Raw genomic sequence first — 54,769 nt, forward strand, 5'->3', positions numbered from 1 at the left:
GGACAGGTAGAACGCGGAGACGGCCATACGCAACCTCCATGGGGCCCCATGCCCGGTTCCACGCTACGCCTGGCCGATGGGGGCAGGCAAGCTTTCCGCTTCCCCACGTCGCCCGAAGCGAGCCGCTTGTCTGGCCGTCGTCCCGTGCCGTAGTCGCGCGCGACGGTGGAGTCGGCCACGCTCGATTCGAGCGAACCGAAGGCTGACAGCAAAAAAAAACGCCGCCCGAGGGCGGCGTTTTCACGACGGTAAGCGACACCGATCGGTCAATCGTTCTGGACGAAGCCGATCTTATCCATATCAGCATTCTTCGCGTGAGCGAGCACCTTGGCCAGGATGCCGTAATCGGCGTCCGGGCTGGTATCGATCTCGAGCATGGGCTGGTTGGTCGGGTCGCGCTGGACTTCGACTTCCATCATGTTCTGGATCGCGGTGATCGGCTGCGGCGCGTCATTCCAATACACCTGGCCCGAGGCGTCGATCCGCAGCCTGATCGGCGGCGGCGGCTCTCGCGTCTGCGGCGGTGGGTTCAGCGACTTCTGCGGAAGGTTTACTTCGATCGGGTACGTCAGAGGAGGCGCCGTGACCATGAAGATGATCAACAACACCAACATCACGTCCACCAAGGGCGTGACGTTCATGTCCGCCATCGGACCGCCACCGGATTTCGATGCAAATGCCATACCTGGATCTCCGGATTAGCGAGGTTCTTTAAGCGCCATGAAGCCGACCTTGCGCATGCCCTGGGCCTGCGCAATCTGCACCACTTCGGACACGATGCGGTACTTGGTCGTCTTGTCGCCGCGGACGTTGATCTGCGGCTGCGGCGTCTTCTGCGCTTCGATCGACAGACGGCTCTCGAGCAGATCCCTGGTGACCGGCTCATCGTTCCAATAGAGGTTTCCGTTGTCTTCCACCGAGATGTTGATCGGCGGGGTCGGCGGAGCCTCGTTGTTACGCTTGTCCAGATTGGCTTCTGGAAGATCGACCTGGACCTTATGCGACATCAGCGGTGCGGTGATCATGAAAATGATCAGTAGCACCAGCATCACGTCGACGAGCGGCGTGACATTGATCTCGGCCATCGGGCCGCCGCTATCGTTGCCTGTACTGAAGGCCATGTACGAACTCCAAACCTACTGCGAGAGGGCGTCGGTTATTGCTTAGCGCTTGCTGACAACTTCGCCGACGCGCGAGCCGGTAGCGAAGAAGTCATGCAGGTCGTGAGCGAACGTATCGAACTTGTTGTTCGTAACGCGGTTCAGACGGGTGAAGAAGTTGTATGCCAGCACCGCCGGGATTGCGACGAACAGGCCGATGGCGGTCATGATCAGTGCTTCACCGACCGGGCCGGCAACGGCGTCGATCGAAGCCTGGCCGGTGGCGCTGATGCGGATCAGGGCGTGGTAGATGCCCCAGACGGTACCGAGCAGACCGACGAACGGAGCGGTCGAACCGACGGTGGCGAGCACGGTCAGGCCGGCTTCCAGCTTCGAGGACTCGCGGGTCACACCCTGACGCAGGGCGCGGTCAACGAACTCGGAGCGGTTGAGCGACTCGACCAGGCGCGAACCTTCGTGGCGCTGGTGGTGGGCTGCTGCCTGGGCAGCATCGAGAGCGATCTTCGAGAACGGCTCGAAGCGACCCTGCTCTTCCATGAAGCGGATGGCGTCCTGTGCGTTCGGGGTCTCCCAGAACGTGCTGACCACGCGATCAGAACTGGCGCGCAGGCGCAGGTTCTTCACGAAGTTCACCACGATCCAGTAGATCGAGAGGATCGACATGATGGCGAGGGTGAGGAATACGACCCAGCCGACCAGGTCGAAGTTCTGCAACAGATGCGCGAAGCTCATCTGCTGGAGTGCCTCGGCGTTGGAGCCTCCGGCGGTCGCAGCGGTGGTGGTTTCCTGCAGCATGACGCTTACCTTTGAATGTCGTGGAAAGGAAAGAGGTATTACGGATTGCCTACAACGTGTCCCGTGACCCCGATCAGGTCGGCGGGACGAAATCTACCGGGACGCGGACGCGGCTGGTGACGCCAACGCCGTTTTGCATCTCGGGGTTGAACTTCCACTTCCGGGCGGCGTCCATTGCAGCGCGGTCGAGGTTTCGGTTACGGCTCGACTTCTCGACCGCGACGTCCAGGACATTGCCCTGGCCGTCAATGGTGATGATCAACGTTACCGTGCCACCAACGCCCTGGCGGGCTTCGGTCGGCGGGTACTTGGGCGGGTTGAGCCGCTTCGAGGACGGGTCGACGCTGGAGCCAATCGTCGTTGCCGGTGCGGGCGGCGACGGGGGGCTCGGCGGCGGCGCGGCCACGTCAACCGGGCTCGGATCGTCGACCAGCACCGGCGGTTCATCCGGCGGAGGCGGCAACGGAGTCGGCTGCGGCGGCGTCAGCTTCGGCGGCGGCTTGAGCTCCTTCGGGGGCTCAGGCGGCGGCGGCGGCGGCGGCGGGGGCGGCGGCGGCGGCTTGATCAGGTTGACGAACGTGACGTCTTCCTCTTGCTGCTGCTGGGCCGGAGGGGCCATAGGAGCGAGCAAAAGCAGCAGGGCCGCGACATGGAATGCGATCGCAATGGTTACACCGGCGATACGCGCCCAGTTCAAACCTTCGCGGTCGTCATCTTTTCTTGCGTGGATTTCGAGGTCTTGCGTCATGCGCCGTAGCTCGGGAGGTATTTCCGGACGCCAGGGCGCCTCGGGCCGTCAGTTACGATTCCCGCGACTACTTCGAGTCGCGGGAACCTCCTAGCATATACCAAATTGCGCTCATTGGACCAAGTGCAATTGGATGATTTCGCGTTGCCGAATCTAGTCGGCTCTCAACTCGTTACTTGCCAGGCAACGCGATGATCTTCTTGGCGTCCTCGGGCTTCTTCACGCCCTTTGCGACAGCCTGCTTGGCGGCTTCCTTTGCCTCGGGGATGCGGTCTTCCTGCCAGAGCACGCGGGCGAGGTTCAGGTACGCCTCGCCGTCTGGCGCCAGGGGAGCGGCCTTCTTGTAGGCGTCGATCGCCGGGCCGGCCTGATCCGAGAAATAATACGCCTGTGCGAGAGCCAGGTACGTCTGGTAGTCGGGCTTGATCACGCCCTTCTGCAGGCCGTCGTTGATGACCCCGATGGCCTCCTTCTCCTTGCCATCCATGTTCAAGTAGGTGGCGTAGAGCTGGCGGTATTCCTTGTCCTCGGTCAGCTGGCCGCTGGCGCGGAGCTTCTCGAGCACGGCGGCGGACTTGTCCAGCATGTCGTTCTGCTGGTAGACGGCGGCCAGGTTCAGCTGGGCGCGCTTGTCGCCCGGGTTCTTGGCAGCCAGGCCCTCGGCGATCTTGGCCGCTTCGCCGGCCTGGCCGGACTCGGCGTAGGTCGCCATCAGCAGCTGCTGCCACTCGGGCTTGGGCGTGGGGCTGAGGTCGATGGCCTGCTTGATGACCGGAGCGGCCTCGGCGAAGCGGTCGAGACGATACAGGGCGTTGCCCTTGATGATCAGGTGCTCGGGCTTCTGGCTCTTGGTCTCGGCCAGGAACTGGTCGATGGTCTTGAGCGATTCGGCGTACTGGTCTTCCTGCAGCTGCAACTGGGCGAGCATCAGCATCGCGCCGAAGTGGCCGTTGTTGTCCAGTCCGTTGGAAGCGATCGCCTGCTTGAGGTAGTTCATCGCGCCCGGGGTGTCGTCGCCGTCATAGGCGGCCTGGGCGGCGATCTGCGAGGCGAACGCCTTGTCGTATGCGTTGGCTTCCGGCAGCGCGATGATCTGGTCGGCGATGGCGCGGGCTTCCGGGCCCTTGTCGTCGTCGTAGGCCTTCATCATCTTCTGCAGCTGCGGGGTGGCCTTCTTCGAAGCCTTGGTGTCGCCGGCCACACGGGTGGCCTGCGGGTATTCGTTGGTGACCTTGGCCGTGCCCTGCTTGCCTTCTTCCTTCTTGGCGCGGCGCTCGGCCGCACGCTCGTTGGCGGTCTGCGCGTTGACCTGGCTGACCGCACCAAACATCAGGACGGCGCTGACAGCGGCGGCCAGGACGCGTTGGTTACGGCGGGAGAACTTGTTCATCGATCACCTCAAATCTGCGGCCGCACGTAATCGGGCGGGACGGTGGCAAGGCCAAGGGGGTGTGAAGCTATCAGAAACGTGACAGCCAGCGATACGGGGTTTTCGGTCTTAATTCACGTTCCCTGCACATCGTCATCCGCACTTGGGCGTATGGCCGGAGGCGCGGGCCTGCTCGTAGACGGGCATCAGGGTGCCTGCACGGGCGCTCAATTCGCCGATTCGCGAAGAAGGATCCGGGTGCGTGGACAGCCACGTCGGTGCGCGTTCGCCGCCCGCGGCGGCCATGTTCTGCCACAGATTCACCGCCTGGCGCGGGTCAAAGCCGGCCTTGGCGGCGAGTTCCTGGCCGACCACGTCGGCTTCCGATTCCTGGGTGCGCGAGTTGGGCAGCAGGTAGAACGTCTGCGCCGCGGCGCCACCAATCTGGCCTGCGGCATTGGCCGCGCCGGAACCGTAGGCCGAGCCCAGGATCGCACTGCCGATGCCCAGCAGAGTCGAGGTGCCCTGCTGCTTGGTGATGCGCTCGTCGTGGTGGCGCGAGACGACGTGGCCGATTTCGTGGCCGATCACCGCGGCGAGCTGGTCCTGGTTCTTGGCGACGGTGAAGATGCCGGTGTTCACGCCGACCTTGCCGCCGGGCAGGGCGAAGGCGTTGGCCGAGCTGTCCTCGAACACCGCGACTTCCCAGTTCGCCTGCCAGCCCTGAGGCAGTTCGCGCGTGATGTCGTTGACCACGCAGCGCACGTAGGCGTTCATCTTCGCGTCGTTGCTGACCTTCTGCTTGGACTTCGCCTCGGCGAAGGCCTGGGCTCCCATCTGATCGAGCTGTTGCTGCGAGACAGCGCCGACATACTGCTTGCGCCCCGTGGGCGAAGTGGAGGTGGCGCAGGCAGTGACAACGGTGGCAATGGCCACGGCGAGCAGAAGGTGCTTCATCGTCGGGAATCCCGCTTCAGGTTGATGACGCGTTGTAACGTCCGCCGGATTAACACTTCGTCAATACGGCGGGCGGAGGGCTGAGTCCTGTGGAAGGGGTTCAGCCCGAACGGCGGAAGTCGCGAAATCGGGGCTCAAGCCCCTCACGCGCCGGTCACACGTCGAGGTTGGCGACCTTCAATGCGTTGTCCTCGATGAAGATGCGGCGCGGTTCGACGACGTCTCCCATCAGCGTGCTGAAGATCTGGTCGGCCGCCACCGCGTCCTCGATCCTTACTTGCAGCAGGCGGCGGGTTTCCGGGTTGACCGTGGTTTCCCACAGCTGCTCGGGATTCATTTCACCCAGGCCCTTGAAGCGCTGGATCTGGCGGCCCTTCTTGGCCTCCTCGAGCAACCAGGCCTGGACCTGGGCGAAGGTGGTGATCGGCTGCGCGCGGCTGCCGCGCACGATCTGCGCACCTTCGCGGATGAGACCGTGCAGTTGCGTCGCGGCTTCGCGCACGGCGCGAAGTTCGCCGCCTTCGAACGCGGCCAGCGGCAACACCTGGGTCATTTCCTCGCCCATGTGCAGGCGCTTGACCAGCAGTGCCGCCTGGCGCTCGCCGCCACCTTCGTGCAACTCGAGCTTGTAGCGCGGCTTGCCGAGGCCACCGAGGTTGAGGCGCGATTCGACGCGGTCGAATTCGGCGCGCAGAGCGTCGTGGTCACCGATGTGGGCGATGTCGAGCGGGATCGAATCGATCAGCGCTTCGACCACGCTCGGGTCGTAGCGATGTGCGTTGCGCTGGATCGCTTCGCGCGCGCCGGCATAGGCCAGCAGCAGCTTCTCGAGCGCGGCGCCTTCGATCGCCGGTTCACCGACGGCCGGGCGCAGCGATGCACCTTCGACCGCGTTGTTGGCCAGGTAGGCGTCGAGCGCGGCATCGTCCTTGAGGTAGAGCTCGTTCTTGCCCTGCTTGATCTTGTACAGCGGCGGCAGGCCGATGTAGATGTGGCCGCGCTCGATCAGCTCCGGCATCTGCCGGTAGAAGAACGTCAGCAGCAGCGTGCGGATGTGGCTGCCGTCGACGTCGGCGTCGGTCATCAGGATGATGCGGTGGTAGCGCAGCTTGTCCGGGTTGTACTCGTCCTTGCCGATGCCGGTGCCCAGCGCCGTGATCAGCGTGCCGACTTCGGCCGAACCGAGCATGCGGTCGAAGCGCGCGCGCTCGACGTTGAGGATCTTGCCCTTGAGCGGGAGGATCGCCTGGGTCTTGCGGTTGCGGCCCTGCTTGGCCGAGCCGCCTGCCGAGTCACCCTCGACGATGAACAGTTCGCTGAGCGCCGGATCCTTCTCCTGGCAGTCGGCGAGCTTGCCGGGCAGGCCGGCGATATCGAGTGCACCCTTGCGGCGGGTCAGGTCGCGCGCCTTGCGCGCGGCTTCGCGGGCACGGGCGGCGTCGACGATCTTGCCGGTGATGGCGCGGGCTTCGTGGGGGTGTTCCTGCAGGAACTCCTCCAAACGTGCACCGAACGTGCTCTCAACGACCGGCCTGACCTCCGAACTGACCAGTTTCTCCTTGGTCTGCGAGGAGAAGCTGGGGTCGGGGACCTTTACCGACAGCACGGCGATCATGCCTTCGCGCATGTCGTCGCCGGTCAGGGCGATCTTGGCCTGCTTGGCGATGCCGCTGTGTTCGATGTAGTTCGACAGCGTGCGCGTGAGCGCGGCACGGAAGCCGATCAGGTGGGTACCGCCATCCTTCTGCGGGATGTTGTTGGTGAAGCAGAACATCGTTTCCTGGTAGGAGTCGGTCCACTGCAGGGCGACGTCCACCGTGATGCCGTTCATTTCGCCCGACACCGAGATCACGTTCGGGTGCAGCGGGGTCTTCAGCTGCGCCAGGTGCTCGACGAAGGAGGCGATGCCGCCGGCGTACTCGAAGACGTCGCGCTTGCCTTCGCCGCGCTCGTCGATGAGCGTGATCTTGACGCCGGAATTGAGGAACGACAGTTCGCGCAGGCGGCGCGCCAGGATGTCGTAGTGGAATTCGATGTCGGTGAATATCTCGCGCGCCGGCAGGAAGCGCAGCGTGGTGCCGCGCTTCTGCGATTCTTCGAGCTGCTTGAGCTGGTAGCTCGGCTCGCCCAGCTGGTATTCCTGCTGGTAGTGGTGGCCGTCGCGCCAGATGTCGAGCCACAGGTGCTCGGACAGGGCGTTGACCACCGATACGCCAACGCCGTGCAGGCCGCCGGAAACCTTGTAGCTGTTGTCGTCGAACTTGCCGCCGGCGTGCAGCACGGTGAGGATCACCTCAGCCGCGGAGACGCCTTCTTCCTTGTGGATGTCCACCGGGATGCCGCGGCCGTTGTCGGACACCGAGCAGGAGCCGTCGTTGTGCAGGGTCACGGTGACTTCGTTCGCGTGGCCGGCGAGGGCCTCGTCGATCGAGTTGTCGACCACTTCGAACACCATGTGGTGCAGGCCCGTGCCGTCGTGCACGTCGCCGATGTACATGCCCGGACGCTTGCGCACAGCCTCGAGACCACGCAGGACGGTGATCTTGCTGGAGTCGTAGGTCTGGGAAGGTACGGCGGTGACGGTCGGGTCTTGCGAGGGGTCGTGCTCGATATGGGTCATGCGGCAACAGGCTCCGTCGACGCGTTATCCGGCGGGGCCGGGGGCGTCAAGACACATTAGCTATTCAACGCGAGAGTATAACAGCCGGGCCCTTTGAAGGTTGACTGGGAGCTTGAGCGCGGGTATTGGCGGCCTGCGCTCCTGGGTTTAAAGACACGGTCTGCGGGACGGCGTTGGCCGGCGGAGCGGGGATTCGTTGCGCGGTCTTCGTAGGGGCCTGAGGACGCACGTCATCCCGGCGAACGCCGGGACCCAGGCCCGCACCCTCTCCGGCGCCCCACCGTCATCCCCGCGCAGGCGGGGATCCAAGGACGTTGCTCGGGACGATCAACCGCTAATCAACCCATGTTCCACGTGGAACCGTCGAACAAGGGCCGTTGCATCCAATCCACTGGGTGCTTCGGTACCGGTAATGAAAACCTGCGCCCCGCTAGACTGGAGCCGTGCCAGCACCCGCCCCTGGTGCTGCCGGTCCAGCTCAGACGCCAGATCATCCAACGCAACCACAGGCCACTCCCCACGCGCGGCGGCATGGTGCTCCGCCTGCGCTAGCAGCGCCGACAGGGCAGTCAGCTTGGCCTGACCGCGTGAGAGCGCCTCACGGCCGGGAATCGAGCCGAAGACGATGCGCCAGTCCGCCCTGTGCGGTCCTACGGAGCTGTAGCCGGCGGCGAGATCGCGTTCCCGGGCCAGTAGCAGGGCGTCTGCCAGCGGAAGTTCGTCGCGACGCCAGCCAGGGACGTAATCGAGGCGGCTCGGACCCAAGGCAGGGGCCAGTTCGGAAAGCAGGGCCGCGAACCTCGGCTGGAGTTGTTCCAGGTACTGCTCCCGGCGCCGACTCAGTGGTTCTCCGGCCTCCGCGAGCTCGTGATCCCAGGCGTCCAGCTGACCATCTCGTGCCCGCGCCTTGAGTAGAGCGTTTCTTTGCTTCAGCGCCCGGGCGTAGCGCCGCCAGAGCGGAAGGAAATCCTGTTCCACGTGGAACAAACCCCAATCGAGGTACCGCCGCCGGGATTCGCCGCCGCCGGTGATCAGAGCATGGCTGCCGGGTTCGAAGCTGACGACCGCCAGCGCGGCGCACAGGTCCCCCAACTGGGCGACGTTGCTGCCGTCCAGGCGCCCGGTCCAGTCCTGACCGCTGTGCCTCATGCCCGCCTTACGCGTGCGCCCCGGGGTTGCAGCAGCCGTCTGGTTGTCAGCACCAGCTGCCAGACGCTCCTGCCACTCGACGAAGACCTCCAGGGCCTGGTCCCCGTCCCGGATCAGTCCGTCGCGGACGCGTCCCCGGAAACTGCGGCCGTAGGCCATCAGGTGCAGGGCTTCGAGCACGCTGGTCTTGCCCGCGCCGTTGTCGCCGGTGATCAGGTTGAGGCCTGGGGATGGATCGAGGCGGAGCTCGACGAACCGGCGCAGGTTGCGCAGTTCAAGGCGGGTGACGTGCATTGGGGCCAGTTTACCGGTCCGCCTTGGCGGGGGTAAGGACGGTACTGGTCGTGAGGTGTTCCACGTGGAACAGGCTATCTGTTGCAAGCCGGAGCAAAGAGCACGTCCTTGGGTTCCCGCCTGCGCGGGAATGACGGGCGAGGAACATCGGGAATGACGGATCTGAAACAAAAAGCCCGGCACTTGGCCGGGCTTCCTGGTGTTGCGGGCTGCGCGAATCAGAGACGCAGCGGCATCACGACGTGGCGGCAGCGGTCGTTTGCGGCTTCGCGAACGAGTGCGGACGAGTTGGCGTCGCGCAGGGCGATGACGACATGCTCGTCCTTCAACGCGGACAGTGCGTCGAGCAGGTAGTTCACGTTGAAGCCCACGGCGAGGTCGTCGACCTTGGTGTCGGCCTCGACTTCTTCCTGCGCTTCTTCCTGCTCCGGATTGTGCGCGCTGATCTTCAACTGGCCCGGGGAAACTTCCAGGCGCACGCCACGGTACTTCTCGTTCGACAGGATCGCCGCACGCTGCAGCGAGGCGCGCAGCACTTCGCGGTCGATGCGGATCTCGCGGTCGGCACCGATCGGAATGACTGCCTCGTAATCCGGGAATCGGCCGTCGATCAGCTTGCTGGTAAAGGTCACGTCGTCGCGCTTCACGCGCAGGTGGCCGCGGCCCATTTCCAGTTCGAGTTCGCGATCACCGCCTTCGAGCAGGCGCTGCAGTTCCTGCACGCCCTTGCGCGGCACGATGATCTGGCGCTTGGTCTGGGCGCCGTTCTCGAGCGGCGATTCGCACAGTGCGAGGCGGTGGCCGTCGGTGGCCACGCAGCGCAGGCTGGCTTCGCGCAGGTCGAACAACAGGCCGTTGAGGTAGTAGCGAACGTCCTGCTGCGCCATCGCGAACGCCGTGCGCTCGATCAGTTCCTTCAGCGCTGCTTCCGGAACGCGTACGCGCTCGGTGGCTTCGACTTCGTCGATCGACGGGAAGTCGTTCGCCGGCAGGCTCGCCAAGGTGAAGCGCGAACGTCCGGCTTGCACCGTGATCTTCTCCGCCGACTGCGAAATGGTGACCTTGCTGCCGTCGGGCAGGGCGCGAACGATTTCGAACAGCTTTCGCGCCGGGATCGTGGTTTCGCCGTCCTGGGCGTCATCGACCAGGACACGCGACACCATCTCCACTTCGAGGTCGGTACCGGTCAGCGACAGCTGTCCGTCCTTGACCTGGACCAGGAGGTTGGCCAGAACCGGAAGGGTCTGGCGGCGCTCGACAACGTTGACGACCTGAGCGAGCGGCTTGAGAAAGACTTCGCGTTGAAGGCTGAAACGCATGCGGACCCCGTCCCCGTGCCATTACTAAAGATGTGGAATAAATCAAAAGCATGGTGGTGGTGGAGTCGCCGAAAATCCGGGAAAACCGCACCAAGCATTTGATTTACAAGGAATTTGTTGCCTTCGAAACTTCGGTAGAACCAACCCTGTAAGTCCCGGACAAGCTGTGGACAACTCTAACGCACCGGTGAAGGGTGTGAATTGTCCACAACTTGTGCCCGCAACATACACGGCTTACCCGCAGGCATTGAGGATAAGTATGTCTCGCCCGGCGCAGCTTTGCGCTGTCGCCTCAAACGGACTTACTCACTGAGCTTGCGGATCAGCTTGTCCCAGTCTTCCTGCAGCTTGCCGTCGGTTTCCTTCAGCGTGCGGATCTGCCGGCAGGCATGCAGCACGGTGGTGTGGTCGCGACCGGCAAAGGCATCGCCGATCTCCGGCAGGCTGTGCTCGGTCAGTTCCTTGGCCAGGGCCATCGCCATCTGCCGCGGACGTGCCAGCGAGCGCGTACGGCGCTTGGACAGCAGGTCCTTCATCTGCAGGCCGTAGTAGTCGGCCACGGTCTTCTGGATGTTGGGGATGCCGATCGCCTGCTGCTGCGCGCGCAGCAGGTCGCGCAGGGTTTCCTGGGCGAACTCGACGGTGATCGCGCGGCCGGTGAAGTTGGCGCGTGCGGCCAGGGTGTTGAGGGCGCCCTCGAGGTCGCGCACGTTGCTGCGCATCTTCTTGGCGAGCAGGAAGGCGACTTCCTCGGGAATGTTGGCGCCGCGCTCGCGCGCCTTCGACAGCACGATCTGCGCGCGCGTCTCGAAGTCCGGCGGCTCGATCGCCACGCTCAGGCCCCAGGCCAGGCGAGACTTCAGGCGCGGCTCCAGGCCTTCGACTTCGCGCGGGTAGCGGTCGCAGGTCAGGATGATCTGCTGCTTGCCGTCGAAGAGCTGGTTGAAGGTGTGGAAGAACTCTTCCTGGGTGCGGTCCTTGCCGGCGAAGAACTGGATGTCGTCGATCAGCAGCGCGTCGACCTGCTGGAACTGGCGCTTGAACGCATCCATGGTCTTGTCCTGCAGCGACTTCATCATCGCGCTGAAGAACTGCTCGCTGCGCAGGTACAGCACGCGCATGTTCGGGTTGGCGCTGCGCATGGCATTGCCGGCGGCGAACATCAGGTGGGTCTTGCCCAGGCCGGTGCCGCCGTACAGCAGCAACGGGTTGTGGGCGCGGTCGCCGGGCTTGAGCGAGGCCTGCCAGGCAGCGGCGCGACCGAGCTGGTTGCTGCGGCCCTCGACGAAGTTGTCGAAGGTGTAGTGGTTGTCGAGGTGGCCGTTGAACGGCTCCGACGGCACGTTCCGCGCCACCGGAATCGGTTCGTTCTGGGGCACGTGCGGCGCCGCGCGCGGCAGCGATCCGACCTCCAGGCTTACCTCGCCGCTGCCGACGAAGTAGGTCAGCAGCTCGCGGATACGCGACAGGTAGCGCTCGCGGACGTGTTCGACCACGAACGCATTGGGTGCGTACAGCACGGTGACATCGTCACGCTGGGCAGCCTGCAACGGCTTGAGCCAGGTGTGGACATCTTCGGCCGGCAGTTCGGCTTCAAGGCGTTCGAGGCAGCGGGGCCAGGCTTCCATCAGGTCGGGCGTCTTCTTCTGTTGCGGTCTGCGGGCCTGTGGCCACGGACAAAAAGCGGCCCGCCGCGCGATGAGCGCATCGCGGCGAACGGGGCGGGGGGTGGAGTCCAGACTATCACCGGGAATCGGCGCGGAACAGGACTTGTCCACAGGCAAATTAACAGGTAGTCCACAGGCGTGGCTGATCCCGACTCCGTCGGTCTCGCCCCCAAAGTTTGCGCTGCACGTGTTTTCCACACCCCATTCGCGCTATCGCGCGAATCGCCCCTGACTCAGGGGCTTGGCCAGTGCTTTTGGGCGTTTGAAGCTGCTGTCGTAGAGGCCCGCCCTGCAGGCCGTGGTTTGGCGGGTTGACCTGTGGTTCGCGGACCCGCTAGAATCGCCGGTCCTATTTGACGTTTTCGCAGAGCCGGATCATGGCCACCAAGCGCACCTATCAGCCCAGCAACCTCAAGCGCAAGCGCGACCACGGCTTCCGTGCCCGCATGGCGACTGCCGACGGCCGCAAGATTCTTGCCCGTCGTCGCGCCAAGGGCCGCAAGCGTCTCTGCGCCTAAGCGTCGCTGCCGCCGCATCTCGCGGCGGCCGACCGGCACTCGCCGGTAGTCCCTAGATGATATCGGCCCGCTTCCCGCGCACGGCGCGGGTACGCGCGCGTTCCGACTTCGATCGCATCTTCCAGCATGGCCGGCGCGTAGCGCTGCCCGTGCTGGCTTTGCATTGGCAGGCCAGCGAGATCCCTCCGCGCCTGGGCCTTGCCGTATCGCGCAAGGTCGATCCCAACGCGGTCGGCCGCAACCGCATCAAGCGCGTCCTGCGCGATACCTTCCGCAAGATCCGTGGCGAACTGGCCGCGGGCGACTACGTCGTGGTCGCCCGTCCAGCCGCGGCACGCAGCACCGGTCCGGAACTCGCCGCGGCCCTGCGTGGTCTGTTGCAGCGCTGCGGCGCCTTGCCTGCCGCATCGACCCCGACTTCATTGCCCCCAACATCCGTGGACGGCACAATGCCGGCCGCTTCCCCTTCCGCCCCAATGCCTGACTCCGGTCAAGGCTGAGCCCGCCTGTCGCCCATGAACCAGACCCGTGTTTTTCTGATCTTCGCCTGGCTGATGGTGGCGACCCTGCTGTGGATGGAGTGGGGCAAGGAAAAGGCCATGCCGGCCGAAGCCGCGCAAACCTCGACTGCGACCGCGACCAGCGCCGCCGCCAACGGCTCCGTGCCGGGCGCGCCGTCGGCCCCGGCCGCACCGGGCGCCGTGCCCAGCGCGCCGAGCATGGCCGCTGCGGCCTCGCCGGCCACGGCGGGCGCAGCCTCGGTGCCGACCGCTACCGTCACCACCGACGTGCTCAAGGTCGTGCTCGATGGCGGCGAACTGCGCCAGGCCGACCTGCTGAAGTATCCGAGCACGGCCGACCGCGACAGCGCGCCGGTGCGCGTATTCGCGCAGGATCCGGCCAACTACTTCGTCGCGCAAAGCGGTTGGGTGCAGAGCGGTTCGGCCAATGGCCAGAATGCGCCGACGCACCAGGCCGGCTTCATGCCCGAGGGCGGCAAGACCGACTACACCCTGGCCGACGGCGCCTCGAGTGTCGACGTTCCCTTCGTCTGGACCGGCGCCAACGGCGTGACCATTCGTCGCACCTACACCTTCAGCCGCGGCGACTATGTGGTGAAGGTGCACGATGAAGTGATCAACGCCGGCAGCGCGCCGTGGCAGGGCTTCGTCTACCGCCAGCTCAGCCGCGTTCCGCGCGCACTGGTGAAGAAGGGCCCGATGAGCGCCGAGCAGTACAGCTTCCAGGGCGCGGCGTGGTACTCGAGCACCGACAAGTACGAGAAGCGCAAGTACGACGACTTCGTCGACGACGGCCCGATGCAGAAGGAAGTCACCGGCGGCTGGATCGGCATGCTGCAGCACCACTTCTTCTCGGCCTGGATCCCGGGCGCCAACGACAAGAGCACCTTCTCGCTGGCGACCACGCAGGGCACCGGTGGCACCCAGTACGTGGTGCGCGAGGTCGGCCCGGGCGTCAACGTCGCCCCGGGTGCCACGGCCAGCACCGATGCGCGCCTGTGGGTTGGCCCGAAGCTGGTCAAGGCAATCGAAGCGCAGAACGTTCCCAACCTCGACCGCGCGGTCGACTTCAGCAGCTTCAGCATCATGGCGACGATCGCCGGCTGGCTGTTCTGGGTGCTGGAGAAGATCTACGGCCTGGTCGGCAACTGGGGTTGGGCGATCGTCGGCCTGGTTCTGCTGATCAAGCTGGCGATGTACCCGCTCTCCGCGGCGCAGTACAAGTCGATGGCCAAGATGCGCAAGTTCCAGCCGCGCATGGCGCAGCTCAAGGAGCGCTACGGCGACGACAAGCAGAAGCTGCAGATGGCGATGATGGAGCTGTACAAGAAGGAGAAGATCAACCCGGTCGGCGGCTGCCTGCCGATCCTGCTGCAGATGCCGGTGTTCCTGGCGCTGTACTGGATGCTGTCGGAATCGGTCGAGCTGCGCCACGCACCGTGGATCGGCTGGATCACCGACCTGACCGCGCGCGATCCCTACTTCGTGTTGCCGCTGATCAACGTCGCGGTGATGTGGTTCACGCAGAAGCTCAACCCGACCGTCGGCATGGATCCGATGCAGGCGAAGATGATGCAGTTCATGCCGCTGGTATTCGGCGTGATGTTCGCCTTCTTCCCGGCCGGCCTGGTGCTGTACTGGGTGACCAACGGCGCACTCGGCCTGCTGCAGCAGTGGTGGATGGTCAAGCGCTACAGCGAGGAGCCGGCCAAGGCCTGAGCCTTGCGGCAGTGAATCCACGAAGCCCGCCGCAAGGCGGGCTTTGTGTTGTGGGGCCGGGTGTTTGTGGGGCCGGGTTCTCTGCGACCATATCGCCATGACCACGCCCAGCCGCGACACCATCGCCGCGATCGCCACCGCCCCGGGCGCGGGCGGCGTCGGCATCGTGCGTCTGTCCGGTCCGCGCTCGCGTGCCATTGCACAGGTTCTGTGCGCGCGCACGCTCAAGCCGCGCCATGCCCACCACGTACGTTTCGCCGCCGAGGATGGCGCCGTCATCGACGATGGCATCGCCCTCTACTTCGCCGCTCCTGCCAGCTACACCGGCGAGGACGTGGTCGAGCTGCAGGCACACGGCAGCCCCGCGGTGCTGCAGGAGCTGGTGACGCGTTGCGTTGCGCTGGGTGCGCGACGCGCGCGACCGGGTGAGTTCAGCGAGCGCGCCTTCCTCGAAGGTCGCCTCGACCTGGCCCAGGCCGAAGCGGTCGCCGACCTGATCGCCGCCGCCGATGTCCGTGCAGCACGCGCCGCGCGGCGCGCACTTGACGGTGAGTTCTCGCGCCGCGTCGACGCGCTGGCGGACGAGCTGCTGGCCATCCGCGTGCATGTGGAAGCGGCGATCGATTTCGCCGACGAACCCATCGACACCCTGGGCGGCGCCCAGCTTCGCGCGCGGTTGGCGGACACTGCCTCGGCCCTGGACGAACTGCTCGCCGCAGCCGAACGCGGCCGCCGCCTGCGCGACGGCCTGCATGCGGTGATCGTCGGCCCGCCCAATGCCGGCAAGAGCTCGTTGCTCAACGTGCTCGCCGGCAGTGACCGCGCCATCGTCACCGACATCGCCGGCACGACCCGCGACCTGCTGCACGAAACCATCCGCATCGATGGCGTCGAGCTGACCCTGGTCGACACCGCCGGCCTGCGCGAGGGGGGCGACGTCATCGAGCGCGAGGGCATGCGCCGCGCCCGCGGCGAACTCGGCCGCGCCGACCTGGCCATCGTCGTGCTCGATGCACGCGATCCGCAGGCCGGCCGCCTTGCCGTCGTCGACGCGATCGCCGGCGTACCCCAGCGGCTGTGGCTGCACAACAAGGCCGACCTGCTGGACGAGCCCATCGCGGTGGTCGACCCGGACACCTTGCCGGTGTCGGCTCGGACCGGTCTCGGCGTGGAAGCGCTGCATGCCCGGCTGCGGCTGCTCGCCCAGGGCAATGGAGCCGCCGCTGGCGAAGGCGCCTTCACCGCCCGCGCCCGGCATGTCGACGCCCTGGTCGAGGCGCGCAGGGAACTGGCCGATGCCCGCATCCACCTCGACCGCGAGGCGCTGGATCTTGCCGCCGAAGCGCTGCGCCTTGGCCACGACCAGCTCGGTGAGATCACCGGACGCGTCCGCGCCGATGACCTGCTGGGTCATATCTTCTCGAGCTTCTGCATCGGCAAGTGATCGCGGGCGGCCGCCGAGGGACCAGGCTGAACAGGCTGCGGCCGCCAGTGGAATTCAGTAACAGGGCGGGCAGATGGTAGGCTGCTGCCGCCACCGCTTGACAAACACGGCCCGCTCACGCGATTAAGAGCCGTGTGCTCGTGACGGCGCACTTCAGGGGAGCTTTGCCAATATGACCGTCGTAAATCCGCAAGCCCGGCGTTCCAGCCGGCTGTCCGCCGTAAAGCAGCTGTCCGTCGTGCTGGCCATCGCCTGCGCGCTGGTCGCCTGCCAGAAAGAAGAGCCAGCGCCGGAGAGCGCGGCTGCACCAGCAACCACCGCAGCCGCACCCGCGGTGACGGCCGACACCGCAGTGTCTGCCAAGGTAACGGCCATGACGGCCGACCAGTTGCGCGAGGCGGCCCGCAAGGCCTATGCCGAGAACCGCCTGTACGCTCCGGCCGAGGACAACGCGGTCGAGTACTACCTGGCCCTGCGTGACAAGGCACCCGGCGACGCCGCCGTGTCGAGCGCGCTGACCGACCTGCTGCCGATGACGGTCATCGCCATCGAGCAGAGCGTCAACCGCGAAGACTTCACCGAAGCGCAGCGCCTGTCGGCCCTTCTCGAGAAGGCCGACGCGCAGCACCCGGCGCTGGCCCGCCTCAAGACCAGCATTGCCGCCCAGCAGGAAGCCGTGGGCAAGCGTGCCGCCCAGCAGCAGCTGACCGCCGAGGAAGAGACCAAGCGCAAGGCCGAGCTCGAAATCAAGCGTGTCGAGGACCAGAAGAAGCAGCAGGAAGAAGCTGCCAAGCTCCTGGCCCAGCAGAACAAGGCCGCTGCCGACAAGGCTGCCGCGGACAAGATCGCCGCCGACAAGGCCGCTGCTGACAAGGCCGCTGCCGATGAACGTGCTGCCGAGCAGCGCGCCGCGGTGGCGCGCCAGACCGCTGCGGCTCCGGCCAGTGCCAATGCCAGCGATCTGCGTCCGCTGTCGATGCCGCCGCCGCGTTATCCGCCGGAGGCACTGCGTGCCGGCACCTCGGGTGAGGTGCAGGTCGAGTTCACCGTCGGCACCGATGGTTCGGTCACCGCCGCTCGCGTGGTGCGTTCCAACCCGGCGCGCATCTTCGATCGCGAAGCGGTCAACGCCGTACGCAAGTGGCGCTTCCAGCCGGTCGATTCTCCGGTGACCACGCGCCGCACGATCGGCTTCAATCCGCAGAGCTGATCAGGCCAGCATCGCGGGGACGGTTGGGGAACCGGACTCGCGAATGCAAGGCAGCAACAGGAAAGCCCGGCGTGAGCCGGGCTTTTTCTTTGGTTGCGGTTCCAGCTTCCGTCTGCGGAATGGCGCCGTCCGCCGGGCCGGGGATTGCTCCGCCCCTCCAGACGCCATCCTGGCTTTAGTCGGGGCGCGGGACATCCATGTCCCGCTGCTCCGCAATCCCCGACCCGGCGGACGACGCTTCGGCAATTCATTGCGTGGTCTCCGGCGCCCCTCTCCCCAACCCCTCTCCCACAAGGGGAGAGGGGCTCAACAGCGCGAGTGGGTTTGGAACAACCAATTCCTTTCGCGGGCGTCCGGGACCGAGCTCACCGAGCAGACGTGCGAATGAGCTAGGGCACGGACACCGTCCAGGGCCGGTACAGCCCGAGTCCGACCGTCGCAGCTGCATCACGCGCGCACTGCGCTCCCGCTAACAGCTCAAGTCAATAAAACAGTGGCAGCTTCCGGAAGGAGGGGGTGGGGTGTATTTCGCGAACAATAAACGGAGCGAAGCGGAGGTTCGCGGAATACACCCCACCTCCTCCACCCACTGACCACGCACGCAAAAGAAAACGGACCGCAATGCGGCCCGTTCCCTTAACCAAACAACAGAAAACAAATCACCCAGAGATAGCCAGGCGCTCCTGGTGATAGCGCCGCACCGCCGCGAACCACAGCAGCGCCGCTACGCCGAATCCGGCCGCCAGGTAGATCGCCCACACCTGCGGGTCGATCGACTCACCACGGATCACTTTCAGCAGCATCTGGTTCTGCGCAAGGAACGGCACCGTGAACTGCCACATCTGCGTCTTGATCGGATTCACCGCCAAGGCAATCGTCGGGATCATCGGAAGCAGCATCAACCACGTCATGTGGCTCTGCGCCTCCTTCATGCTCTTGGCCGTCGCCGACAACAGTGTCAGCAACGTCGTGCCGATGAACAGCATCGGCAGCAGCACCAGCAGCATCTTGCCGATCGCGGCGAAACTGACATCGAGCATCTTCCCGACGCTGGTGCCGACCTGCGCGCTGAACTTGAAGGCGAGCAACGTCAGCAACAGCGACAGCAAACCAAGCGCACACGCCGCGGCGATCTTGCCGCTCACGATCGCACCGCGACGCGCCGGAGTCGCCAGCAACGGTTCGAGCGACTGACGCTCACGTTCGCCCGCGGTCGCATCCATGATCAGATATGCACCGCCGAGGAACGACATCAGGATCAGCAGGTACGGCATGATCGACGACAGCACGATGCCGCGCTTCGCATCCTCGGTGGCAAGATCGCGACTGCCGACGTTGAGCGCGCGCGTGATCGAAGGATCGATGCCGCGGGCAAGCAGGCGCAGCGCACCGACCTGGTCGCCGTACGCCGTCAGCGCCGCACGCAACCGTGCACCGGGAATGTCGCTGTCGCGACGCGTGCTGTCGCGAACGATCTCGACCAGCGCCGGCTGTCCTTCGTGCCAGTTGCGTGCGAAGCCGACGCTGATGCGCATGGCGACGTCGATGTCCTGGCGCGCGATCGCCGCATCCAGGTCGGCCGGAGCCGGCTTTGCCTGGATGCCCTGAGTGGCCAGGAACGCCACCAGGTTCGGTGCGCGCTCGATGCCGACGGTCGGCACTTCGAGCACCTTGTCGAGCTGGGTCTTGGCGCGGCTCTCGGCGAGCGTGCCGATGCCGATCATCAGCAGCGGGTACAGCAGCGGTCCCATCAACAGCGCGAGCGCCAACGTGCGGCGATCACGCGAGATGTCGCGCAGTTCCTTGCGCATCACCGACCACAACGTCGCGATGCTGCTGCTGCGAGGAGCCCGCTTCTGGTCAGTGATCGTTGGTTGGATCGAACTCATGCGTGCAGGCCCTCTTCCGAACCGATCGCCTTGACGAAGGCATCCTCGAGATTGGCTTCGCCGGTCTGCTCACGCAGTTCGTCGGCGCTGCCGCTGGCGACCACCTGGCCCTTGGCGATGATGACGATGCGATCACACAGCGCGGCGACCTCCTGCATGATGTGGCTGGAGAAGATCACGCAGCGGCCCTCGGCACGAAGCTGCTGGAGGAAGGTGCGCATGGCGCGCGTGGTCATCACGTCCAGGCCGTTGGTCGGCTCGTCCAGGATCACGTTGCGCGGATCGTGCACGAGCGCGCGCGCGATCGCGGTCTTGGTGCGCTGGCCCTGCGAGAAGCCCTCGGTCTGGCGATCGAGGATGTCGTGCATCTGCAATGCGTCGGCCAGTGTCTGCGTGCGTTGCGCGATGGCCTGCGCGGACATGCCGTGCAGCTCGCCGAAGTAGGCGATGTTCTCGCGCGCGGTCAGGCGCTTGTACACGCCGCGTGCATCGGGCAACACGCCCAGTGCGCGCCGCACGGCCTCCGGGTCGCGCGCGGCATCGACGCCGTCGACCATCACCTGGCCGGCGTCCGGCTTCATCAGTGTGTAGAGCATGCGCAGCGTGGTGGTCTTGCCGGCGCCGTTGGGGCCGAGCAGGCCGGTGATCTGGCCATCGTGTGCTTCGAAGTTGACGCCATCGACGGCGCGCACGGTGCCGGTCTTGGTCTTGAAGCTCTTGTGCAGGTCGTTGGCGATGATCATGGTTCCCACCCGTTGAAGCCGGTGAACGGCGGCACGTAGCCGATCGTGTCCAGGCACTTGGCGTCGAGCTTTCGCGCGTCGGTCGATTCGATGAACTGGCCGACCAGCTTGGGCAGGCAGCCGACGCCGCCAACGTTGTGGCCCTGTCCGCGCAGGACGAGATGACGACCGTTGGGCAGGCCCTTGAGCACCTGTTCGCCATAAGACGGCGGCGTGACCGGATCGATCTCGCCCGACAGCAACAGCGCCGGCACCTTGGACTTCAGCGGCTCGTTGAACCCGGCCGGACGAGATCCGTGTGGCCAGCTTCTGCATGCGGCGAAGAACGCCGTCGCCACATCGGCGCCGAGAACAGTCCCGGCATCGTTCGGGTCCGGCTGGTAGCGATCGGCATCCTCGGCACAGATCACCGACCACTGCATGGTCCGCGACATCTGCCCGCCGACTTCACGCGTCATCATCTGCGACAGCGCCATCAGTGGTGCATAGCGACCGCGATCGGCCTCGTCGATCACCACCGGCAGCAGCGATGCCATCTGCGGCATGTAGGAGAACAGGTGGGTCAGGCCGACGACGGTGTCGGCGGTGAGCGTGTCCTTCTTGACCTCCGCGCTGGCGGGATCGCGGTACTCGACCTCCACCGGTGCGGCTGCAAGACGCGTCTTCAGCGCATGCAGCTGCGTGCGCAGGTCCTGCGGGAAGCGCTTGCGGCAGCTCTCCAGCTTCTGGCACTGCGCGACCTGCAGGCCGAGCGCGCGCTCGAACGTGCGGGCGAACTCGCCGCCGACGACCAGCGTGTTGGGGGCGACACCATCTAGCACGATCGAGCGCGTGTGCTGCGGATACCGCGCCGCGTACTGCTGCGCTACGCGCGTGCCGTACGAGACGCCGACCAGGTTGATGCGATCGACACCGAGTGCGGCACGCACCGCGTCGAGATCGGCGATGGCCTGGGTGGTGGTGTAGAAGCGCGGGTCGGCCTTGTCGGCCAGGGCCTGCGCGCAGCGTCCCGCGTAGTCGGCGATCGCGCTGGCATCGGTCTCGTCGGCATCGGGCAGTGCAAGCTCGCGGCCGTTGCCGTCGCGGCAATCGAGCGAGCTGAACTTGCCGGTGCCACGCTGGTCGATCAGGACGATGTCACGCTGCTTGCGCACATCGCGCAGCGCCATGTCGATCTGCGCGGCGTACTCGGTCGCGGCCTGGCCGGGGCCACCGGCGAGGAAGAACACCGGGTCACCGGTGCCGCCGGACTGATCGTTGGCAGGCAACCACGCAATGTTCAGCGGGATCCTCCGGCCCTTTGGTGAAGCCGGATTCTCTGCGATCTCGAACTTCGCGCATTGCGCGTCGATGCTCGACGGCGACAGCGGCGCCGACAGCGTGCATGGCTCGAACGCGATCGAGCCGAACATCCGCTTGCCGGCATCCTTCGCCGAGGCAGGGTCGGCGACCTTCGAATCGCAGCCCGTCAGCAGCAGGCCCAGCAACAACGGGACCGCCGCCAGCGCGGAAGTCCTTCCCCAGATACTGCACGTGCGCATGATGACCTCTCGTCCATAAGGCAAAGCGCCTTCAAGGATGCCAGAGGAGAGGCGTGGGAAGAACGAAACCCGATGCGGGCGGCGTCAGCCGGAGCTACCGCCCGTGGCAGCCTTACTTGCTGCTGACGTACTTCTCGCGGCGGATCTGCGGCACCGGCAGGCCGTGGACCTTGAGCGCCTCGAAGCAGGCGTCGACCATGTTCGGATTGCCGCACAGGTAGGCAATGTCGTCGCCGGCGCTGGGTGCGAACTCGTCCAGGTACTGCTGCACGTAGCCGTGGCGGACGTCGGCATGGGCCTGCGCCGAACCCGGCTCGGGCAACTCGCGCGAGAAGCACGGGACGAAGCGGAAGTTCTGCGGATGCTTTGCGGCGAACTCGCGGAACTCGTCGCCGTAAAGCAGTTCCACCGGCGTGCGCGCGCCGAACAGCAGCACGACCTGGATGTCGCGCTCGCGGATCAGCGCGTCGAGCTGCGGCAGCATGGCCCGATAGGGGGTCACGCCGGTGCCGGTGCCGATCAGCAGGTAGCGCTTGTTGGCGTCGGCCGGCATCAGGCAGAAGCGGCCGAACGGGCCGCTGGCGTCGACCCGGCCGTCGCTCTCCAGGCCTTCGAACAGGGCGGTCGCGGCGCCGCCGGCGACATAGCTCACCGCGATCTCGACCGCCTCGCCAGGCCCCAGGGCGTGGTCGTGGATGGTCGCCAGCGAATAGCTTCGCTTGGTAGCGGTGCCGTCGGCGTAGGTGAAGTGGACCTGGATGAACTGGCCCGGGATGAAGTCCAGCGGCTGGCCATCGTCGCGGACGAAGGTGTAGTGGCCGACCGTGGGGGCCAGCATCCGGCGCGAGACGAGCTTGAGAGGGAAATGCTGGATGGCCACGACAATACCGATGGAAGTTGCAACAGACTGTAGCCGGAGCGCCGGCACGAGGCCGCCTATACTACCGGTTATCGCTGCGCGGCTTGCCGCGAAGGCGCGCTCCACAACAGGCCTCCCAGATGACCCCGGCTTCGAACCTCTCCACCGCGGCTGCCGCCGCGTCCGCGGCGCCCAGCACGGCCGCCGCCGCCCCCGCACTGTCCGTGCGCGACCTGCGCAAGACCTACGACAACCGTGTCGAGGCGCTCAAGGGCGTGTCCCTGGACGTGGTCCCGGGCGATTTCTTCGCCCTGCTCGGCCCCAACGGCGCCGGCAAGAGCACCCTGATCGGCATCGTCAGCTCGCTGGTCAACCTCAGCGCCGGCTCGGTGTCGATCTTCGGCGTCGACCTGGCGCGGCACCGCGACGCCGCCATGCGCCTGATCGGCCTGGTGCCGCAGGAGCTGAACTTCAACATGTTCGAGAAGCCGCTCGACATCCTGGTCAACTACGCCGGCTTCTACGGCGTGCCGCGCGAGGTGGCGCTGGCCCGCGCCGAAGTCGAGCTCAAGCGCGCGCACCTGTGGGAAAAGGCCAACATGATGAGCCGTACGCTGTCGGGCGGCATGAAGCGCCGGCTGATGATCGCGCGGGCGATGATGACCCAGCCGCGCCTGCTGATCCTCGACGAGCCCACTGCCGGCGTCGACATCGAGATCCGCCGTGGCATGTGGAAGACGCTCAAGGAGATCAATGCCGCCGGCACGACGATCATCCTGACCACGCATTACCTGGAAGAAGCCGAGAGCCTGTGCCGCAACCTGGCCATCATCGATCGCGGCCGCATCGTCGAGCAGGGTCCGATGAAGGCGCTGCTGGCCAAGCTCGACGTCGAGGGCTTCCTGCTCGACATCGACGGCCAGCTGCCGGCGACGCTGCCGCTGATCGAAGGCACGACGCTGCTGGCGGCGGACGACCACACGCTCGATATCGAGATGCCGCGCGCGATGGACCTCAACCGCGTCTTCGCCGTGCTCGGCGACGCCGGGATCCGCGTGCGCTCGATGCGCACCAAGTCCAACCGCCTGGAAGAACTGTTCGTGCGCCTGACCGGCGAGAACGCGCAGGACAGCACCGCGCAGGCGCCGCCGGAACAAGTGGCTTGACGCTCTTGCCTGCTCCCGCCCGGAGCACACACCACAAAGAATTGCAGGACCAAGCATGAACACCGCCGTCGCCAAGGAACTCACCGACCACCAGCGCAACCTGGTGGCGCTGGGCACGATCGTCCGTCGCGAGATCAACCGCATCCTGCGCATCTGGGGCCAGACCCTGGTGCCGCCGGCGATCACGATGACCCTGTACTTCCTGATCTTCGGCGGCCTGATCGGTTCGCGCGTGGGCGAGATGGACGGAATCAAGTACATGGACTTCATCGTCCCCGGGCTGGTGATGATGAGCGTGATCCAGAACAGCTACGGCAACATCTCGTCCTCGTTCTTCGGCGCCAAGTTCGGCCGCCACGTCGAGGAGTTGCTGGTCAGCCCGATGCCGAACTGGGTGATCCTCGGCGGCTACGTCGCGGGCGCCGTGCTGCGCGGCCTGATGGTCGGCGCGATCGTGCTGGTGATCGCGATGTTCTTCACCAAGGTGCGCATCCCGCATCCGCTGGTCACCTTCACCACCGTGCTGCTGGGCGCGACGATCTTCTCGCTGGCCGGTTTCGTCAACGCGGTGTACGCCAAGAAGTTCGACGACATCGCGATCGTGCCGACCTTCATCCTGACACCGCTGACGTACCTGGGCGGCGTGTTCTATTCGGTCAAGCTGCTGCCGCCGTGGGCCGAGGCGATGACCCATGCCAACCCGATCTTCTACATGGTCAACGCGTTCCGCTACGGACTGCTTGGTGCCAGCGACGTGCCGGTGTGGGTGGCCTACACGCTGATGATGGCCTTCGTCGTGGCGCTGGCATCGCTCGGACTGTGGCTGCTCAAGCGCGGCGTCGGCCTGCGCAGCTGAGGGCTCTGCCATGCGCGTGCTTGTCCTCGGCGCCGGCGGAACCGGCGGTTACTTCGGCGGCCGCCTGGCGCAATCGGGCGCGGACATCACCTTCCTGGTGCGACCGGCACGCGCAACGCAACTTCATGCGGATGGCCTGGCGTTGCGCAGCCCGCTCGGCGATGCCGACATCCAGGTCGCGCATGTCACGGCTGACGCCCTTCCAGCGCTGGCGCGCGAGCGCCCGTTCGACCTGGTGTTGCTGAGCTGCAAGGCCTACGACCTCGACAGCGCGATGTCGTCGTCGGCGCCGGCCGTTGGCGCCGACACCGCGATCCTGCCGATCCTCAACGGCCTCGCCCATTACCCGCTGCTAGACGCCAGGTTCGGTGCGCAGCGCGTGCTCGGCGGCCTGTGCTTCATCAGCGCGATGAAGGGTGCCAACGGTGAAGTGCTGCACCTTGGTCGCCCGGCATCGATCACCTTCGGAGAGCGCGACGGCGACCCCGACAGCGAGCGCACGGCCGCGTTCGCCCGCCTGTGCGCGGATGCCGGCATCGACCACGTGCGCTCGCAGCGCATCGCCGCCGACCAGTGGGCCAAGTACACGTTCCTGTCGACGTTGGCCGCGGCCACGTGCCTGATGCGCGCCTCCGTCGGCGGCATCGTCGCCGCTGAAGGTGGAGAGGCCTTCATGCGCGCGCTCTACGACGAATGCCTCGCCGTCGCGATGGCCGAAGGCGAGCCGATCGCGGAGTCGGCACAACAATCGGCGCTGACGACGCTGACCCAGGCCGACTCGCCATTGAAGGCCTCGATGCTGCGTGACCTGGAAGCGGGCCAGCCAGTGGAAGCGATGCAGATCGTCGGTGACATGCTGCACCGCGCGCACGCCGCCGGGCAGTCGGCGCCGCTGCTCGCGGCAGCATGGTGCCACTTGCAGGCGTACGAAGCCGGGCGCTAGTCGCAAGCCACGCCGGCGCCATCGGCGTGGCACACGTCCGGCCAGCCATGCTCGCGCCAGTACGCAGCGATCCCGCTGCGCTGCAGGTAGCGCTGGAACGCCGGATCCTGGCGCAACGCGCGCGATTCGGGCTGCCAGAACACCCATTGGTACGAGGCATATCCGGCCTGCTGCACGGCGTCGAGGCCGTCGATGTCACGCGCGTAGTCGCGCACCGGCAGCAGCAGTCGGGTGAAGTCGTACGGCACCTGGCCATGCAGCGGATGCCGTTCCGAGAGCTCGATCGCCGGCGGTACCGCAGGCCATAGCGTCGGGTCACGCAACGCAGCGACGGCGGCCAGTTCCGATGCGCGCCAGGGCAGGTCGGTGGGCAACGCCTCGACGAGCCGTTGCGCGGTGGCGTAGTCGCGGCGCCATACCGCGTTGAAGTAGCTCGCGGTCGCGGCGCGATCGGGCGGGGCCAGCGCGAGGTGCTCGCTAGCCTCGTCGTGGCGGCCCAGCGTATCGAGCAGCCGGCCTCGCCAGAAATGCAGGTCCTGGTCGAAAGGCGCCAGCTTCAGGGCCTCGTCGGTCTCGCGCAGCGCCTGCTGGACGTACCCGAGCGTGGCCAGGCGGTAGGCGTGCCAGCCTCGGCACCAGGTATCGGAAGGTGCCAGCTTGATTGCGAGCTGCGACAGCCGCATGCACTCGCTCCACTGCTGAACCCGGCAGGCCTTCGCCGCGATGACCGCGTGTGCCTCGGGCTGCCGGGGGTCAAGTTGCAGCGCCCTTGTCGCCACCTGCTCGGCTTCGGCGCGGAGCTCATCGCGACCGGGACGCGCCGACAGCGAGCGTCCCCACAGGATCACCGCCAGTCCGCCCTGCGCCCGCGCATAGTCGGGATGCTCGCGGGTCAGTTCGCGCAGTGCGGCTTCCGACGCCTCGGAGCGATCCTCGCCGACGCGCGGCGACGCATTGCGCGCCAGCAGGTAGCGCCGGTACAGCGCGGGATCCTCGCCGGGCCCCGACGATATCGCCGACAGGCCCAGCTGCAGCTCCAGCGCGTTGGCGATCGCGTAGGCGATGCTGCGCTGGACAACGAAGATGTCACGGAATTCGCGGTCGAAGCTCTGCGACCAGACGGTGCGATTGCCGTTGGCCTCGACCAGATGCAGGCTGATGCGCAGTCGCTCGCCGTCCTGGCGCACGCTGCCCTCGAGCAGATGCGTCGCCTTCAGCTGCCTGGCGACCTCGGTCATCGGCAATGCGCCATCGCGGAACTTGAACGACGCGGTGTGCGAGATCACGCGCAGGCCGTCGATGTGGGCCAGCAGCCCGATCATCTCTTCGCTCAGGCCATCGGCGAAGGCCTGGCCTCGCGGGTCCTCGCCGACCGCGCGCATCGGCAGCACGGCCAGTACCGGCGATGCCACGGCCGTGCCCGTGGGACGTGGCCATAACCAGGCGGCCAGGGCCAACGCGACGAGCACGCTCGCCGCGACGGCGTATCGCAGCCAGGGTCGCGGGTGTGGCGCTGTCCGCGTCGGCGCCGCCGGCGTGGCAGCCACGTCACCGTCGGCGCCATTGGCCGGGATTTCCACGCCGCTCGCCGCCGCCTGAACCGGGGCTTCCGCCTCGCCACTTTCCACCTGCGCCGGCAGGTCGAAGCGATAGCCATAGCCGTGCACGGTGTGCAGGTAGCGCGAGCTGTGGGCGTCCTCGCCCAGGGCGTGCCGGACCAGGGTGATGACACGGTTGAGCACGCCGGGAGTGACGTGACGGTGGCCCCAGACCGCGTCGAGGATCTCGTCGCGGCAGAAGACCTGGCCCGGCGAGCCCGCCAGCAGCTCGAGCACGGCGAAGGCCTTGGGCTCGAGCGGTTGCGGCTCGCCCGCGCGCAGCAGGCGCCGGCCTGGCAGGTCCAGGACGATGTCGTCGAAGCGGAGCACTGGGGGAACAGGTCGGGTCATCGCGGCACGTGGAAAACACCCATTTACGGATACGCGGGCCGGTCGTGCACACGGCCTAAGCTTTCCCCAAGGTTTGGCCGCGGGCCCAACACAAGCCTGCGCTTGCCCTCAGCCCGTCCTCAAGACCTGCGGCGGGCACGGCGCGAGTCTGGTCGCGCCGGAATCGACCGGCGTCGCCCGGAGATTCACATGAACACCCGTCTCGCCACGCTGCTGCTGGCCGTCGTCGCATCCTCCGTTGCAGCCCAGTCAGCCGCAGCCCAGTCGACCCCGGACCCGATGGTCCCGACGATCACCATCGACTGCCAGCGCCCGCTGCTGCCCAGTCAGAAGGACATCGCGCGCCTGACCGGCGTCGACAACCTCGGCCAGGCCTATACCGTGCGCACCCGCCTGATGATCGACACCCAGCGCGCCTGCCAGCGCAATGCCGGCATCGTCCAGCTGGTGCTGGCAAACCCGCGGGCCACCAGGCGCCTGGCCAGCCGCTGAGCGACCTCAGCCGGGCAGGCGGAAGAACGCGCGCGCCGTGGCGGTGCTGTTGGCCGCGGCGGTGGCGACGTCCTCGCCGCGATCGCGGGCCAGTTCTTCGACGATATGGGCCAGGTACATCGGCTCGTTGCGACGGTGCGGCGGTGCCGGCCGGATCGTGCGCGGCAGCAGGTACGGCGCGTCGGTCTCGATCATCAGGCGGTTGGCCGGGATCGACTTCACCAGCTCGCGCAGGTGCTGGCCGCGGCGCTCGTCGCAGAGCCAGCCGGTGATGCCGATGTGCCAGTCGCGGTCGAGGTAGTCGAACAGTTCCTCTCGCGTGCCGGTAAAGCAATGCACGACCGCCGGGCCGATGCGGCCGTCGAAGTTGTTCATCATCGCCATGAAGTCGGCGTGCGCATCGCGCTGGTGCAGGAACAGTGGCTTGGCCACGCCGTCGACGGCGTGGTCGACGGCGATCTGCAGCTGTTGCTCGAAAGCCCGGCGCTGCGCAGGTCGCGGCGAGAAATCACGGAAGTAGTCGAGCCCGCACTCGCCCACGGCGACCACTTCGGCGTGCGAGTGCAGTTCGCGCAGCTCCGCATCGCATTCGCTGGTGTACTCGCTGGCGTGGTGGGGGTGCACGCCGGCGGTGGCGAACAGCTCACCGGGATGCTGCTTGGCCAGTTTCAGCGCCAGCGGCGAATGCTCGCGGCTGGCGCCGGTGATCACCATCTGCGCCACCCCGGCTTCGCGCGCACGTGCGAGCACGGCATCGCGGTCGTGGTCGAACGAGTCATGGGTGAGGTTGGCGCCGATGTCGACCAGTTGCATGTCTGAAGGGGCGTTGCGGGGCGGGGCAGTTTAGCAATGCGCACGGGGTGGGGCAGGAGTGTCAAGCGGGAATGTGGAGCGGGAAGGGGGAAGGGGGAACGAAAGGCGACTGGCATTGGCGCCACGTCGCACCAGAAGCCACGCCGGCACAGACGCTGCCGACGCACTCCCTCAACCACGCATTCCCCCTTCCGGCTCCACATTCACGCTCTATCCTTGTGCAGTGAACGAAAAAGCCACTCCAGCACCCACCTTCCCGATCGACGAGCTGCTGCCGCGCATCCGCGACAGCCTGGCCTCGCATCCGCGCCTGGTCCTTGAGGCGCCCCCAGGTGCCGGCAAGACCACGCAGGTGCCGCCGGCGCTGCTCGATGCGCCGTGGCTGGCCGGCCAGAAGATCGTGATGCTGGAGCCGCGCCGCGTGGCCGCGCGTGCCGCCGCCGGTTTCATGGCCCGCCAGCGCGGCGAGCCGGTGGGTGAAACGGTCGGCTACCGCATCCGCTTCGAGAACAAGGTGTCGGCGCGCACGCGCATAGAAGTGGTCACCGAAGGCATCCTGACGAGGATGCTGCAGGACGATCCGATGCTCGAAGGCATCGGCGCGCTGCTGTTCGACGAATTCCACGAGCGCCACCTCGCCGCCGACCTCGGCCTGGCATTGGCGCTGGACGTGCAGTCCGGCCTGCGCGAGGACCTGCGCATCGTGGTGATGTCGGCCACGCTCGATGGCGAACGGCTGGCCGCCTTCCTCGACGCGCCGCGACTGAGCAGCGCCGGACGCAGCTATCCGGTTACCGTCGCGCACTTCCCGGCGCGACGCGAGGAGGCACTCGAGCACCAGGCGCGCCGCGCCGTCGAACAGGCGCTGACGCAGCATCCCGGTGACGTGCTGGTGTTCCTGCCCGGGCAGCGCGAGATCGCCAGGGTGCAGGCGGCGCTGGAGGCGTGTGCGTCGTCGGCGAGCGCCGATGTGCTGACCCTGCACGGCGAGCTCCCGGTGGAGCAGCAGTCGCGCGTGCTCCAGCCCGATCCGGACGGGCACCGTCGCGTCGTGCTCGCCACCAATGTGGCCGAATCCAGCGTGACGCTGCCCGCAGTGCGCGTGGTGATCGACAGCGGCCAGGCGCGCGAACCCCGATACGACCCCAACAGCGGCTTCGCCCGGCTCGACGTGGTCACCATCGCCCAGGCCTCCGCCGACCAGCGCGCCGGCCGCGCCGGTCGCGTCGCCGAAGGCTGGGCGTACCGGCTGTGGCCCGAGTCGCAGCGCCTCGAGCCGCAGCGCCGGGCAGAAATCGGGCAGGTCGAACTGGCCGGCCTGGCGCTGGAGCTGGCGGCGTGGGGCGATGCCAACCTGCGCTTCGTCGATGCGCCGCCGGGTGGTGCGCTGGCGGCTGCGCGCGAACTGCTGCAACGCCTGGGTGCGCTCGACGGCGCCGCGATCACGCCGCTGGGCCGGCGCATGCTCGCACTGGGTACGCACCCGCGCCTGGCAGCGATGCTGCTGGCACCAACGCAGGCAAGCGAGCGCGCGCTGGCCTGCGACCTGGCCGCGCTGATCGAGGCGCGTGATCCTTTGCGCTCGCGCAGCGACGCGGTGGCCGAACGCTGGCAGGCGCTGGCGGCATTCCGCGCCGGTCGCGTCGGCGGCGACGCCTCGCGCTCGGCGCTTGCCGCGATCGACCAGGCTGCGAAGCAATGGCGCCGGCGCCTGCGAGTCGATGCATCGCCGCCGGCTTCCGCGCCGCCGCATCTGCTCGGCGATCTGCTGCTGCATGCGTTCCCTGATCGAATTGCGCGCCAGCATCCGAGCGATCCTTACCGTTATCAGCTGGCCAACGGCCGCAGCGCCAAACTGTTCGATGACAGCGCGCTGTATGGCGAGCCATGGATCGCGATCAGCGAGCTGCGCGATGACCCGCGCGATGCGCGTGTGATGCGCGCAGCACCGCTCGACGAGCAACGCCTGCGCAATGAATTCCCCAAGCGCTTCGTCAGCGAGGACCGCGTCGTCTGGGACAGCGCATTGCGCGGAATAGCCGCCGTACGCGAGCAACGCTTCGACCGGATCGTCATCGACAGCCGGCCGCTGGCGAAGCCCGACCCGTCGCGCTACGCCGATGCGCTGGTCGACGCCGTGCGCCAGCTCGGCCTGCAGGCGCTGCCGTGGACGCCGTCGGTGTCGCAATGGCGCGCACGCGTGCGCTGCCTGCGCGCCTGGCTGCCCGAACTCCAACTGCCCGACCTGTCGGACGATGCGCTGATGGCGACGGTGGAGCAGTGGCTCAAGCCCGTGCTCAGCGGCAAGACCCGTCTGGATGCGCTGTCGGAGCAGGAACTGGGCGAGGCGCTGCGATCGCAGCTCGACTGGTCGCTGCGGCAGAAGATCGACGCGCTGGCGCCGACGCGGATGGCGGTGCCGTCGGGCATGGAGCGATCGATCGAGTACGCCTTTGACGATGCCGCCGACACGCCGGTGGCGCCGGTGCTGGCAGTGAAGCTGCAGGAACTGTTCGGCCTGGCCGACACGCCGCGCATCGCCGAAGGCCGCGTGCCGCTGACGCTGCACCTGCTCTCGCCGGGCGGCAAGCCGCTGCAGATCACCCAGGACCTGCGCGGCTTCTGGGACCGCACGTATCCGGAAGTGAAGAAGGAAATGAAAGGTCGCTACCCGCGCCATCCCTGGCCCGACGACCCGTGGACCGCGGCCGCCACCCACCGCGCCAAGCCCCGCGGCACGTGATCTGTGGGAGCGAGCTTGCTCGCGACTTGCCGGGCAGAGGCTGCACACTGTTCGCGAGCAAGCTCGCTCCTACAGCCAGACCGCATTCCAGTAGGGGTAGTCGCGGACGCGGGTGACCAGTCCTGCGCGAACCGGATTGGCGACGATGTACCTGGCACAGCCCACGAGGCTATCTTCGTGACGCAGTGCGCGATCGTGGTACCCCGCCTGCCAGACGCGACCGCGCCGAGCTGTTGCTTCGTTTGTTGCGCGTGCGGTGACGGACTTGACGCGTTGCATCACTGACGACAGCGCCCGGGACTGTCCCAACTGCACCAATGCGTGCCAGTGGTCGGGCATCAATACCCAGGCAAGGTTGACCGCATCGTTCCAGATGTCCGCGCTATGCAGCATGCGGCTCACGTCCTGGGCAGCACGGGTGTTACAGAAGCGTCGCTCGCGGCGCTGGCAGGCAACGGTTACCAGATAGATCTGCCCGCAGAGCGACGTCCGGCCCTTTCGCAAGGCACGGCTTCCCGGATTCGAAAGGATCTGCATCGGCTGATCGTGCCGCCGCGCCGCGCCGATCCGAATCAGGCATCTGAGGCTGCAAGCGTAGGAGCGAGCTTGCTCGCGATCTCGTGCGTATCGGCCACCCGGAGGCCTTTCGCGAGCAAGCTCGCTCCTACGTGGCGATGCGGGCGCGGGCTACACTGGCGGCATGACGTCACCGCTCGACGATCCGGGGTTCCTGCCCTTCAAGCTCGACCTGGTCGGGCGGCGCGTGCTGTGGCTGCGCCTGGATGCGGCGCAGCGACGCGAAGCGGCGTTCCTCGACGATCGCGCGCTGCCGGCCAACGCCGAGGGCGGCTGGATGCCGCTCGATGCCGTGCTCGCCCGCGACGGCGATGCCAGCAAGCCGGCCGATGCGATTTTCCATATCGGCCATTGCGGCTCGACGCTGCTCAGCCGCCTGCTCGACAGCTGGCCGCAGGTGCAGGGACTGCGCGAGCCGTTGCCGTTGCGCACGCTGGCCGAGGCCTGGCCCGGGCTGCAGACACCGCAGTCGCGCCTGTCCGCCGCGCAGGCATCGCAGTTGCTGCAAATCCTGTGGTCGCGCTGGTCGCAAGCGCTGCCGCCGCAGACCCGCAGCGTGGTCAAGGCGACCAGCAGCTGCAACGGCCTGATCGCCCCGCTGCTTGCACTGCATCCGACCATGCACGCAGTGCTGCTCGACATGCCACTGCGTCCTTACCTGGCCACGCTGCTCAAGTCGCCGGCGTCGGTGCTGGACGCGGCCAATGCCGCCGGTGAGCGCCTGCACGACCTGAACGCACGCGGCTACGCCGATGGAATAGAACTGCATGCACTGAGCCTGCCGCAGCAATGCGCGATGGGCTGGCTGGCCGAGCGGATCCGCTTCGACGCCATCGCCAACGGTGACGATGCGGCGCGCGTGATGCGCGTGGATTTCGACGCGCTGCTGCTGCAACCGCGCGAGCAGCTGCAACGCGTGGCCGAACACCTTGCCATCGATCCGCAAGGTGTCGACCAGGCGATGGGCTCACCGGCCTGGGGTCGATACTCGAAGGCGCAGGCGCACGATTACAGCCGTGACGATCGTGCCCACGACCTGGCGCTGGCGATGCAGCGGCACGGCGCCGAAATCGCCGAAGGCGAGGCGTGGGTGGAAGCGCTGCTGCTGCAGCATCCGCAACTGCGCGACGTTGCCGTCGCCTAACCGGTCAGGTGTCGGCCCACATCCGGAACAGATTCGTCCGCAGCGATTCCAGCAGCACCTGCAGGCGCTGGCGATCGCCACCGCTGGCGGCCAGTGCGCGTGCTTCCTCCAGCTGCACCAGCAGTTCGCGCTGGCCGCTGTCGGCGACCCAGCTCTGCAGCCAGGTGATCGCTGCCAGGCGCACGCCGCGCGTGACCGGCGTGACGCGATGGATGGTGGTGGACGGATACAGGATCGCGCTGCCGGGCTCGAGCTTGTAGGACAGCTCCTGTGCGCCGAGCTGGATGGTCAGTTCGCCGCCGTCGTAGTCGCCCGGCTCATTGAGGAACACCGTGCACGACAGGTCGCTGCGCATCGGCGGCGTCGACGGGAACAATGCCTCGTCGACATGCCAGCCGTAGTTCATGCCCGGCTCGTAGCGCACGACCGTGGTGCGCGCCATCGTCCGCGGCTGCGCGAACACGCGCAGCTCCGGATAACGCATCAGTGCATCGCGGGCGATCTGGGCGATGCGGGCGTTGGCCGGGTCTTCCTGCGGCGCCTGCAAATTCTGCTTCACCGACGAGTCGGGATTGGTGACGCGGCCGTCGCCGAAGCGCACCTGCGGCAACAACTCGCGCACCGCCTGCAGTTCGGCGGCGGAGAGCACGTTGGGCAACACTCGGATCATGGCGGACCGCGCTGGTGCGAATGAGGCAAAGGCCATGATCGGCATTCAGCCACGAGCCGGCAACCACGCGTTCCGCTCACGCCGCTTCAACGAACCGGCGTGGACACTGCACCCCTGTCACCGTTTCCCCGGGTTATCCACGATGAGCAAGCTCTCCGACCTGCCCGAACGCGCCCTGGAACTGGCTTCCGCGGTCAGCGACAACATCCGCCATGCCGTGCCCGGCGTCACCCACCAGGCGGGCAAGTGGCTCGAAACCGGTGCCAAGCTGGGCGTGGTCAAGAGCGGGGTGACGGTGGCGGGCAAGTTCGCGCGCCGCAACCCGGTGCTGATCGCCGCTGCCGTCGCCGGCGCCGGCCTGCTCTGGTATGCGGCCAAGCGGCGCGCCCGCCAGGCCGAGAATGGCGAGGCGATCGAAGGTTCCTCGCGCCGGGTCGAGGCGCAGCGCACGACGAAGCGGCCTGCCGCGCGCCGCACCCGCCGCGTCGAAAGCCCGTAGCAGCGAGCCTGCTCGCGATCCATTGCCGGGCATTACCTGTTGGAGGTCGCGAGCAAACTCGCTCCTACAAGGTGATCGGTGCGGCTTCCGGCAACTCGATGATGAAGCGCGAGCCGCCGTGGCGGCGCGGCTCGTACCAGAGCTGGCCGCCGGCATTGGCGATGATGCGCTTGGCCAGCGACAGGCCCAGGCCGTTGGACAGGCCATCGGCATCGGTGCCTTCGTGCAGCCGCACGAACGGTTTGAAGAGCTCGCGCTGGCGGTCGGCCGGAATGCCCGGGCCGCGGTCGGCGACGATCAGCTGCCAGTAGCCCGGCGCGCCGCTGCGCGCGGTCAGCAGCAGCTCGCAGTCGGGCGCGTATTTCATCGCATTGGTCACCAGGTTCTCGCTGACCTGGCGCAGCACGCGCGGGTGGATCGCGACCTCGGCGCGGCCGGCCGGCGGTCGCAGGTCGATGCGGATGCCGCGGGCTTCCAGCTGGATCTCGTAGCGCTGCAGCAGCCATTCCAGCGTCTCGCCGACATCGGCGCGCTCGGCGGGAAACTCCTGCTTGAGCCGCCCGGCCTGGCTTTCCAGGTAATGGCGGATATAGCCCAGGGCGTCGTCGGCGCTCTCGTGGATCATCTGCAGGTAGCGCGGCACCCGTTCGGGCTTGCACACGCCACTGCGTAGCAGCTCGCCGGCGAACAGCACGCTGCTGAGGGGATTCTTCAGGTCGTGGGCGACCAGGTTGACCAGTTCCTCGCGCTCGCGGGCGACGCGCTCGAGGCGGTCGCGGGTCAGCTTCAGGCCGACGTGGGCGTTGACCCGGGCCAGCAGCTCCTCGGGAAGGAAGGGCTTGGTGACGTAATCGACCACGCCGGCGTCGAAGGCGCGCAGCAGCAGGTCGCGGTCGTGGGCGGCGGTGACGAAGACCACCGGCACCTGCAACGGGCCCAGATCGTGCAGCGAAGCCAGCACGTCGAAGCCGTCCATGCCGGGCATCATCATGTCGAGCAGGATCAGGTCGGGCGGCGTTTCGACGTAGCGCTGAAGCGCTTCCTCGCCGCTGCCAGCCGTGATCACCTCGTAGCCCTGACGGACGAGGAGGGTTCCGACCACGCGCAGGTTCACGTTCTGGTCGTCAACGACCAGGATACGTCCCGATGTGTTCGGGCCTGCGTTGCTTGTTGCCATGGCCATGCGTCCGTGTCCCCGTGGCGGCGACGTCCCCTCTCGCGCCGCGGCAGCATCGGCCCAGACGTTAGCAGAAACCCGCCTGATTGCGTGCATTTGACACCCCATCGCCCGCAATCCAGTGCCGGCATCGGTCGACATCCGGTCATGATCCGCAACACGGCGTTGCGGGATGCGTCTGCCCCAACGACCACAACGCGCCGCATCATGTACCACCCTACTCCTGCCGCGACCCCCCAATGCGCCAGTCCCTCCGCCCGCCCGGCCGTTCGTCGCTGCAGGTCGCCCCGCCGGGCCTGGTCCTCGGATGAGCCGTCCCGCTGACGCCGCGGCCCCACGACCCGGCCGCGCGCCGCGCCCGCCGGGTCGGCTTCACCCTGGCCGCGGTCGGCGCGGTGCTGTTCTCGGCCAAGGCCATCCTGGCCAAGTTCCAGTACCGCTACGGCATCGACGCGCTCGACGTGCTCGCGCTGCGGATGCTGATGTCGCTGCCCCTGTTCGTGATCCTCGGCATCCACGAATCGCGGCGGCCCGGTCGGATGGCGATGAGCCGCCGCGACTTCGGCCTGATCCTGATCCTGGGCGTGCTCGGCTACTACCTCTCCAGCCTGTTCGACTTCTGGGGACTGGAATACGTGCCGGTGTCGCTGGAGCGGCTGATCCTGTTCCTCAACCCGACCTTCGTGCTGCTGATCGGCGTGTTCGCCTTCGGCCGCAAGGTCGCGCGCAAGGAATGGATCGCCCTGGCCGTCAGCTACGCCGGCGTCGCCCTGGTGTTCGTCGAGAACATGCGCGTGCAGGGTGAGCACGTGCTGTTCGGCAGCGGCCTGGTGCTGCTGGCCGCGCTGAGCTACGCGCTGTACCTGGCGATGTCGGGCCAGCTGATCCAGCGCATCGGTTCGCTGCGGCTGGTGGCGTATGCGATGTGCGTGTCGACCGCGGCGACGGTGATCCACTACCTGCTGCTGCGCGATCCGCTGCATCTGCTGCAACTGCCCACGAATGTCTATTGGCTGGCGCTGGTCAACGCGATCTTCTGCACGTTCCTGCCGGTGACCTTCACCATGGGCGCGGTGGCGCGACTTGGGGCCGGATCGGCGGCGCAGATGTCGGTGATCGGGCCGGTTTCGCTGGTGTTCCTCGGCGCCTGGCTGCTCGGCGAGCCGATCACGGCGGTGCAGCTGATCGGCACCGCGGTGGTGCTCAGTGGCGTACTGCTGTTGACGCGCCCCGGAGCGAACTCGGTGCCGGTGGCGAACTTTCCCGCCGATACCGATCCGCGCGAAGAGACGCGGGGCTGAGCGCTCCTACAGTTCGCGCCACTGGCCGGGCGGCAGATCGCCGAGGAGATAAGGCCCGATCGCCACACGCACCAGGCGCAACGTCGGCAAACCGACCGCGGCGGTCATGCGCCGCACCTGGCGGTTGCGGCCTTCGCTGATCGTGATCTCCAGCCAGGCATCGGGCACCGTCTTGCGAAAGCGCACCGGCGGATCGCGCGGCCACAGCGACGGCGTCTCGATGCGCCGCGCCTGTGCCGGTCGCGTCGGGCCGTCGTTGAGGACGACACCGCGCGCAAGCATCGCGACCTGTTCGTCCGTCGGATCGCCTTCAACCTGCACCCGGTAGGTCTTGGGCTGCTTGTGGCGCGGATCGGTCAGGCGATGCGCAAGCCCGCCGTCATCGGTGAGCAGCAGCAGGCCTTCGCTGTCGTGGTCGAGGCGGCCGGCGGCATAGACCTGCGGCGGCAGGCCGAAACCCGCCAACGTCGGTCGTGGCGGGGTGCTGCGGTCGGTGAACTGGCACAGCACGCCATAGGGCTTGTTGAAAGCGATGAGCATGGTTGGGATGAAGCGGGAATGAGGAGCGGGAATAGGGAAGCGGGAACTAATCGCAACCGGAGGCCGGGGAATGGCGGCGTCGACACGCCGTCGTTCCCCATTCCCCATTCCCGCTTCTCACTCCCGCCCTGGCCTCACCGCGCCTTGCGGAACCGCAGCGTCATCCGGTCGCTTTCACCGATTGCCTTGTACTTGGCGTCATCGGCGGCGTCGTGGCGGTTGACCGGCGGCAGCGTCCAGACACCGTTCGGATGGTCGGTGGTGTCCTCGGCGTTGGCGTTGACCTCGCTCTTTTCCTCGAGAACGAAACCGGCGCCCTGGGCCAGCTGGATCACCAGCGCTTCGGTCAGGTAGCCCGACTTCTTCTGCGCATCCAGGCTCGCATCAGGTTTGGCGCGATGGTCGACCACGCCGAGCGTGCCGCCCGGCTTGAGGACATCGTGGAAGGCCTTGAAGTAAGCCTCGGCATTGCCGTCGCTGACCCAGTTGTGGGCGTTGCGGAAGGTCAGCACGGTGTCGGCCGAACCGGCCGGGCCGAAGTTCGGCGCCTTGGGATCGAACACGCGCACTTCCGGCGTGCCGTAGACGGCGGCGTTGCCGGCGAACTTCCCGCGCAGGGTCTTGTTGAGGTCGTAGCGGTACTTGGGCTGGCCGGGGATCGCGTCGTCCCACACCGCGGCGACATAGTGGCCACCGTTCTTCAGATACGGCGCGAGGATCTCCGAATACCAGCCGCCGCCCGGAGTGATCTCGATGACGGTCTGCTGCGGCGCTACACCGAAGAAGGCCAGGGTCTCGCGCGGGTGGCGATACTGATCGCGCACGACATTGCGCGGGTCGCGGTTGCTGCCGGCGAGGGCGGCATCGAGGGCGGCGCTGTTGTCCGGCTTGGCGCTCGCGCCAGCGGCGGCGGCCGCTTCGGCGGTGGAGTCGTGCGCGCCGCTGGCGCAGCCGGCAAGTGCAACGGACATCAGGCTGGACAGCAGGACGACGGGCAGCGTGCGTTTCATGCGGAGGGCTCCAGGCCTTGGCTCGGTACGGGGGCGCCAGCCTAACCCCAAGCGCAGGCGGCGGCCATCACCCGGCCTTGCGACGCCTGGTGGCCGGGGGCGTCTTCGGCTTCTTGACCACCTTCGTCGCCTTGCGTGCAACGCCGGCATGGCGTGGCGGTATCGCTTCGGCTGCCTCGTAGACCTGCGCTTCCTCCAGCAGCCAGTCGCGGAACACGGCCAGTCCGCGGTGCCCGCGCGAACGCGGCGGGAACACCAGGTAATGGGCGAACTCGGCCTTGAAGCGTTCATCGAACAACGTCACCAGGCGTCCGGCCTCGATCAGCGGGCGCGCCAGCGTCATCCGCCCGAGCACGATGCCGAGTCCTTCGACGGCGGCGCGGTGCAGGTTTTCCGAATCGTCGAGGATGGCGACGAAGCGCTCCGGCGGCGTGCCGCCGAACTCGGCGAACCATTCGCTCCAGCGACCGCCGGGCGCGCCGAGCAACGGAAAGCTGCCGAGCGTCTCCAGCGTCGGGTAGCCCAGGCGTTCGAGCAGCGCCGGGCTCGCGGTCGGCGTCACCCAGTCGTCGAACAGGTGCACCGCCTCCAGTCCCGGCCACTTGCCCGGGCCGAAGCGAAGACCGGCGTCGATCGCGGTATCGCGGGCGAAGTCGACCACGCCGATGTTCGACTGCAGGCTGATCTCCAGTTGCGGATGCGCGGCGAGGAAGCGCGGCAGGCGCGGCACCAGCCAGCTCGACGCGAACGATGGCATCAGCGTGATCGTCAACGAGTCGTCGCGGCAAGCGCGCGGCTGCAGCGCACGCTCGATCGCGTCGAGGTGCGGCGCGATGCGTTCGTACAACGCCTGGCCGTCGTCGGTCAGGCGCACGCCGCGTGCGCCGCGCACGAACAGGCGCCGGCCGAGCCGCTCTTCGATGGCGCGGATCTGATGACTCAGGGCGCTGACCGTGAGGTGCATCGACTCGGCCGCGCGGGTGAGGTTGCCCATGCGCGCGGCGGCGGCGAATCCGATCAGGGCCTGCAGGGGCGGACGACTCATGGACGGTTTCCAGTGCCGGTTGTCATGCCAAGACTTGAGCGGAACTCAATCCTTGGTTGCAAAACTGTCGCTTTTCCTTCGAAACCTGCGGGCCTATCTTGCATCCTGTTCAAGGAAGTTGTCCACGCCAGGCAGGCAGGATCAATCCGGGAGTCCGTCATGAACATCTTCACCAATCTGTCGTTCCTGCAAGCCAATCAACCCGATCCGCGCCCCTTCGACGAGGACGACGACCGTTACTCGCACGGCTACGGCAACCGCGCCGCATCGGAGAAGTACTTCGCTCCGCTGGGCCATGCGCGCGCTGCCCGCGGCACGGAGGAGACGCGTTCCACGCCCGACTTCGATGCCTGCGCCGTTGGCTGCTGTGCCTGAACAGCCCGATTGGAAGCGCGGAACAAAACGGCAACACACGCGAAGGCGCGATGTAACCGCCGACCGCTAGCCTGGACACGAAGTCGAGAAGGCGCCATGGACGGTGCCAGGGCTCGGCTACTCCCTCCCCCACGGAGTAATGCCATGCAGTTGTTCAAGAACGAGTCCTTGCGCGACATCGCTGCCATCGGCAATGAGATGACCTTCGGCACGCCGTTGTACGGCCTGCGTTACGCCCGCCACCCCAACCAGCCGCGCGCTTTCGCCCTATCGGACGCAGGTCTGGACGGCGACGGGATCGACCCGGCGGCGTTCGCCCGCGCGATCGAGGCGGAGCCGCCGCTGGTCTACCCGCCGCTGCATCTGATGCGCTTCTGAGTCCGCGCCGAAATCCGCGCCGTCATGCCCATCAGTGCGGGCATGACGGCCTGCAGGCAGGGCGCGGCGAGTGGCATCATCGACGCATGCAAGGCGTCCCCCTCCAGTTCGAGCATCCGCAGGACGTGGCGCAGTTCCGCCGGCCGGCACACCGCCCCGGCATCGAGCTGTATCGCGCGCACATCGTCCGCCACGCCTTCGAGCCGCACACGCACGAAGCCTTTGGCCTGGGTGCGATCGAGTCCGGCGTCGAACGCTTCCGCTATCACGGCAGTGAGCACCTGGCGCCGGCGGATTCGCTGGTACTGATGAATCCCGATGCGCTGCATACCGGTCGCGCCGAAACCGACGGCGGCTGGCGCTACCGCATGGCCTACATCGATCCGGACGTGGTGGAGTCCGTGACCGGCGAGCGCGGCTGGTGGTTCGCCGATGCCGTCGCCCACGATCCTGCGAGCGCGAAGCAAGTGACGGCATTGCTCGACGGGCTGTGGTGGGCGCGCGAACCACTGGCGTTCGACAGTCTGTTGTCGCAGCTGCTCGACACATTCGCCCGCCAGGCGCGGCGCCCACCGGTTGCACGCCAGGCCGAGCCGCGCTTCGCACCGGTCATCGATTACCTGCGTGCAAATCTCGACCAAGCGATGACGCTGGAAGAACTGGCCAGCGTCGCGGGACTGAGCCCGTTCCATTTCCTGCGCAGCTTCCGCGCGGTCCACCACGCCACGCCGCAACAGATGCTGATGGCATTGCGCCTGTTCGAAGCCAAGCGTCTGCTGGCGTGCGGTCAAGCCCCCGCACGCGTGGCTGCCAGCGTCGGCCTGAGCGACCAGGCCCACCTCACGCGTGCTTTCGCCGCCCGTTACGGCGTGACGCCGGCGCGCTACCGCCGGCAGCTGCACCCGACCTGAGGGTATGCATCCTCAACCGGCGCGGCGCTCGCTCGGCGCCGCAGCGCTGGCAGGCTCCAGCCCAGGTTCATTCCGGCGGCCGCCAGCAGGATCGCGAGTGCACCGACGATCTGCAGGCCATCGAGGTGGCGATCGAACGCGATCCTGTCCACGACGATCGCCACCACCGGGTAGACGAACGACAGCGATGCCTGCAGGTGCGTGGGCAATTTCTGGATCGCGCTGTACATCAGTATGTAGACCAGGCCCGTGTGCACGACGCCGACCACCGCCAGCAGGCTCCACGCGCGGGCACCGGTGGGAAGTCCGACCGCGAACTGCAGCGGCGCAAGCATCGCCGTGCCGACGAGCACGTGGATGAGCGCGATCAGGTGCGGCGGCGTTCCGGCGAGCTTCCTGGCCAGGATCGCGGCAATCGCCCAGAAGAAAGCGGCGGCCAGTGCCATGGCGATGCCAAGCAGGTATCGCGTGTCGAAGGCACCGGGTCCGGGCTTTGCCTGCACCACCAGTACGAGTCCGGCGAACGCAACGATCAGCCAGAACAACTTGCTTGCGGTCAGGCGCTCGGACAGGAACAGGGCACCGAACAGGACCAGCAGGAACGGCTGCGTGTTGTAGACCGCCGTCGCCATCGAGATCGAGGCGCGCGAGAACGCGGCAAACAGCAGCAGCCAGTTCAACACGATGGCGACACCGCCCAGTCCCGCCAGCAACAGCACGCGCCGCGATGGCAGCGGCCGCAGATGACCGAGCGCAAGGCAGATCGCGAGCAGCGTCAGCGCCCCGAGCGCGCAGCGCCAGAACACCACGCCCAGGGTCGGCACACCCGACTCCACGACGAACCATCCAATCGTGCCGAGGATGGCCATCGAGGCTGTCATCTCGGTCGTGCCCCGCCACTTGTTCTCCATGGTCCGCGCCTCACGTGCTGTATCAGAGGCGCACAGAATGGCCCTGCGCGTTGGGCAAAACTATGGATTCCCGAAGGTGATGACAGCTCGTCGCCTCACAATCGAAAGCCATGCGCGGCGTTGGCTTTCGAGGCAGCGAGGGGCGTACTAAGCCCCGAACGGTGGAAGGCGCCGCCTGATCGGCTGGGATTTCACGATCGCAGTGCTCGTTTCAGCCTTGTCGGCGATCCGGTCAAGCACCTGGTCCAGGGCTTCGATGCTGCGAACAAACAGGCGCGCGATGTAACAGTCATCGCCGGTGACCTTGTCGCATTCGACGAACTCGGGAATCTGCGTGATGAGTTCCTGGACGAGATGGAGCTTGCCCGGCATCGGCCGGATGCGGACGATCGCCTGCAGCGAGTAACCCATTGCCGCCGGATCGAGTTCGACAGTGAAGGCGCGTATCACGCCGCGTTCCTCCAGGCGTCGCACGCGCTCGGCGGCGGCCGGCGCGGAAAGTCCGATCTCGCCGGCGAGGTCCTTCATGGAGATCCGGGCGTTCCCGCACAGGATCGCCAGGATCTGCTTGTCTACCGAATCCATTGCATTCATGGCTGGAGCGTCGCTGGTGCGCAGTCGGCGACACGTTACCACTGGCCCCGACGGCAGGCGTCGCCACCGCAATCTGGTTCAAGACAGCAAGCTCCACACCGCGCAAGCTGCACCCATGTGGATCGGAACCCTCTACGCGCTAGCTGCCGGCCTGATGTGGGGCCTGGTCTTCGTCGGCCCGCTGTTGTTGCCGGAGTATCCGGCGGCGCTGCAGTCGGTTGGGCGCTATCTCGCCTTCGGCCTGATCGCGCTGCCGCTGGCGTGGATGGACCGCGCCGCGTTGCGACGGCTAACGCGCAGCGACTGGCGCGAAGCGGTGAAACTGGCCGTCATCGGCAACCTCATCTATTACCTGTGCCTGGCCAGCGCCATCCAGCTCGCCGGTGCACCGCTGCCGACGATGATCATCGGCACCTTGCCGGTGGTGATCGCGATCAGCGCCAACCTGCGCGACCGCCGCCGTGATGGCCGCCTGCCATGGCGCGCGCTGTTGCCGTCGCTGTTGCTGATCGCCGCCGGCATCGGCTGCGTCAACCACGTCGAACTGCAGGCACTGCGCGCCGATCCCGACGCCGATCCGCTTCGCTATGCCCAGGGCGCGCTGCTCGCGATCGTCGCCGTGGCCTGCTGGACGTGGTACCCGCTGCGCAATGCCGACTGGCTGCGCGCCCATCCGGACCGCAGCCCGCGCACCTGGGCGACGGCGCAGGGCGTGGCGACGCTGCCGCTGGCCGCGGCGGGCTATGGCCTGCTGTGGGTAGGCATGGCTCTGGCCGGCGCCGAATTCGCGATGCCGTTCGGTCCGCGGCCGTGGTTCTTCATCGGCCTGATGGCGGCCATCGGCCTGTTCGCTTCCTGGCTGGGCACGACCTGCTGGAACGAAGCCAGCCAGCGCCTGCCGACTGCGCTGGCGGGGCAGTTGATCGTGTTCGAGACCCTGGCGGCGCTGGCGTACGCCTTCGCGCTGCGCGGCCGGATGCCGGGCGCACTGACGCTGCTGGGCATCGCTCTGTTGATCGCCGGCGTGATGTGGGCGGTGCGCATCCGCCCGGAGCCGGTGGTCGTCGAGGCGCACGCGTCCTGACCACGTGAATGCGGGGCGGTTCCGTCGTCACGCCCAAGCCGCTACGATCCGGGCGTGGCGGAATATGGGATGCGCCACGCAACGGGGAAGCGCATGTCGCCAAGAGTCCTGATCGTCACGTTGTCGTTGGCCCTGGGCGCGGTCAGCGGCGCCTTCGGCTATTCGCTGATCGTCGCCAAGCGTGAACCGGCCAAGCTGGCCGCCGCACGCGCCGAAGGCCGGGCCGAAGGGCGCGCCGACGCCGAGAAGGCGGTCAGCGACGAACTGGCCGCGCTCAAGCCGGTCGTGTTCGGCAAGGCGGCCGATGCCGATTCGAAGGTGGGCGGCGTGCAGTTCGGTTACGAGTACGTCAAGCCGAAGAACCCGGCGCTGGAGGAGTACTACAAGCTCGCCCACGACGGCGACCTGCTGCACAAGATGCCGGAAGTGCATGCCATCGACGGCATGCTGATGCTGCCGCGGCAGATCAACTACATCACCGCCGAGTGTGGCGAACCCAACGCGTTCTACACGCCCGAGCGCGGCGAAGTGGTCATGTGCTACGAGACCATGAAGGTGCTGCTCGAGCGTGGCCGCGAAATGGCTGCGCAGAACAAGCTCGGCGACGATTACGCGCAGCGTTACCTGGATGCCAACTTCCGCTTCATCATCCTGCACGAGACCGGCCACGCCCTGATCAACATGCTGCAGATCCCGATCACCGGGCGCGAGGAGGACGCGGTCGACCAGCTCGCCACCACGCTGATGCTGCGCTTCGCCGGCCTGGACGAGTCCACCACGGTGGTGACCGAGAACCTGCGCATGGCGTCGAACTGGTTCCTGGCGCGCAGCACCGGTGAATACAACCTCGATGCCTACGCCGACCAGCACGCGCTGGGCGAGCAGCGCTACTTCAACCTGCAGTGCCTGCTGTACGGCAGCGATCCGGCGCGTTACCTTAGCATCGTCACCGATGGTGACCTGCCGGAAGCGCGCGCGAAGGGTTGTCCGGAAGAGGCACGACGCATCAGCCAGTCGTGGCTACGCCTGCTGCTGCCCTACGTGGCGCCGAAGTTCGAGATGACGGAAGAGAAGGCGAACCGATTGTTCCGGCAGCGTGAGCAGGAACGGGACCGGAACGCGTCGTTGCCGTACGTGCGCCCGGCGACGTCGCAATAACGGCGGCTTCGCCGCTTACCCCTCTTCCGGCCCTGCGGGCCACCTTCTCCCACAAGGGGAGAAGGAAGTGCGATATCCCTCTCCCCTTGTGGGAGAGGGACAGGCCGCAAAGCGGCCAGGGAGAGGGGGCGCTTACAGCGCCGCCACCGCCGCATTGAACGTCTCGCTCGGGCGCATCGCCTTCGACATCAGCGCGACATCCGGGTGGTAGTAGCCGCCGATCTCCACCGGCTTGCCCTGCACCGCGGCGAGTTCCTCGACGATCTTCGTCTCGTTGCTCTCCAGCGCGGCGGCGAGCTTGGCGAAGCGCGCCTTCAGGCCGGCATCGGCATCCTGCGCGGCCAGTGCCTGCGCCCAGTACATCGCCAGGTAGAAATGGCTGCCGCGGTTGTCGATGCCGCCGACCTTGCGCGAGGGCGACTTGTCGTTGTCGAGGAACTTGCCGTTGGCGGCATCGAGGGCATCGGCGAGCACGCGCGCGCGCGGGTCGCCATGGCGCTCGGCCATGTGTTCGATCGAGGCGGCCAGCGCCAGGAACTCGCCGAGCGAATCCCAGCGCAGGTAGTCCTCTTCGACGAACTGCTGCACGTGCTTGGGTGCCGAGCCGCCGGCGCCGGTCTCGAACAGGCCACCGCCGGCCATCAGCGGCACGATCGACAGCATCTTGGCGCTGGTGCCCAGCTCCATGATCGGGAACAGGTCAGTCAGGTAGTCACGCAGCACGTTGCCGGTCACCGAGATCGTGTCCTGGCCCTTGCGGATGCGCTCGAGCGACAGCTTCATCGCCTCGACCGGGGCGAGGATGCGGATGTCCAGGCCGCTGGTGTCGTGATCCTTGAGGTAACGCTCGACCTTGGCGATCACGTTGGCGTCGTGCGCGCGCTTGGGATCGAGCCAGAACACCGCCGGGGTGTGGCTCAGGCGCGCGCGGTTGACGGCGAGCTTGACCCAGTCCTGGATCGGCGCGTCCTTGGTCTGGCACATGCGCCAGATGTCGCCGGCTTCCACCGCGTGCTCCATCAGCACGTTGCCGGCCTCGTCGAGCACGTGCACGGTGCCGTCGGCGGGGATCTGGAAGGTCTTGTCGTGCGAGCCGTATTCCTCGGCCTTCTGCGCCATCAGGCCGACGTTGGGCACGCTGCCCATCGTCGCCGGATCAAACGCGCCGTTGGCCTTGCAGTCGTCGATCACGGCCTGGTAGATGCCGGCGTAGCAGCGATCCGGGATCACCGCCTTGGTGTCCTGCAGCCTGCCGTCGGTGTTCCACATGCAGCCCGAGTCGCGGATCATCGCCGGCATCGAAGCGTCGACGATCACGTCGCTGGGCACGTGCAGGTTGGTGATGCCCTTGTCGGAGTTGACCATCGCCAGCGCCGGGCGGCGAGTGTACTCGATGGCGATGTCGGCCTCGATCGCGGCGGCGACGTCGGCCGGCAGCGACGACAGGCGCGCGTACAGATCGCCGATGCCGTTGTTGGGGTCGAAGCCTGCCTGCTCGAGCTCCTTGCCGTGCTTGGCCAGCACGTCGCGGTAGTAACGCTTGACCACGATGCCGAACATGATCGGGTCGGAGACCTTCATCATCGTCGCCTTCAGGTGCAGCGAGAACAGCACGCCCTGCGCCTTGGCGTCCTCGATCTGCGCATCGACGAAACGCGACAGCGCCGAAGCGCTCATCACCGAAGCGTCGATCAGCTCGCCGGCCTTGACCTTGATGTTGGTCTTTAGCATGTTGCGGCGGCCGTCCTTGCCGACCAGGTCGATGGAGACGGTGCCGGCCTTCTCGATCAGGTACGACTGCTCGCTGCCGTAGAAGTCACCGCCGTCCATGTGGGCGACGTGCGACTTCGATTCGCTGTTCCACTTGCCCATGCGGTGCGGGTGCTTGCGGGCGTAGTTCTTCACCGACAGCGGCGCGCGGCGGTCGGAGTTGCCTTCGCGCAGCACCGGGTTGACCGCGCTGCCCTTGATCTTGTCGTAGCGGGCCTTGATCTCGTTCTCGCGCTCGCCCTGCGGCTCTTCCGGGTAGTCCGGCAGCGCGTAGCCCTGCTGCTGCAGCTCGACGATTGCCGCCTTGAGCTGCGGCACCGAGGCACTGATGTTTGGCAGCTTGATGATGTTCGCGTCCGGCGTGGTCGCCAGTTCGCCCAGTTCGGCCAGGTGGTCGCCGATCTTCTGCTCGTCCTTCAGGAAGTCGGGGAACTGCGACAGGATGCGACTGGCCAGCGAGATGTCGCGCGTCTCGACTTCAATGCCCGCGGTGGCGGTGTACGCGGCGACGATCGGCAGCAGCGACTGCGTGGCCAGGAACGGCGCTTCGTCGGTCAGCGTATAGATGATCTTGGGGGTGTTGGACATGTCGGCGTGACTCGCTTGCGGATGCAGTGTGGTCGGGAGGCCTGGGCAGGCCGGGCAGCACCGGGTGGTTCACGCCGGTGCTTGCCGATGGCGACGCGCGCCCGCAGGCGCGCAACCGTCGCATTGTCGCGGTTTAGACGGGGCGGGCAAAGCGCCGGGGCGCAACGGTGTGGGTCAGGTGTATCCATACGCGACCGTGCTGAACCCTCCGACCCGGTAGGAGCGAGCTTGCTCGCGGCCGGCGGGTCAGCCAGGACGGCTTCGCGAGCAAGCTCGCTCCTACGCGGCTCCGCAGCACTTCTTGTACTTCTTGCCGCTGCCGCACGGACACGGCTCGTTGCGATCGGGCGTGGCTTCGCGGCGAATGGGTTCCCGCGGGGTCAGCGCCTCGATGCGCTGGTGGTGCAGGTCGGCGAGCATGCCCGGCAGGCTGGCGATGATCTCCAGGCGTTCGCGGTAGCTGACCGGCGTGCCGGGCTGCTCCGGATCCTCGCCGATGACCTCGCCACTGGCGAGGCGGTCGAAGCGCAGGAAGATCTCGTCGATCCACTCGTGCTCGTCCAGCCAGGTGTCCCAGGGGATCTCGCTCAGCTCCACGCCACGGAAGAAGCCGAACGCCCAGTCGCGACCGACGTCGAGGTCGTCCTCCTGTTCCTCTTCCGGGTCCTCGGGCAGCCACAGCAGCGGCGCCAGATGGTCTGGAAGGTCGTCGTCACCGAAGCGCACGCGCTGGCTGACCATGTTCCAGTGGCCCTGCAGCAGGGCTTCGACGGTCTCGCGCTCCTCGTCGTCCTTCCAGCGCGGCTGCGTGCCCCATACCGGGCCTTGCCACTGCTCGAACGGAATGACTTCCGGGCCAACCGCGAGCGCGGACAGGTAGCCGTCGAGGGCCTCCAGGTTGAAGCCCTTGAAGGGCACCGCGCGCTGCTCCAGCAGCTCGGCCAGTTGTTCGATCTGGGTGTCGTCGAGATAGGCGGGGGCTTTCATCGGGGGAAACTCGCGATCACAGAAACGCGACATGGTAGTCGCATGCGTGTTTTCTCGCCGAGAATGCAGGGTCCCCTTCATCCCGGGCAGCCCGGTTCAGCGTCGCATTCCATGACAGCCACGTGTCCCTGCGGCCTCGGCCGCCCGTATGCCGCCTGCTGCGGGCCGCTGCACGCCGGCGCCATCGCAGAATCCGCCGAAGCACTGATGCGGTCGCGTTACAGCGCCTATGTCCTGGGCGACATCGACTACCTGCTGGCCAGCTGGCATGCCGACACGCGACCCGACCGGCTCGATCTGGGCGACGTCGCGGCAACGCGATGGCTCGGGCTCGAGGTCAGGCGCCATGCAATGACGGGCGCCGACACCGCCATCGTCGAATTCGTCGCCCGCTACAAGTCCGGCGGAGCGCCGGCGGTGCGCCTGCACGAACTCAGCCGCTTCGTGCGCGAGGACGGACGCTGGTTCTACGTCGACGGCGATCACTGACCGACGCGCAAAAAAAGGGGCGCGGCAAAGGACCGCGCCCATGCTTGCCCACCATGAGGTGGGGGAGAGAGAGTGTTGGCGCCTTACTTGACCTCGAACTCGGTGGTCGAACCCGGCGCGCCGTTGACGGTCACTTCGGCCTTGTACTTGCCGGTCGGCCACGGCTTGGCATTGGTGAACTCGAAGTTGGTCGTTTCCGCGCCCGTGGTGTTGAGCGCCTGCTTCATCTCGCCGGCAGTCTGGCCGTCCTGGTAGACCAGGCGGGCGGCGACTTCGGCATTGCTGGCCGTGCCGTCGGTGGCGACCGACACGATGATCTTGTCCTTCGGCGTGAAGGCCATGGTCGGTGCGGCGATCTTCTTGTCGGGGCCCGCGGTCGTGCCGAGGGTGACGCTGGAAACGGCCACGCCTGCCGGTACCGGAGCCGGCATCGGCTCGGCCGGCGCAACCGGCGCGGTCTCGACCGGCGGCGGGGTTACCGCGACGGGTTCTTCTTTCTTCTTGCAGCCCACCACGGCGACCGATGCCAGCAAGGCAACAGCGACGGCGTAGTGCAGGCGATTACGGATCATCATGAGTCGATCTCCTTGGAACTCTGGCGCAAAGGGGAAAGGGGGGAGTGAGGTCAGTCCTGCGGCGGAATCTTCAGCACCTGCCCGGGCTGGATCCTGTCGGGATCGTCCAGCTGGTCACGGTTGGCCTCGAAGATCGCGTTCCACTTGTTCGCACTGCCATAGAACTGCTTGGCGATATGCGACAGGGTGTCGCCCTTGGCGACGGTATAGGTCTGCTCGCCGACTTTTTCGGCGGTGCTGTCGACCGATGCGGACACGCCAGAGAAATCGGCCTTTTCGACCTTCTCGGCGGTGGTGTCGACGTTGGCGCTGACGCCGGAGAAATCGGCTTTCTTGTCCGGTGTGGTCATGGGTGGGCGGCTCCTGCCGGAATGGCGGGAGCACCATGACACGCGCCTTGTTAAGGAAATATGGCGACCGGGTGAGCCTTGTCTCAGTTCACCGGTGCTTGCATGAGCCCGGTCTCATTTCGCTTGCGAAGAGATGAACGAATGCCGTCATTGCCGCTCGTCGCGCCCCGCGGTGGGCTGCTCGCTGCCCGGCGTCGCGCGCCAGGGATTGATGTCCAGGCCACCGCGACGCGTGTAGCGCGCCTCCACCGACAGACGCTGCGGTGAAGCATGCGCGACCAGATCGGAAAAGATGCGTTCGACGCATTGCTCGTGGAACTCGGCGTGGTCGCGGAACGAGACCAGGTAGCGCAGCAGGCCGGCGCGATCCAGCCGCGGACCGTGGTAGGTGATCACCACCCGCGCCCAGTCGGGCTGTCCGGTGACCGGGCAGTTCGACTTCAGCAGCGAACTGGTCAGCGTCTCGGTGACGACATGGGCGGGGTCGGCGGCAAGGTGCGCCGCATTGGGCGGGCCGTAATCGTCGATGGCGACATCGAGACCGTCGATGCAGTCGACGATGGCATTGTCGGCACTCTCGTCGATCGGCGGCAGGCCGAAGGCGACGTCCACCGGCGCACCCGCGGCGCGCGTCAGGTCGGCGGCCATGCGTTCGCGCACGGCCTGGTCGCTGTCGAAGCGCGAGGAGTTGAACGAGTTGAGGTACAGCTTCAGCGACTTCGACTCGATCAGGTTCGGTGCCGTCGCCGGTACCGTGATCGTCGCCGTGCCTACGTGCGGCTTGCCGTGGGCATCGAGCCAGCTCAGCTCATAGGCGTGCCAGCGGTCGAGGCCGATGAAGGGCAATGCATCGTCGTCGATGCCGATATGGCCGCGGCCGAGCGCACGGGCGATCGGAAACAGCAGGGACGCGTCGTACTCGCGCGGATAGTCGACGTGGCGGCCGAGCGGCAGGTCTTGGTGGGTCATGGCGGCGATTTTACCCGTGGTGGCGACCTTGAACCTGACCGGTAGGCGCCGGCTGGCGCTGCAAGGATCGGATAGCGGGGGTCGTGGCAGCGGCCGAAACTGCGGCCATCGACCACACCGGGACCCCACCATGTTCACCCTCTACGACTACCTGCCTTCCCGCAACGCCTGGAAGGTTCGCCAGCTGCTGCAGCACCTCGGGCAGCCCTGGCAGACCCGCATCGTCAGCATCTTCGAGGGCGAAGGACGCCGGCCGGATTACCTGGCGATCAGCCCCACCGGCACCGTGCCGGCGATCGAACTGGACGACGGTCGCACGATCGCCGAGTCCAACGCGATCCTGATGTACCTCGCCGAAGGGTCGCAGTACCTGGCCGATGATGCCTACGGGCGGGCCAAGGCCTGGCAATGGCTGTCGTTCGAACAAGAGCGCATCGAGAGCCAGATCGGCGCCCTTCGCCACTGGACGCTGACCGGGAAGCTCACACGTCGGCCGGAGGCGCTGGTGGCGATCAAGCGCGCCGCCGGGGCGAAAGCACTGGCCATCCTCGAACACGAGTTGTCGACGCGCGATTTCATCGCCGGCGATGTCTATGGCATCGCCGACATCGCGGTATTCGCGTATGTCGGCGTGGCCGGTGAAGCAGGATTCGATCTCGCCGAGTATCCGAGAGTGTGCGCGTGGATCGAGCGCGTTGCGCAGCAGCCGGGGCACCTGGCGCAGGTGCACCCGTACTCGATGGATCCCAACTCGGTGAAGGAGTTGGGATGACGAGCCATCATTCGTTGCCGGCCACCGCAACCGCCTGCGGCTGATGCAGGTAATCCAGCGTCACCTGCAGCAGTGCCCGCAGGCCCAGGTCCAGCGCCGACTCGTCCAGTGCGAACTGCGGCGAGTGGTTGCTCGGTGCCGTCACCGGGTCGATGCCCTTGGCCGTGGCGCCGACGAAGAAGAACATCGACGGCACTTCCCTGGCGAAGTACGAGAAGTCCTCGGCGCCCATCTGCAGCGACGGCTCGACCACGTTGTCCACGCCCGCCACGGCCTGCAGGCTGGGCAGCATCCGCGCCGTCAGTGCCGGATTGTTGACCGTCACCGGATTGCCCTCGCTGTCGGGGACATTGGCGATGGCCGTCGCACCGTTGGCGGCGCTGACATGCTCGGCGACGTTCTTCAGGTCGCTGAAGATCTTCTGCCGCATGCCCTCGTCGAAGGTGCGGATGGTGCCGACCATCTCGACCTCATCGGGAATGATGTTGTAGCGGATGCCACCGTTGATCGCGCCGAACGTGACCACGGCCGGCAGCTTGGCGATGTCGGTGCGACGGCTGACGATGGTCTGCGCGGTGCCGATGACGTCGGCGGCGGCGACGATCGGATCGATGCCACCCCACGGTCGCGAACCGTGCGTCTGCCGGCCCTTGATCTTGATGGTGAACTTGTCCGAGGCCGCCATCAGCGGACCCTGGCGAACACCGATCTGCCCGGCCTGCAGGGTCGAGAACACGTGCAGCCCGAACATCGCATCGGGCTTGAAGGTCTTGAACACGCCTTCCTCCAGCATCAGGGAAGCGCCGCCTTCCTCGCCATCGGGCGCGCCCTCCTCGGACGGCTGGAACACCAGCATCACCGAGCCGGGCAGGTCGGCCTTCATCTTCACCAGCGCATCGGCGATGCCGAGGAGGATGCCGGTGTGGGCGTCGTGGCCGCAGGCGTGCATCACGCCCACCGTCTGCCCGCGGAAGGTCGCGGTAGCCTTCGATGCGAACGGCAGGTCGACCTGCTCAGTCACCGGCAGCGCGTCCATGTCGGCGCGCAAGGCGACGCGCGGGCCGGGCTTGCCGCCCTGGATGATCGCCACCACGCCGTTATGGGCGATGCCGGTCACCGGCTTCAGCCCGAGCGCACGCAGATGCTCGGCGACCTTGGCCGCGGTGCGCGTCTCGCGGTTGGACAGTTCCGGGTTCTGGTGGAAGTCTCGACGCCAGGCCACGACCTTCTGCTGCACGGACTTGGCTGCGGCGGTGACCTCCGGCCGTTCAGTGGCCGATTGGGCATGGACCGGCGAAGCGAGCACGGCAGCGATGAGGGCAGGCAGGACATGCAGGGCGGGACGACGCATCGAGTACTCCGGTGTGGTCGGTGCCGCGATCGACGACCGCGGCAGTGATTCGAATGGGAAGGGTTGCCGTGGCAGCGGGTCAGCCGCCGCCGTGCAGGTAGTCCAGCGCCACCTGCAGCATCGCGCGGGTGCCGACGTCGAGCGACTGCTCGTCGAGCAGGAACTGCGGCGAATGGTTGATCGGTGCGTTCGCCGGATCGATGCCGGCGGAGGTGGAACCGACGAAGAAGTACAGGCCAGGCACGGTATTGGCGAACTGGGCGAAGTCCTCGGCCACCGTCACCATCGGCATCTCGACGACGTTGTCGGCGCCGACCGCGCGCTGCAGCGACGGCCGCACGCGTGTGGTCAGCGTGGCGTCGTTGATCGTCGCCGGTGCATTGCTCGCCACCTCGAGCTTCGCGGTCGCGCCGCTGGCGTGGGCGAAGTCCTCGGCGGTGCGACGGAAGCGCGTGATCACGTCCTCGCGCACCTTGGCGTCGAAGGTGCGCAGCGTGCCGACCACCTTGGCCTCGTCGGGGATGATGTTGAAGCGCACGCCGGCGTTGAACTGGCCGGCGGTCAGCACCACCGGCGTCGCGGCGATGTTGACCTGGCGCGCGATCAGGCTCTGCGTGCCGAGCAGGATCTGCGCGGCCACGGTGATCGGATCGACGCCGTCCCACGGACGCGAGCCGTGGGTCTGCTTGCCGTTGACCGTCAGGCTCCACTCGTCGGCGGCGGCGAGCATCGGACCGCTGCGCACGCCGACCTGCCCGACCGGCAAACCGGCCCAGACATGCAGGCCGAACACGGCGTCGGGCTTGAAGTCGCGGAACACGCCTTCGTCGAGCATGAGCTTGGCGCCAAACGTCTCGCCCGGATTCGGCGGGCCTTCCTCGGCCGGCTGGAATACGAACATCACCTCGCCCGGCAGATCCTGCTTCTGCGCCGCCAACGCGGTCGCCACGCCCAGCAGGATCGCAACATGGGCATCGTGGCCACAGGCGTGCATCACGCCGACCGGCTGGCCGCGGTACTGCGAGGTCACCTTCGATGCGAACGGCAGGCCGGTCTGTTCGGTCACCGGCAGCGCATCCATGTCGGCGCGAATGGCAATGCGCGGACCGGGCTTGCCGCCCTTGAGCACGGCAACGACGCCGGTATGGGCGATGCCGGTGCGCGGCTGCAGGCCGAGCTTGCGCAACTGCTCGGCAATCACCTTCGCGGTGCGGACTTCCTGGTTGCCCAGCTCGGGATGCTGGTGGATGTCGCGGCGCCACGCCACGACCTGCGGCTGCACGGCCTTGGCCGCGGTTGCTGCGTCAGGTGCCAGGGCATTGGCAGGCGGGGCCAGCATTGCGGCAAGCAGGGCAGGCAGGATCAAAGGGCGCATCGAGCAGACACTCCGGGGCACTCCGGGACACTCCCGGGATGGACCCCGATGCTAGCCGGCGCGACCTGCCCCGTGTAGTCCGGATCAGGCGTCGTTGCCCAGCACCTGGGCCTGGCGCTTGCGGCTCAGGCCCTCCAGCGCACGCCGGTACGACCACTCCACCAGCTCGACCAGGTAGTCCTCGGGCACACGGCGCACGTCGACGATGGTTATCCAGCGGAAGCGGCCCATGAAGCGCGCCGGCTTCATGCCGGGGACATCGGTGAGTTCGACGAAGCGCTCCGGCGAGACCTTGATGCTGAAGCGCCAGCGCTCGGGTTCGCTGGTCTTGAAGTAGGCGAAGGTCTTGTCGCCGACGTTGTAGACCAGGATGTTGCGCGGCTCGGGATGCAGCGTCACCGTCGCGCCGCGCAGGCCCGCGCAATGCGCCTGCAGTTGCAAGGTATCCATGGCGGGATTCTGGCACCGCCGGCTGTCAGAAACTGTCAGTACAGTCGCGACAGCCAGCCTTCGGCGCACCATGACTGCAGATGGCCGATGGCGACGACGGGCACGTCCTGCGCCGCCAGGTCCGTCGCCAATGCTTCGCACAGGGCGGCGAAATTCCCGCCGCGCAGGAAGTGACCGATCGCACGACGTTCCTGGGGCTCGAGCGAGCGGAAGCGGCCGACCCGGTCCTCGTCACGCCACATTGCCCAGCAGGCGTTCACGACGACTCCGGCCGG

54 protein-coding genes (2 of these 54 only partly in view) are annotated in these 54,769 nt (G+C 67.0%); 20 read left to right on the forward strand and 34 right to left on the reverse strand.

What is annotated here, in order from left to right:
• From AC3A3Q_RS05770 to dnaA, 11 genes are all read right to left on the reverse strand, one after another.
• On the reverse strand, positions 1–27 hold the 5' end (the start) of the coding sequence (locus AC3A3Q_RS05770; protein WP_487585312.1) for an ExbD/TolR family protein. It extends 399 nt beyond the left edge of the window; 27 of the gene's 426 nt are visible here — the first part of the coding sequence; it begins with the start codon at positions 25–27; its stop codon lies beyond the left edge, outside the window.
• Positions 28–266: 239 nt separating this feature from the next.
• A complete protein-coding gene (locus tag AC3A3Q_RS05775; protein WP_487585313.1) occupies positions 267–683 on the reverse strand; it encodes an ExbD/TolR family protein in 417 nt (138 codons plus the stop codon).
• A 15-nt stretch (positions 684–698) separates the two neighbouring features.
• The gene (locus AC3A3Q_RS05780) at positions 699–1,121 is read right to left on the reverse strand and encodes an ExbD/TolR family protein (protein WP_487585314.1); all 423 of its coding nucleotides are present in this window, start codon (positions 1,119–1,121) and stop codon (positions 699–701) included.
• Positions 1,122–1,163: 42 nt separating this feature from the next.
• The gene (locus AC3A3Q_RS05785) at positions 1,164–1,916 is read right to left on the reverse strand and encodes a MotA/TolQ/ExbB proton channel family protein (protein ID WP_158732005.1); all 753 of its coding nucleotides are present in this window, start codon (positions 1,914–1,916) and stop codon (positions 1,164–1,166) included.
• 73 nt (positions 1,917–1,989) lie between these two features.
• The gene (locus AC3A3Q_RS05790) at positions 1,990–2,664 is read right to left on the reverse strand and encodes an energy transducer TonB (protein WP_200608048.1); all 675 of its coding nucleotides are present in this window, start codon (positions 2,662–2,664) and stop codon (positions 1,990–1,992) included.
• Between the two features lie 172 nt (positions 2,665–2,836).
• Positions 2,837–4,054, reverse strand: a complete 1,218-nt coding sequence (locus AC3A3Q_RS05795; protein ID WP_487585315.1) for a tetratricopeptide repeat protein — start codon at positions 4,052–4,054, stop codon at positions 2,837–2,839.
• Positions 4,055–4,186: 132 nt separating this feature from the next.
• Positions 4,187–4,990: a M48 family metallopeptidase gene (locus AC3A3Q_RS05800; RefSeq protein ID WP_487585316.1), complete on the reverse strand. Its 804-nt coding sequence runs from the start codon at positions 4,988–4,990 to the stop codon at positions 4,187–4,189.
• Positions 4,991–5,144: 154 nt separating this feature from the next.
• Entirely contained in the window at positions 5,145–7,610 is a 2,466-nt protein-coding gene (gyrB, locus tag AC3A3Q_RS05805; RefSeq protein ID WP_487585317.1) for a DNA topoisomerase (ATP-hydrolyzing) subunit B, read from the reverse strand.
• 327 nt (positions 7,611–7,937) lie between these two features.
• Positions 7,938–9,053 carry a DNA replication/repair protein RecF gene (gene recF, locus AC3A3Q_RS05810; protein WP_487585318.1) on the reverse strand — a complete coding sequence of 372 codons (1,116 nt, stop codon included), beginning with the start codon at positions 9,051–9,053 and terminating at the stop codon, positions 7,938–7,940.
• Between the two features lie 218 nt (positions 9,054–9,271).
• Positions 9,272–10,372 carry a DNA polymerase III subunit beta gene (gene dnaN / locus AC3A3Q_RS05815; RefSeq protein WP_487585319.1) on the reverse strand — a complete coding sequence of 367 codons (1,101 nt, stop codon included), beginning with the start codon at positions 10,370–10,372 and terminating at the stop codon, positions 9,272–9,274.
• Positions 10,373–10,674: 302 nt separating this feature from the next.
• On the reverse strand, positions 10,675–12,000 hold the full coding sequence (gene dnaA, locus AC3A3Q_RS05820) for a chromosomal replication initiator protein DnaA (RefSeq protein ID WP_487585320.1): 1,326 nt from the start codon (positions 11,998–12,000) through the stop codon (positions 10,675–10,677).
• 416 nt (positions 12,001–12,416) lie between these two features.
• Between dnaA and rpmH the strand changes: the two genes are divergently transcribed.
• From rpmH to AC3A3Q_RS05845, 5 genes are all read left to right on the forward strand, one after another.
• The gene (rpmH, locus tag AC3A3Q_RS05825) at positions 12,417–12,557 is read left to right on the forward strand and encodes a 50S ribosomal protein L34 (protein WP_031374044.1); all 141 of its coding nucleotides are present in this window, start codon (positions 12,417–12,419) and stop codon (positions 12,555–12,557) included.
• Between the two features lie 56 nt (positions 12,558–12,613).
• Positions 12,614–13,057 (forward strand): ribonuclease P protein component, encoded by a 444-nt coding sequence (gene rnpA, locus AC3A3Q_RS05830; RefSeq protein ID WP_487585321.1) that lies wholly within the window; start codon positions 12,614–12,616, stop codon positions 13,055–13,057.
• A gap of 15 nt (positions 13,058–13,072) precedes the next feature.
• Positions 13,073–14,797 (forward strand): membrane protein insertase YidC, encoded by a 1,725-nt coding sequence (gene yidC / locus AC3A3Q_RS05835; RefSeq protein WP_487585322.1) that lies wholly within the window; start codon positions 13,073–13,075, stop codon positions 14,795–14,797.
• A gap of 97 nt (positions 14,798–14,894) precedes the next feature.
• Complete coding sequence (gene mnmE / locus AC3A3Q_RS05840; protein WP_487585323.1) at positions 14,895–16,241, forward strand: tRNA uridine-5-carboxymethylaminomethyl(34) synthesis GTPase MnmE; 1,347 nt, start codon at positions 14,895–14,897, stop codon at positions 16,239–16,241.
• A 172-nt stretch (positions 16,242–16,413) separates the two neighbouring features.
• A complete protein-coding gene (locus AC3A3Q_RS05845) occupies positions 16,414–17,451 on the forward strand; it encodes an energy transducer TonB (RefSeq protein WP_487585324.1) in 1,038 nt (345 codons plus the stop codon).
• A gap of 659 nt (positions 17,452–18,110) precedes the next feature.
• Here the strand turns inward: AC3A3Q_RS05845 and AC3A3Q_RS05850 are convergent.
• From AC3A3Q_RS05850 to AC3A3Q_RS05865, 4 genes are all read right to left on the reverse strand, one after another.
• Positions 18,111–19,340: an ABC transporter permease gene (locus tag AC3A3Q_RS05850; protein ID WP_487585325.1), complete on the reverse strand. Its 1,230-nt coding sequence runs from the start codon at positions 19,338–19,340 to the stop codon at positions 18,111–18,113.
• On the reverse strand, positions 19,337–20,083 hold the full coding sequence (locus tag AC3A3Q_RS05855) for an ABC transporter ATP-binding protein (protein WP_487585326.1): 747 nt from the start codon (positions 20,081–20,083) through the stop codon (positions 19,337–19,339). The genes AC3A3Q_RS05850 and AC3A3Q_RS05855 overlap by 4 nt, the downstream gene beginning before the upstream one ends.
• A complete protein-coding gene (locus AC3A3Q_RS05860) occupies positions 20,080–21,624 on the reverse strand; it encodes an alpha/beta hydrolase (RefSeq protein WP_487585327.1) in 1,545 nt (514 codons plus the stop codon). Before AC3A3Q_RS05860 ends, AC3A3Q_RS05855 begins: the two co-directional genes overlap by 4 nt.
• A 112-nt stretch (positions 21,625–21,736) precedes the next feature.
• A complete protein-coding gene (locus AC3A3Q_RS05865) occupies positions 21,737–22,504 on the reverse strand; it encodes a ferredoxin--NADP reductase (RefSeq protein ID WP_487585328.1) in 768 nt (255 codons plus the stop codon).
• 119 nt (positions 22,505–22,623) lie between these two features.
• Here AC3A3Q_RS05865 and AC3A3Q_RS05870 point away from each other — a divergent pair, with 119 nt between their 5' ends.
• The 3 genes from AC3A3Q_RS05870 to panE are packed head-to-tail and all read left to right on the forward strand — an operon-like array spanning position 22,624 to position 25,448.
• Positions 22,624–23,649 carry an ABC transporter ATP-binding protein gene (locus AC3A3Q_RS05870; protein ID WP_487585329.1) on the forward strand — a complete coding sequence of 342 codons (1,026 nt, stop codon included), beginning with the start codon at positions 22,624–22,626 and terminating at the stop codon, positions 23,647–23,649.
• A gap of 55 nt (positions 23,650–23,704) precedes the next feature.
• The gene (locus AC3A3Q_RS05875; RefSeq protein ID WP_487585330.1) at positions 23,705–24,505 is read left to right on the forward strand and encodes an ABC transporter permease; all 801 of its coding nucleotides are present in this window, start codon (positions 23,705–23,707) and stop codon (positions 24,503–24,505) included.
• Between the two features lie 10 nt (positions 24,506–24,515).
• On the forward strand, positions 24,516–25,448 hold the full coding sequence (panE, locus tag AC3A3Q_RS05880) for a 2-dehydropantoate 2-reductase (protein ID WP_487585331.1): 933 nt from the start codon (positions 24,516–24,518) through the stop codon (positions 25,446–25,448).
• Here panE and AC3A3Q_RS05885 read toward each other — a convergent pair.
• Entirely contained in the window at positions 25,445–27,397 is a 1,953-nt protein-coding gene (locus AC3A3Q_RS05885) for a winged helix-turn-helix domain-containing protein (protein ID WP_487585332.1), read from the reverse strand. The two genes, panE and AC3A3Q_RS05885, sit on opposite strands and share 4 nt — an antisense overlap.
• Before the next feature lie 189 nt (positions 27,398–27,586).
• Between AC3A3Q_RS05885 and AC3A3Q_RS05890 the strand changes: the two genes are divergently transcribed.
• Complete coding sequence (locus AC3A3Q_RS05890; RefSeq protein WP_487585333.1) at positions 27,587–27,889, forward strand: hypothetical protein; 303 nt, start codon at positions 27,587–27,589, stop codon at positions 27,887–27,889.
• Positions 27,890–27,895: 6 nt separating this feature from the next.
• Here the strand turns inward: AC3A3Q_RS05890 and AC3A3Q_RS05895 are convergent, their stop codons facing one another.
• The gene (locus AC3A3Q_RS05895) at positions 27,896–28,702 is read right to left on the reverse strand and encodes a TatD family hydrolase (protein WP_487585334.1); all 807 of its coding nucleotides are present in this window, start codon (positions 28,700–28,702) and stop codon (positions 27,896–27,898) included.
• 223 nt (positions 28,703–28,925) lie between these two features.
• Between AC3A3Q_RS05895 and hrpB the strand changes: the two genes are divergently transcribed.
• On the forward strand, positions 28,926–31,445 hold the full coding sequence (gene hrpB / locus AC3A3Q_RS05900) for an ATP-dependent helicase HrpB (RefSeq protein WP_487585335.1): 2,520 nt from the start codon (positions 28,926–28,928) through the stop codon (positions 31,443–31,445).
• 69 nt (positions 31,446–31,514) lie between these two features.
• Here hrpB and AC3A3Q_RS05905 read toward each other — a convergent pair whose 3' ends face one another.
• A complete protein-coding gene (locus AC3A3Q_RS05905; RefSeq protein ID WP_487585336.1) occupies positions 31,515–31,982 on the reverse strand; it encodes an REP-associated tyrosine transposase in 468 nt (155 codons plus the stop codon).
• Positions 31,983–32,145: 163 nt separating this feature from the next.
• Between AC3A3Q_RS05905 and AC3A3Q_RS05910 the strand changes: the two genes are divergently transcribed.
• Entirely contained in the window at positions 32,146–33,165 is a 1,020-nt protein-coding gene (locus AC3A3Q_RS05910; RefSeq protein WP_487585337.1) for a hypothetical protein, read from the forward strand.
• A gap of 4 nt (positions 33,166–33,169) precedes the next feature.
• On the opposite strand, the gene AC3A3Q_RS05915 is transcribed toward AC3A3Q_RS05910, so the two are convergent.
• Positions 33,170–33,835, reverse strand: a complete 666-nt coding sequence (locus tag AC3A3Q_RS05915; protein WP_487585338.1) for a Fe2+-dependent dioxygenase — start codon at positions 33,833–33,835, stop codon at positions 33,170–33,172.
• A 142-nt stretch (positions 33,836–33,977) separates the two neighbouring features.
• Here AC3A3Q_RS05915 and AC3A3Q_RS05920 point away from each other — a divergent pair, with 142 nt between their 5' ends.
• Positions 33,978–34,334: a hypothetical protein gene (locus tag AC3A3Q_RS05920; RefSeq protein ID WP_487585339.1), complete on the forward strand. Its 357-nt coding sequence runs from the start codon at positions 33,978–33,980 to the stop codon at positions 34,332–34,334.
• Positions 34,335–34,398: 64 nt separating this feature from the next.
• Here AC3A3Q_RS05920 and AC3A3Q_RS05925 read toward each other — a convergent pair whose 3' ends face one another.
• A complete protein-coding gene (locus AC3A3Q_RS05925; RefSeq protein WP_487585340.1) occupies positions 34,399–35,511 on the reverse strand; it encodes a hybrid sensor histidine kinase/response regulator in 1,113 nt (370 codons plus the stop codon).
• 320 nt (positions 35,512–35,831) lie between these two features.
• Between AC3A3Q_RS05925 and AC3A3Q_RS05930 the strand changes: the two genes are divergently transcribed.
• The gene (locus tag AC3A3Q_RS05930) at positions 35,832–36,812 is read left to right on the forward strand and encodes a DMT family transporter (protein WP_487585518.1); all 981 of its coding nucleotides are present in this window, start codon (positions 35,832–35,834) and stop codon (positions 36,810–36,812) included.
• Between the two features lie 6 nt (positions 36,813–36,818).
• Here AC3A3Q_RS05930 and AC3A3Q_RS05935 read toward each other — a convergent pair whose 3' ends face one another.
• From AC3A3Q_RS05935 to AC3A3Q_RS05945, 3 genes are all read right to left on the reverse strand, one after another.
• Positions 36,819–37,352 carry a pseudouridine synthase gene (locus tag AC3A3Q_RS05935; RefSeq protein WP_487585341.1) on the reverse strand — a complete coding sequence of 178 codons (534 nt, stop codon included), beginning with the start codon at positions 37,350–37,352 and terminating at the stop codon, positions 36,819–36,821.
• A gap of 134 nt (positions 37,353–37,486) precedes the next feature.
• Positions 37,487–38,362, reverse strand: a complete 876-nt coding sequence (locus tag AC3A3Q_RS05940) for a class I SAM-dependent methyltransferase (protein WP_487585342.1) — start codon at positions 38,360–38,362, stop codon at positions 37,487–37,489.
• A gap of 67 nt (positions 38,363–38,429) precedes the next feature.
• Complete coding sequence (locus AC3A3Q_RS05945) at positions 38,430–39,407, reverse strand: LysR substrate-binding domain-containing protein (RefSeq protein ID WP_487585343.1); 978 nt, start codon at positions 39,405–39,407, stop codon at positions 38,430–38,432.
• Positions 39,408–39,566: 159 nt separating this feature from the next.
• Here AC3A3Q_RS05945 and AC3A3Q_RS05950 point away from each other — a divergent pair, with 159 nt between their 5' ends.
• The 3 genes from AC3A3Q_RS05950 (at position 39,567) to AC3A3Q_RS05960 (ending at position 41,071) form a co-directional block, all read left to right on the forward strand.
• On the forward strand, positions 39,567–39,782 hold the full coding sequence (locus AC3A3Q_RS05950; RefSeq protein WP_487585344.1) for a hypothetical protein: 216 nt from the start codon (positions 39,567–39,569) through the stop codon (positions 39,780–39,782).
• Between the two features lie 144 nt (positions 39,783–39,926).
• Positions 39,927–40,160: a hypothetical protein gene (locus AC3A3Q_RS05955; RefSeq protein WP_487585345.1), complete on the forward strand. Its 234-nt coding sequence runs from the start codon at positions 39,927–39,929 to the stop codon at positions 40,158–40,160.
• 86 nt (positions 40,161–40,246) lie between these two features.
• Complete coding sequence (locus AC3A3Q_RS05960; protein ID WP_487585346.1) at positions 40,247–41,071, forward strand: AraC family transcriptional regulator; 825 nt, start codon at positions 40,247–40,249, stop codon at positions 41,069–41,071.
• Here the strand turns inward: AC3A3Q_RS05960 and AC3A3Q_RS05965 are convergent.
• Positions 41,044–41,982, reverse strand: a complete 939-nt coding sequence (locus tag AC3A3Q_RS05965; protein ID WP_487585347.1) for a DMT family transporter — start codon at positions 41,980–41,982, stop codon at positions 41,044–41,046. The genes AC3A3Q_RS05960 and AC3A3Q_RS05965 overlap by 28 nt on opposite strands.
• A 147-nt stretch (positions 41,983–42,129) precedes the next feature.
• Entirely contained in the window at positions 42,130–42,567 is a 438-nt protein-coding gene (locus AC3A3Q_RS05970) for an Lrp/AsnC family transcriptional regulator (protein WP_487585348.1), read from the reverse strand.
• 124 nt (positions 42,568–42,691) lie between these two features.
• Between AC3A3Q_RS05970 and AC3A3Q_RS05975 the strand changes: the two genes are divergently transcribed.
• Together AC3A3Q_RS05975 and AC3A3Q_RS05980 are read left to right on the forward strand one after the other, a co-directional pair.
• Complete coding sequence (locus tag AC3A3Q_RS05975) at positions 42,692–43,660, forward strand: DMT family transporter (protein ID WP_487585349.1); 969 nt, start codon at positions 42,692–42,694, stop codon at positions 43,658–43,660.
• Positions 43,661–43,753: 93 nt separating this feature from the next.
• Positions 43,754–44,818: a DUF4344 domain-containing metallopeptidase gene (locus AC3A3Q_RS05980; RefSeq protein ID WP_487585350.1), complete on the forward strand. Its 1,065-nt coding sequence runs from the start codon at positions 43,754–43,756 to the stop codon at positions 44,816–44,818.
• Positions 44,819–44,950: 132 nt separating this feature from the next.
• On the opposite strand, the gene AC3A3Q_RS05985 is transcribed toward AC3A3Q_RS05980, so the two are convergent.
• Together AC3A3Q_RS05985 and AC3A3Q_RS05990 are read right to left on the reverse strand one after the other, a co-directional pair.
• The gene (locus AC3A3Q_RS05985; RefSeq protein ID WP_487585351.1) at positions 44,951–47,176 is read right to left on the reverse strand and encodes an NADP-dependent isocitrate dehydrogenase; all 2,226 of its coding nucleotides are present in this window, start codon (positions 47,174–47,176) and stop codon (positions 44,951–44,953) included.
• A gap of 279 nt (positions 47,177–47,455) precedes the next feature.
• Entirely contained in the window at positions 47,456–48,163 is a 708-nt protein-coding gene (locus tag AC3A3Q_RS05990; protein WP_487585352.1) for a UPF0149 family protein, read from the reverse strand.
• Between the two features lie 111 nt (positions 48,164–48,274).
• On the opposite strand from AC3A3Q_RS05990, the gene AC3A3Q_RS05995 reads away from it, so the two are divergent.
• Positions 48,275–48,652, forward strand: a complete 378-nt coding sequence (locus AC3A3Q_RS05995; RefSeq protein ID WP_487585353.1) for a YchJ family protein — start codon at positions 48,275–48,277, stop codon at positions 48,650–48,652.
• An 83-nt stretch (positions 48,653–48,735) separates the two neighbouring features.
• On the opposite strand, the gene AC3A3Q_RS06000 is transcribed toward AC3A3Q_RS05995, so the two are convergent.
• From AC3A3Q_RS06000 to queF, 3 genes are all read right to left on the reverse strand, one after another.
• Positions 48,736–49,224: a hypothetical protein gene (locus tag AC3A3Q_RS06000; protein ID WP_487585519.1), complete on the reverse strand. Its 489-nt coding sequence runs from the start codon at positions 49,222–49,224 to the stop codon at positions 48,736–48,738.
• 53 nt (positions 49,225–49,277) lie between these two features.
• The gene (locus AC3A3Q_RS06005) at positions 49,278–49,577 is read right to left on the reverse strand and encodes a LysM peptidoglycan-binding domain-containing protein (RefSeq protein WP_487585354.1); all 300 of its coding nucleotides are present in this window, start codon (positions 49,575–49,577) and stop codon (positions 49,278–49,280) included.
• 147 nt (positions 49,578–49,724) lie between these two features.
• Positions 49,725–50,546 carry an NADPH-dependent 7-cyano-7-deazaguanine reductase QueF gene (gene queF, locus AC3A3Q_RS06010; protein ID WP_487585355.1) on the reverse strand — a complete coding sequence of 274 codons (822 nt, stop codon included), beginning with the start codon at positions 50,544–50,546 and terminating at the stop codon, positions 49,725–49,727.
• Positions 50,547–50,676: 130 nt separating this feature from the next.
• On the opposite strand from queF, the gene AC3A3Q_RS06015 reads away from it, so the two are divergent.
• The gene (locus tag AC3A3Q_RS06015; RefSeq protein ID WP_487585356.1) at positions 50,677–51,318 is read left to right on the forward strand and encodes a glutathione S-transferase family protein; all 642 of its coding nucleotides are present in this window, start codon (positions 50,677–50,679) and stop codon (positions 51,316–51,318) included.
• A gap of 7 nt (positions 51,319–51,325) precedes the next feature.
• On the opposite strand, the gene AC3A3Q_RS06020 is transcribed toward AC3A3Q_RS06015, so the two are convergent.
• The 4 genes from AC3A3Q_RS06020 to AC3A3Q_RS06035 form a co-directional block, all read right to left on the reverse strand.
• Positions 51,326–52,669 (reverse strand): M20 family metallopeptidase, encoded by a 1,344-nt coding sequence (locus AC3A3Q_RS06020; protein ID WP_487585357.1) that lies wholly within the window; start codon positions 52,667–52,669, stop codon positions 51,326–51,328.
• Positions 52,670–52,748: 79 nt separating this feature from the next.
• Complete coding sequence (locus AC3A3Q_RS06025) at positions 52,749–54,044, reverse strand: M20 family metallopeptidase (protein ID WP_487585358.1); 1,296 nt, start codon at positions 54,042–54,044, stop codon at positions 52,749–52,751.
• Between the two features lie 84 nt (positions 54,045–54,128).
• Positions 54,129–54,494 carry an MmcQ/YjbR family DNA-binding protein gene (locus tag AC3A3Q_RS06030; RefSeq protein WP_487585359.1) on the reverse strand — a complete coding sequence of 122 codons (366 nt, stop codon included), beginning with the start codon at positions 54,492–54,494 and terminating at the stop codon, positions 54,129–54,131.
• Between the two features lie 35 nt (positions 54,495–54,529).
• Positions 54,530–54,769, reverse strand: partial view of an HvfC/BufC family peptide modification chaperone gene (locus tag AC3A3Q_RS06035; RefSeq protein ID WP_487585360.1) — the 3' end only. 522 nt of this gene lie beyond the right edge of the window; only the last 240 of its 762 coding nucleotides appear in the window; its start codon lies off the right edge, out of view; its stop codon occupies positions 54,530–54,532.

The sequence above is a fragment of the Lysobacter sp. Soil_C_59 genome, assembly GCF_057656415.1.

What these genes read in the sequence shown, in the direction of transcription:
- AC3A3Q_RS05955 (WP_487585345.1), top strand. Translation starts at nt 39,927, where the DNA reads ATGCAGTTGTTCAAGAACGAGTCCTTGCGCGACATCGCTGCCATCGGC.
- AC3A3Q_RS05855 (WP_487585326.1), bottom strand. Translation starts at nt 20,083, where the DNA reads ATGATCATCGCCAACGACCTGCACAAGAGCTTCAAGACCAAGACCGGC.
- panE (WP_487585331.1), top strand. Translation starts at nt 24,516, where the DNA reads ATGCGCGTGCTTGTCCTCGGCGCCGGCGGAACCGGCGGTTACTTCGGC.
- AC3A3Q_RS05990 (WP_487585352.1), bottom strand. Translation starts at nt 48,163, where the DNA reads ATGAAAGCCCCCGCCTATCTCGACGACACCCAGATCGAACAACTGGCC.
- AC3A3Q_RS05795 (WP_487585315.1), bottom strand. Translation starts at nt 4,054, where the DNA reads ATGAACAAGTTCTCCCGCCGTAACCAACGCGTCCTGGCCGCCGCTGTC.
- AC3A3Q_RS05780 (WP_487585314.1), bottom strand. Translation starts at nt 1,121, where the DNA reads ATGGCCTTCAGTACAGGCAACGATAGCGGCGGCCCGATGGCCGAGATC.
- AC3A3Q_RS06030 (WP_487585359.1), bottom strand. Translation starts at nt 54,494, where the DNA reads ATGGATACCTTGCAACTGCAGGCGCATTGCGCGGGCCTGCGCGGCGCG.
- AC3A3Q_RS06000 (WP_487585519.1), bottom strand. Translation starts at nt 49,224, where the DNA reads ATGATCCGTAATCGCCTGCACTACGCCGTCGCTGTTGCCTTGCTGGCA.
- rpmH (WP_031374044.1), top strand. Translation starts at nt 12,417, where the DNA reads ATGGCCACCAAGCGCACCTATCAGCCCAGCAACCTCAAGCGCAAGCGC.
- AC3A3Q_RS06020 (WP_487585357.1), bottom strand. Translation starts at nt 52,669, where the DNA reads ATGCGTCGTCCCGCCCTGCATGTCCTGCCTGCCCTCATCGCTGCCGTG.
- mnmE (WP_487585323.1), top strand. Translation starts at nt 14,895, where the DNA reads ATGACCACGCCCAGCCGCGACACCATCGCCGCGATCGCCACCGCCCCG.
- AC3A3Q_RS05935 (WP_487585341.1), bottom strand. Translation starts at nt 37,352, where the DNA reads ATGCTCATCGCTTTCAACAAGCCCTATGGCGTGCTGTGCCAGTTCACC.
- AC3A3Q_RS05870 (WP_487585329.1), top strand. Translation starts at nt 22,624, where the DNA reads ATGACCCCGGCTTCGAACCTCTCCACCGCGGCTGCCGCCGCGTCCGCG.
- AC3A3Q_RS05970 (WP_487585348.1), bottom strand. Translation starts at nt 42,567, where the DNA reads ATGGATTCGGTAGACAAGCAGATCCTGGCGATCCTGTGCGGGAACGCC.
- dnaN (WP_487585319.1), bottom strand. Translation starts at nt 10,372, where the DNA reads ATGCGTTTCAGCCTTCAACGCGAAGTCTTTCTCAAGCCGCTCGCTCAG.
- AC3A3Q_RS05910 (WP_487585337.1), top strand. Translation starts at nt 32,146, where the DNA reads ATGACGTCACCGCTCGACGATCCGGGGTTCCTGCCCTTCAAGCTCGAC.
- recF (WP_487585318.1), bottom strand. Translation starts at nt 9,053, where the DNA reads ATGCACGTCACCCGCCTTGAACTGCGCAACCTGCGCCGGTTCGTCGAG.
- AC3A3Q_RS06015 (WP_487585356.1), top strand. Translation starts at nt 50,677, where the DNA reads ATGTTCACCCTCTACGACTACCTGCCTTCCCGCAACGCCTGGAAGGTT.
- AC3A3Q_RS06025 (WP_487585358.1), bottom strand. Translation starts at nt 54,044, where the DNA reads ATGCGCCCTTTGATCCTGCCTGCCCTGCTTGCCGCAATGCTGGCCCCG.
- AC3A3Q_RS05925 (WP_487585340.1), bottom strand. Translation starts at nt 35,511, where the DNA reads ATGGCAACAAGCAACGCAGGCCCGAACACATCGGGACGTATCCTGGTC.
- AC3A3Q_RS05875 (WP_487585330.1), top strand. Translation starts at nt 23,705, where the DNA reads ATGAACACCGCCGTCGCCAAGGAACTCACCGACCACCAGCGCAACCTG.
- AC3A3Q_RS05860 (WP_487585327.1), bottom strand. Translation starts at nt 21,624, where the DNA reads ATGCGCACGTGCAGTATCTGGGGAAGGACTTCCGCGCTGGCGGCGGTC.
- AC3A3Q_RS05845 (WP_487585324.1), top strand. Translation starts at nt 16,414, where the DNA reads ATGACCGTCGTAAATCCGCAAGCCCGGCGTTCCAGCCGGCTGTCCGCC.
- AC3A3Q_RS06005 (WP_487585354.1), bottom strand. Translation starts at nt 49,577, where the DNA reads ATGACCACACCGGACAAGAAAGCCGATTTCTCCGGCGTCAGCGCCAAC.
- yidC (WP_487585322.1), top strand. Translation starts at nt 13,073, where the DNA reads ATGAACCAGACCCGTGTTTTTCTGATCTTCGCCTGGCTGATGGTGGCG.
- AC3A3Q_RS05850 (WP_487585325.1), bottom strand. Translation starts at nt 19,340, where the DNA reads ATGAGTTCGATCCAACCAACGATCACTGACCAGAAGCGGGCTCCTCGC.
- AC3A3Q_RS05895 (WP_487585334.1), bottom strand. Translation starts at nt 28,702, where the DNA reads ATGCAACTGGTCGACATCGGCGCCAACCTCACCCATGACTCGTTCGAC.
- gyrB (WP_487585317.1), bottom strand. Translation starts at nt 7,610, where the DNA reads ATGACCCATATCGAGCACGACCCCTCGCAAGACCCGACCGTCACCGCC.
- AC3A3Q_RS05940 (WP_487585342.1), bottom strand. Translation starts at nt 38,362, where the DNA reads ATGAAACGCACGCTGCCCGTCGTCCTGCTGTCCAGCCTGATGTCCGTT.
- AC3A3Q_RS05920 (WP_487585339.1), top strand. Translation starts at nt 33,978, where the DNA reads ATGAGCAAGCTCTCCGACCTGCCCGAACGCGCCCTGGAACTGGCTTCC.
- AC3A3Q_RS05950 (WP_487585344.1), top strand. Translation starts at nt 39,567, where the DNA reads ATGAACATCTTCACCAATCTGTCGTTCCTGCAAGCCAATCAACCCGAT.
- AC3A3Q_RS05985 (WP_487585351.1), bottom strand. Translation starts at nt 47,176, where the DNA reads ATGTCCAACACCCCCAAGATCATCTATACGCTGACCGACGAAGCGCCG.
- AC3A3Q_RS05885 (WP_487585332.1), bottom strand. Translation starts at nt 27,397, where the DNA reads ATGACCCGACCTGTTCCCCCAGTGCTCCGCTTCGACGACATCGTCCTG.
- AC3A3Q_RS05890 (WP_487585333.1), top strand. Translation starts at nt 27,587, where the DNA reads ATGAACACCCGTCTCGCCACGCTGCTGCTGGCCGTCGTCGCATCCTCC.
- AC3A3Q_RS05915 (WP_487585338.1), bottom strand. Translation starts at nt 33,835, where the DNA reads ATGATCCGAGTGTTGCCCAACGTGCTCTCCGCCGCCGAACTGCAGGCG.
- AC3A3Q_RS05960 (WP_487585346.1), top strand. Translation starts at nt 40,247, where the DNA reads ATGCAAGGCGTCCCCCTCCAGTTCGAGCATCCGCAGGACGTGGCGCAG.
- AC3A3Q_RS05975 (WP_487585349.1), top strand. Translation starts at nt 42,692, where the DNA reads ATGTGGATCGGAACCCTCTACGCGCTAGCTGCCGGCCTGATGTGGGGC.
- dnaA (WP_487585320.1), bottom strand. Translation starts at nt 12,000, where the DNA reads ATGGAAGCCTGGCCCCGCTGCCTCGAACGCCTTGAAGCCGAACTGCCG.
- AC3A3Q_RS05980 (WP_487585350.1), top strand. Translation starts at nt 43,754, where the DNA reads ATGTCGCCAAGAGTCCTGATCGTCACGTTGTCGTTGGCCCTGGGCGCG.
- queF (WP_487585355.1), bottom strand. Translation starts at nt 50,546, where the DNA reads ATGACCCACCAAGACCTGCCGCTCGGCCGCCACGTCGACTATCCGCGC.
- AC3A3Q_RS05785 (WP_158732005.1), bottom strand. Translation starts at nt 1,916, where the DNA reads ATGCTGCAGGAAACCACCACCGCTGCGACCGCCGGAGGCTCCAACGCC.
- AC3A3Q_RS05965 (WP_487585347.1), bottom strand. Translation starts at nt 41,982, where the DNA reads ATGGAGAACAAGTGGCGGGGCACGACCGAGATGACAGCCTCGATGGCC.
- rnpA (WP_487585321.1), top strand. Translation starts at nt 12,614, where the DNA reads ATGATATCGGCCCGCTTCCCGCGCACGGCGCGGGTACGCGCGCGTTCC.
- AC3A3Q_RS05995 (WP_487585353.1), top strand. Translation starts at nt 48,275, where the DNA reads ATGACAGCCACGTGTCCCTGCGGCCTCGGCCGCCCGTATGCCGCCTGC.
- AC3A3Q_RS05905 (WP_487585336.1), bottom strand. Translation starts at nt 31,982, where the DNA reads ATGCAGATCCTTTCGAATCCGGGAAGCCGTGCCTTGCGAAAGGGCCGG.
- AC3A3Q_RS05945 (WP_487585343.1), bottom strand. Translation starts at nt 39,407, where the DNA reads ATGAGTCGTCCGCCCCTGCAGGCCCTGATCGGATTCGCCGCCGCCGCG.
- AC3A3Q_RS05775 (WP_487585313.1), bottom strand. Translation starts at nt 683, where the DNA reads ATGGCATTTGCATCGAAATCCGGTGGCGGTCCGATGGCGGACATGAAC.
- AC3A3Q_RS05800 (WP_487585316.1), bottom strand. Translation starts at nt 4,990, where the DNA reads ATGAAGCACCTTCTGCTCGCCGTGGCCATTGCCACCGTTGTCACTGCC.
- AC3A3Q_RS05790 (WP_200608048.1), bottom strand. Translation starts at nt 2,664, where the DNA reads ATGACGCAAGACCTCGAAATCCACGCAAGAAAAGATGACGACCGCGAA.